The organism is Pseudomonadales bacterium, assembly GCA_024234165.1.
Lineage (GTDB): Bacteria > Pseudomonadota > Gammaproteobacteria > Pseudomonadales > UBA5518 > UBA5518.
On the sequence record JACKOP010000004.1, the window covers coordinates 57,672 to 115,342 of the forward strand.

Consider the following 57,671-nt stretch of genomic DNA (forward strand, 5'->3'; position numbering starts at 1 on the left):
CATGCTCACCAGCAGCTGGCTGGTACGCACGATCGGCATGCGCGACACGACGCTGCTCGCCATGCTGCTGTTTCTCGCCGGCTCCGTGCTGGGAGGCACGGCCGGCAGCACCGATGTGATGATCTTCGCGCGCGCCATGCAGGGCGTTACCGCCGGCCTGCTGACCCCGCTCTCGATGACGATCATCTTCCAGGTGTTCCCGCCCGGCAGGCAGGGACTTGCGATGGGCACCAGCGCCGTTGGCGTGATCCTCGCACCAACCATTGGTCCGGCGATCGGAGGTCTGCTGATCGATGCACTGAACTGGCGCTACGTGTTCTTCCTCGGCGTTCCCTTCTCGCTGCTCGCCATCATCTGTACGTTTGCGTTCCTGCCGGGTCGTACAGGCGGAGCACGAATTCCGTTCGACTGGAACGGCTTCCTGCTGCTGAATGTTGCCCTGGTCGCACTCCTGGTGGGGCTCAGCAACGGACAGCGGGAAGGATGGGATTCCGACTACATCATCAGCTGCCTGGTCGTTGCCGCCGTCTTCTCGGCGTGCTTCGTCTGGTGGCAGTTGCGTGTGGAGTATCCCTTGCTCGACCTGGGACTGTTCGCGAACCGCCAGTTCGCGATCATGGCGCTGAACGGCTTCGTGTTCGGCGGCGGACTGTTTGCCTCGTCGTACCTGGTGCCACTGTTTCTGCAGATGGTGCAGCATCTGTCGGCGACCTCCGCGGGAGCGCTGATGATTCCCCCCGGCATCGCCATGCTGCTGCTGTTCCCGTTCGCAGGCCGCCTCGCGGACACCATGGACCATCGCGTACTGATCGGCAGCGGCATCCTGTGCAGCGCGGTATCCTTCTGGCTGATGGCCGGCGCCGACGCCAACACCGCGTTCTGGACCTTCGTCTGGTGGAACGTGCTCAACCGCATTGGTGTTTCACTGGTGATGCCGGCGATCCAGATGGGCGCGATGACGCACATCGAAGTCAGCCGTCTGACGCAGGCTTCGGCGTCGTTCAACTTCATCCGCCAACTCGGCGGAGCCTTCGGTGTGAACCTGATGTCGGTGGCGCTCGATCGCAGTACCGCGCAACACGCCGACTACCTGCTCTCCACCCAGACCTGGGGCAGCGGCGACACCCTGCAGACACTGGGCCTGCTGCGCCAGCTCGCGCTGGCGATCGGCTACAGCGGCACCGAGGCATGGAATGCCGCCCGCGCCCTGCTGCAGGGGCTGGTGCAACAGGAGGCGCTGGCTGCCGGTTTTCGCGACGCATTCGGTATCGTCGTGGTGGCATTCCTGCTGACGCTGATCCCGACGCTGATGCTCGGATCGAAGCGCCCGAGGCCCGCCTGAGCGCTGGCCACCGCTCAGGGCGGGACGCGCACTGCGTGCGTGAACCGTGCTCCCCAGTAACCATCGTCGAGTCGTGACAGCATCACTCCCGCGCGGGTGGAAACGTGCAGGAACTGGCGCTTGCCGAGGTAGATGCCGACATGGCGTTCGCGCGCGGTCGTGTCGAAGAATACGAGGTCGCCGGGACGCAGCCGCGCATCACCGACGAGCCTTCCGGCATGACGTTGTGCACTCGTATCGCGCGGCAACGCGATGCCGAAGCGCTGCAGATAGGTGAGCTGGATGAAGCCTGAACAATCGGTGCCTTCACGCGTGTTGCCGCCAAGGCGATACGGCACCCCGGCCCAGTCGAGATACTGCGCCAGCAGTGCGGCGCGCGTCGCCTCGCTGTCGGCCAGCGAGACCCGCCCGGGTAACGGTGCATGACGGTAATCCTGCGCCGCAGGCGACTGCTCGCGCTCACCCAGCCCGCTGCAACCCGCCAGCAACAGCGCCAACAACGACAAGACGGCTGCAACACAACGCATCGGCTCAGCCCGCCAGACGCATGAAAAGATAGATGCCGAGCATCGCGATCGCCAGCGCAACCTTTACGGCTGCCCCCAGCACCAGTCCGATCGTCACGCCCACACCCGCGCGTCCGGCTTCGGACCAGGTGCGGCGCGCGCTGAGTTCGCCGGCCACCGCACCGGCCAGCGGGCCAAGCACCACTCCGGGAATGCCGAAGAACACACCCACCAGCGCACCCAGCACCGCTCCGGCGGCAGCCTGCGGCGAGGCACCGAAACGCTTCGCACCGAACGCACCCGCTGCAAAATCGACCGCGACGACCATCCCCGCAAGCAACACCAGCACTGCCAATGTACCCACGCCAGCGTACCTGAAATCCTCGATCCATGCCGCCATCACCAGTCCGGCGAGCAGCAGCGCCGCACCGGGCAGCACGGGCAATACCAGTCCGGCCAGGCCCCCGACGACCAGGGCCACCGCCACGACCCAGAGCAGGATCACCGGATCCATACCCGGTCACCCGGACCCGTCGATGGTGGTGGTCACGGCGACTGATTCGCCGGGATGCGGCCGGTGAACTGGCGGTACCAGGCACGTATCCGTGCAAGGTCGCGCTCGTGGTCACCGCTCAGTTCTGCCACCGGCCCGATGTGCAGCAGCCGGTCCGGGTAGTGCCATGCCACCTGCACCACCGGCAGGCGGGCGAGTTCCGCCACCCGCAGAAAGCCCGTCTTCCATGTCTCCACACGCGAGCGCGTACCTTCCGGCGTGATCACCATCACGATCTGCTCGGCCTCGCAGACGCGCGTCGCGACCTCCTCGACCAATCCTGCCGGGGCGCCGCGATCGGTGGGAATGCCACCCGATGCGCGCAGAAGCACCGACAGGGGCCAGACGAACAGCGTGTCCTTGATCAGGTAGTTGATGCGAACACCGAGCGCGAGCATCGCGAACATTGCGATCACCCAGTCCCAGTTCGAGGTGTGCGGCGCAGCGATCACGAGCAGCCTGCGCTCGTCGGGCAGATTCCCGGTCACACGCCAACCGAACCAGCGTAACAGCGTACGGCCCACCCGCCGCGTGAGTGCATTACCGGATCGCGGTACGCTGGCAGGCAACTCCGGCACGATGTCTTCGTCGGGGCGCGTTCCGGCGTATCCGGCCATTCAGGGCTCGTGCGGCATCTGCAGGAATTCGATCACCAGCGGATCACCGGCCCGCTCCAGATACGCGAACACGATGTCCGCCGACCAGCGCTTGTACCAGAACGGTGTGTAACCAAGTGGACGCACGCGCTCGATCCACGCATCGGTGTCCTCGACACGGAACTGCAGGTGGTGGATTCCCTCCCTGCCCGCCTGGATGAACTCACCATGCGGACTCTCGCCACCACACCACTGGATCAGCTCGATTTCGATATCACCACTGCGACCGAACGCCATGTCCAGCTTCACGTCACACAGCCGGCCACGGAACAACGCCTGTGACACCGATCCGTCCATCGTGTGGAACGGACCGAAAAACGGCTCATACAGGCTCATCGCCCGCTCCAGATCGCGCACCACGAAAGCGACCTGGCTGACTGGTGGAAAACCTTCGATCGGGGCTCGTGGTGTGGCCGGGCTGTTCGTCGTCGTTGTCATTGCGCCTCCCGCTCATGTTCTCGCCAAGGACAGTGCATCGAACTTCATGTGCCACGTCCCGGTGACGGACCGAAGTGGCGCTCGATCACATGCGCTGCGGATTGTTGCCCTCCGGTGACGATGACGCAAGTACGCCACCTGCCACCTTCAATCCACCATCGTCTCGCCGCGCGCACAGCGCTCACCCAGACTCGCGAGTCGCGCCGCGGTCGAACCGAGCGTCAATTCGTTGTGCCGTGCCCACAGGCAGTAACGCCAGGGAGCGTTGGCACGATCGACGCCGGCACCGCCATGCAGGTGCTGCGCGGTGTAACTCGTGCGGTGCCCCACGTCGCCGGCCCAGATCTTCGCGATATCGACTTCGACCGCAGCCGGTGAGCCACTGGCGAGCAGCGCCGCTGCCTGCCAGGTCGTCAGACGCAGGCACTCGACGTCGATGAAGCGATCCGCCGCGCGGTTGCCTACGGCCTGGAAGGTCGCGATCGGCACGCCGAACTGCTTGCGCTCCGAGGTATACGCCGCCGTCTGGCGCAGCAGCGTGTCGGTGACACCGAGCTGATGTGCGCACAGTGCGACCGTCATGTGTTCCACCGCGTGACGCAATACGTCGGCACCATCGCGCGGACCCGCGAGCACATCGTCGGCAGTGACCGCGACATCGTCCATCACCAGCAACGACTGCGGCTCGTAGCTGCTCGTCTTCATCGGCACCAGCGTGACGCCGGGAGCGCACGGATCCACCAGCAACACCACCACGCCGTCGTCGCCTGCCGCTGCCAGCAGCACGCGATCGGCACGGTGCGCAAACGGCACGGCGAATTTCTCGCCGCTGACCCGGTAGCCCGAACCGTCACGGCGAGCGTGCACAGCCGGCGCAGCGAAATCGCGTGTGGATTCCTCCTCCAGCGCAGCGGTAAGCACGATCTCGCCACGCGCGGCGCGCGGCAGCAGGCGCTCCTTCTGCGCGTGCGTGCCGAAACGCAGCAGAGGCGCCAGCACGCCACCCAGGTGAACCGCAAGCGGCAGCGGGGCAATGCTGCGTCCGGCTTCTTCCATCAGCAGCGCCACCTCGAAAAAGCCGAAGCCCATGCCACCATACTCTTCAGGCACTGCGACTCCGAGCAAGCCGGCCTCGGCCAGTTTCGTCCACAGGCCCTGGTCGAAGCGTTCTGCGGCGTAGTTGTCGGAGGAAGCGAGCGTGGCTGCCGAGACCTGCTCACCGAGTATCCGACGCGCGAGACTCTGGATGTCGCGCTGCTCTTCCGAAAATCCGAAATCCATGCTGTAGCCCTCGCTGCAAGTCTTGCTGCCGTTCAACGTGCCGCACGCGGCATCCACAGGCCGGCGGCAGAAATGATGTCGCGTTGCACTTCGTTCGCGCCGCCGCCAAAGGTCAGGATCGATGCGGTACGGTAGAGCAGCTCGATGCGCGCACGCGCAACTGCGCCGACCTCCGAGTGGCGGCTGACCAGCGAGGCCTGCCCGACCACCTCGCCGAGCAGGCGGTAGAGCTCGACGAAAAACTCCGAACCGTAGACCTTGACCGCAGACGCATCGGCCATCTGCAGCGTGCCCTGCGTCATCGCCCACGCCTGCCGGTAACACATCAGCTTCAGCGCTTCGATGCCCGCGCGCGCGCGCGCCAGGTTCGCCTGCACCCAGGGCAGATCCGCCACACGCGAGCCATCGGCGAGCTGCGTATCGATCGCCCATCGCGTAATGGTGTTCAGCAGCACAGCGGTCGGCCCGTAGTTCATCAGGCTCAGCCGTTCGCGGTTCAACTGCCCGGTGATCAGCTTCCAGCCGCCGTTCAGCTCACCGACCAGCTCGCGGCGCGTCACGCGTACGTTGTCGTAATAGGTCGCGTTGGTGCGCACACCCCCGAGCGTATGCACCGGCGTGCAGCTCCAGCCGGGGGAGCTGGTGGAAATCAGGAACATCGAAATGCCCTTGTGGCGCTTCGATGCGTCGGGATCCGTGCGCACCGCGAGCCACACGTATTCACTGATATTCGCAAGACTGGTCCACATCTTCTGCCCGTTGATGAGCCAGCCGTCGCCATCCGGCACCGCTGTGGTCTTCAGTGCTGCGAGATCGGTACCGCAGCCCGGCTCGGAATAACCGATCGCGATGCACAGATCACCGGACAGTATCTTCGGCACGATCTCGGCACGGTGATGGTCGTTGCCGTGTTCGGCCAGCGTCGGGCCGATCGACTCCGAAGTCAGGAATGGGAACGGAAAGCCTGCACGCATCACCTCCTCGACGAAGATGAACTGTTCGAGCGGCGTCATGCCGCGTCCACCCAGCTCCTTCGGCCAACCGGTGCCGATCCAGCCGTCGCGCCCCATCCGGCGCATCGCGGCCTTCCACAGCGGGCCACCGCCTTCGCCGGGATTCACCTCGAGCTCCTCGGCAAGTTCAGGTGTGATCAGCTCCCGGAAATACGCACGCAACTCCCGACGCAGCCCTTCCTGCTCCGGCGTGAACTCCATCCGCATAGCGCACTCTCCCCTGTTTCCCGCCCTGCGCGAAGTGGCTGATCCTGCGCCGGGGAATGGCGATGCACAAGCCGCAAATGGGGTCAGTGCACGCTGACAAAACGGATCAGTACACCCGCGTACGGTTGCTGGGGTACGACGCCGGGATGTATCCTTCGCGCTCATTCCGACGCGGCTTTTCGCTGCGCCCCGATCACCTACCAGCAGCCGCAGCGGCGCGATGCCGCGAACGGCGTGCGGAGCAGACGCATGAGTGCAAGACCCCGAGTCGCTGCCCTGGAAGGCTGGTTCACGCTCGACGAGCATGAACCGCGTCTCCTCGGCTCGCGCTGCCGCCATTGCGGCACCTGTTACTTCCCGAAGCAGACCACGTACTGCCGCAATCCGGCCTGCGACAGCAGCGAATTCGACGAGGTGCCGTTGTCGCGGCGCGGGCGCGTCTGGTCGTGCACCAATGCCGAATACAAGCCGCCCGAGCCCTACGTGTCACCCGATCCGTTCGAGCCGTTCACGATCGCAGCGGTCGAACTCGAGGCCGAACGCATGGTCGTCCTGGGTCAAGTCGTGAAAGGTGTCGCAGTGAGCGATCTGCGCGTCGGACAAGAGATGGAATTGGTGCTCGACACGCTCTACAGCGACGCGGACAGCGACAGACTCATCTGGAAGTGGAAGCCCGTCGGCTGAGAGGAGACACAGGCACATGAGCAAGGAAATCGCGATCCTCGGCGTCGGCATGCACCCGTGGGGCAAATGGGGGCGCAACTTCGTCGAGTACGGACTGCACGCGGCACGGGCAGCGATAGCCGACGCCGGTGTGCGCTGGCAGGATATCCGCTTCGTTTCCGGCGCCGCGACGATGCGCTGCGGCTACCCGGGCTACGTTGCCGGCGCGACCTTCGCACAGGCACTCGGCTGGCAGGGTGCGGAGGTGAACACCTCGTATGCAGCCTGCGCCTCCGGATCGCAGGCACTGGCCGCAGCGCGTTCGAAGATCCTCGCCGGCGAATGCGAAGTCGCACTGGTCGTCGGCGCGGACACGACGCCGAAGGGTTTTCTGGCTCCGGCCAAGGGCTATCGTCCGGATGACCCCGACTGGGTCCGCTTTCTGATCGGCATCACGAATCCCAGCTACTTCGCGCTCTACGCGCGTCGCCGCATGGATCTTTACGGCGATACCGAGGACGATTTCGGCCTGGTCAAGATCAAGAACAGCGAGCACGGTTTCACGAACCCGAACGCGCGCTACCGCAAGAAGTTCACGATGGACGACGTGCACGCGTCACCGATGGTCGCGCATCCATTGCGACTGCTGCAGATCTGCGCGACATCCGATGGCGGCGCGGCGCTGGTGGTCTCGAGCCTCGACTACGCGCGACGCATCGGTCGCGGCGACGCGGTGCGCGTGGCCGCGATCTCGACCGTCACCCCGACCTTCGCCAACGAAGTGCTCGAGATGCCCGACATCGCCACCGACTCCGCAGCGGCTGCAGCGGTCGAAACCCATCGCTTCCGCGCGTCGATACCCACGAAGGCGTACGAAGAAGCAGGGATAGCGCCGCAGGACGTCAACGTCGCCGAAGTCTACGACCTGTCGTCTGCGCTCGAGCTCGACTGGATGGAAGACCTGCAACTCTGCGGGCGCGGTGAGGCAGCAAGTCTGGTACGCACGGGTGCGACGCGTATCGGCGGGCGCATCCCGGTGAACCCCTCGGGCGGGCTCGCGTGCTTCGGCGAAGCGGTGCCGGCACAGGCACTCGCGCAGGTCTGCGAACTCACCTGGCAACTGCGTGGTGCGGCCGGTGAACGCCAGGTCGAAGGCGCGCGCGTCGGCATCACGGCCAACCAGGGCCTGTTCGGGCACGGCTCGTCGGTGATCGTGGCGCGTTGAGCACGAAGTCAGCTCCGATCACTTCTCGGCCACGATGATCCACCTGAGCGGCGTCGCGCTTGCGCGCGGCGCACGCAGCCTGCTCGCCGACGCCAGCCTGCGCATTCATGCGGGCGAGCGCGTCGGCGTCGTCGGCCGCAACGGCTGCGGCAAGTCCACCCTGTTCGCGCTGCTGCGCAGCCAGATCCAGCCCGATGCCGGCCACTGCGAAGTGCCCGCCGACTGGCGCATCGCCGCAATGGAGCAGGAGGTTGCGGCCAGTGCGCGCAGAGCGATCGACTTCGTACTCGACGGCGACGCCGAACTGCGTGCGCTCGAGACGGCGATCGCAACGGCCGGTGATGCCGAACTCGGTGAGTTGCACGCGCGTTTTGCCGCGATCGACGGCTACCGTGCCGCCGCCCGTGCGCACGAACTGCTGGATGGTCTTGGCTTTGCACCGGGAGACCACGAACGCGAAGTGCGCGAATTTTCCGGCGGCTGGCGGCTGCGGCTCGCGCTGGCACGCACGCTGATATGTCCAAGCGAGCTGATGCTCCTCGACGAGCCGACCAACCACCTCGACCTCGATGCACTGATCTGGCTCGAAACCTGGCTCACGCGTTACCCCGGCACGCTGATCCTGATCTCGCACGACCGCGACTTCCTCGACAGCGTCTGCAACCGTATCGTCGCATTCGAGAACGGCACGCTGGCGCTGTATCGCGGCAACTACTCTGCGTACGAACGCCAGCGCGCAGAACGCCTCGCCGGACAGCAGCAGGCGTACGAGAAGCAGCAGCAGCGCATCCGCGAGATCGAGTCCTTCGTCGCACGCTTTCGCGCCAAGGCAACCAAGGCGCGCCAGGCGCAGAGCCGCCTGAAGGAACTCGAGCGCATGACGCGCATTGCAGCAGCCCACGTCGATTCCGCACTCACCTTGCGCCTGCCGTGCCACGACCGCGTGTCCACGCCACTGCTGAACTTCGAGCACGCCACGCTCGGTTACGGATCACGCTCGGTACTCACGCACGTGGAGCTCGGAATCATGCCGGGGCAGCGCATCGGCCTGCTCGGAGCCAACGGCGCCGGCAAGTCGACGCTGATCAGGTCGATCGCCGGCGAACTCACACCGCGCGCGGGGCAACGCCACACGGGCGAACATCTGCGTATCGGCTACTTCGCACAGCACCAGCTCGAGGCACTCGATCCGCTCGCCTCGCCGTTCCTGCACGTACAACGCCTGAGTCCGCAGGCAAGCGAACAATCGATCCGCGATTTCCTCGGTGGCTACGGCTTTCACGGCGACCAGGCGCTGGCAGTGGTCGGCACCTTCTCGGGCGGGGAGCAGGCACGCGTTGCGCTCGCGCTGGTCGCCTGGCAACGACCGAACCTGTTGCTGCTCGACGAACCGACCAACCACCTCGACCTGGAAATGCGTCACGCCCTGACGCTCGCGCTGCAGGAATACCCCGGCGCCGTGCTGCTCGTCTCGCACGACCGCCACCTGCTGCGCAACACGGTCGATGAGTTCCTGCTGGTCGCAGACAGCCGCGTGACACCTTTCGAGGGTGATCTCGAAGACTACCGCAAGCTGCTCGAGGGCCGCTCGCGTGCAGGCGACACGGCTGACCAGGAAGCACCCACCGGCGACACGGGTGCACGCATCGACCGGCGTGACGAACGGCGCCTTGCGGCCGAAAGGCGCGAACGGCTGCGCCCGCTGCGCCAGCGTGTTGCCGACCTCGAGCGCGAGATGAACGCGTTGCATGCGGAACTCGGCAGCATCGATACGCGGTTGCAGGATCCGGAGTTGTACGAAGCGAGCCTCTCCTCACAGGTGCAGGAACTGCTGCGCCAGCAGGGCGTGCTGAAACAGCAACTCGGCGTCTGCGAGCAAGCCTGGCTGGAAGCCAGCGAAGAACTCGAAGCCAGCCAGACGCACCCGTCGGGTTGAAACCCGACCTACGTAGGTCGGCATTCATGCCGACGGGAACGTCGGGTTGAAACCCGACCCACGCCGGCCGGTAGTCGGGTCCGTAGGTCGGCATTCATGCCGACGGAAACGTCGGGTTGAAACCCGACCCACGCCGGCTGGCGTTCGAATCCGTAGGTCGGCATTCATGCCGACGGAAACGTCGGGTTGAAACCCGACCCACGCCGGCTGGCGTTCGAATCCGCAGGTCGGCATTCATGCCGACTGGAATGTCGGGTTGAAACCCGACCCACGCAGGCTGGCGTTCAAATCCGTAGGTCGGCATTCATGCCGACGGGAACGTCGGGTTGAAACCCGACCTACGCAGGCCGGTGTTCGGATCCGTAGGTCGGCATGCATGCCGACGGAAACGTCGGGTTGAAACCCGACCTACGCCGGCTGGCGTTCAAATCCGTAGGTCGGCATTCATGCCGACGGAAACGTCGGGTTGAAACCCGACCCACGCCGGCTGGCGTTCGAATCCGTAGGTCGGCATTCATGCCGACGGAAACGTCGGGTTGAAACCCGACCCACGCCGGCTGGCGTTCAAATCCGTAGGTCGGCATTCATGCCGACGGAAACGTCGGGTTGAAACCCGACCCACGCAGGCTGGCGTTCGAATCCGTAGGTCAGCATTCATGCCGACGGGAATGCCGGGTTGAAACCCGACCCACACCGGCTGGCGTTCAAATCCGTAGGTCGGCATTCATGCCGACGGAAACGTCGGGTTGAAACCCGACCCACGCAGGCTGGCGTTCGAATCCGTAGGTCAGCATTCATGCCGACGGGAATGCCGGGTTGAAACCCGACCCACACCGGCTGGCGTTCGAATCCGTAGGTCGGCATTCATGCCGACGGGAACGTCGGGTTGAAACCCGACCCACGCAGGCTGGCGTTCGAATCCGTAGGTCGGCATTCATGCCGACGGAAACGTCGGGTTGAAACCCGACCCACGCCGGCCGGTGGTCGGGTCCGTAGGTCGGCATTCATGCCGACGGAAACGTCGGGTTGAAACCCGACCCACGCAGGCTGGCGTTCAAATCCGCAGGTCGGCATTCATGCCGACACGCGACGACCAGAGCGATCAAGCCCCATCCCAACTGCGGTACGGGCGGGCCGCCAGACTGGCGTTGTAATAACGCGGATCGGCCGATACTTCGGCACCCAACCACGGCGGACACTCGAACGGTTCATCCTCGCGTGCAAGCTCGATTTCTGCAACGACCAGCCCCTCGTTGTCACCGTGGAAAACGTCGACCTCCCACAGCTTCCCCGCATGCGACACCCGGTAACGCGTCTTGTCGACCAGCGCACTGCCGCACAGCTCCGCCAGACAGAACCGGGCATGCGCGAGCGGGATCTCGTACTCCAGCTCATGCCGGCTGATGCCCTCGCGGCGTCCCTTGATCGTCAGCCATGCACGCCCATCGCCGGTGCGTACGCGCACGGTCGCGCGCTTGGTACTCGCCAGATAGCCCTGGGTCAGACGCTCGCCCTGCAGGCCGGCGAGGAATATGGTCGTGTTCACCAGAAACTTGCGTTCAATCTCGCGCATCTCCGCGTCATCCAGTCCATGCAAATGCCGACATGGTACGCGCTCCCGCGATCGCGCGTCGCACCGTACGATCAACGCTTGCACACACCGTTTCAGCAGCCGAGAATGCCCGACACTCTCACAACACAGACGGAGCACTGCAATGGATCTCGGACTGGCAGGCAAGACGGTAATCGTGACTGGAGGCAGTGGCGGCATCGGTCGCGGGCTGGTGCTCGAGTTCGCACGCGAAGGCTGCAACGTGGTGAGCGCCTCGCGCGATGAAACGACCGGCCAGCACATGGCCGAAGAGGCACGTGCCGCCGGATTTGCCGGCAAGATACTGGCAGCACGCACCGACGTGACCGACCGTGCGAGCGTCGACGCGATGGTCGCGCGTGCACGCGAGACATTCGGCCCGGTCGACGTGCTGGTCAACAACGCGGGCGGCGTGGCAGAGCCGTGTGCATTCGAGGAACTCGACGAATCCAGGCGACGCTGGGAACTGGCGCTCAACGTCGACGGCGTCGTCAACTGCTGTCAGGCGGTCGCCGCCGACATGCTTGGACGCAACACCGGCTCGATCATCAATATTTCGTCGAACTCCTCGCTGCTCGGTGAAGCGGCAGCCAACGTGATCCACTACGGCGGCACCAAGGGTTTCGTGAACAGTTTTGGCAAGGCACTGGCGTGGGAGTGGGCCAAGAAGGGCGTACGCGTCAACACCATCTGCCCCGGCTGGATCGTACCGTACGAGGCAGGCAATGTCGGCGAAGGAAGCTTCTGGAACCGTTTCGGCTTCGAGACCATGGGCAAGCCGGACGACATGGAACGCGCGCTGCAGGACGGTACGCTCTTCAACATGAGCGGGCTGCCGATCCCACGGTTGGGGCGCCCGGAAGACATCGCCTATCTCGCGATGTTCCTCGCATCCGAGCGCGCGAGCTACGTCACCGGGCAATTGCTCAGCGTCAGCGGCGGAGCCTGGATGTATTGAACCCTGCCGTTCGCAGCTGCACCCCGGGACGCAGCACCCTGCGTCCCGGGGTACAGACCTCGCTCGAGGCGTTGCCCCTGCTCCTCAGATGATCCCCAGCCGCTGACCGATACGTGCCGCAGGAATCATCACGCGACGAATCAGGAAGTCCTGCTTGCCTGGATCCTCGACCGCTACCGGTTTCTGCATCGGGAACGGCAGCAGATCCAGACGATCACTGGCCAGTGCCTTTCCAAGCGTCATGCCGAACAGAGGGCACATCAGGTTACCCCACGCATTGAAGTGCATCAGCCCGTACAGACCGTCTCCCAGGTCGTACACACCGGGAAACTCCTCGTCGCGCAGTGCCACGCGTCCGGTCCAGTAATCCTGCATGCGGATATCCATCCCGCGCGTCTCGGGCCAGGTGCGGTGGATCCACCGGAGATGGCGCGCGAAACTGCCCTGTGCGTCGTCGGGATGCGAAGCACTCGGGATGCTCGAGACGATGATGCGCCCGTGCCCGTCCACCAGGAACGGATTCAGGTCGACCGGTTCCTGCGCCAGCGTCGCACCGCCCGGCATCACGAGCGCACGAGCCTCGGGCGGCAGTGGTTCGGTGGAGATCGCATACGCCGTCAGCGGATAGAAGCTGTCCCTGAACTGCGGAACGATTGCAGTCGAATAGGCATTGGTGCAGAACACCACGCGGTCCGCGCTCACCGAACCCTGTGCCGTCGCGACGCGCCAGCGCTGGCCGACACGCGACAACGAAACCGCCTCGCTGTCACCGAATACCCGCGCACCGTGTGCCACTGCGGCCCGGATCATCCCGTTCGTGAACAGGTAAGGATTCACGCGCCCGCCGTCACGATACAGCACACCCAGCGTGTAGTAGCGCGAGCCGGTCATTGCTTCCATCTCGGAGCCCGAGAGGTATTCGATGCGCTGACCCTGCTCGTCACGCCAGTACGCCGACGCCGTCTTCAGCGAGTCGAACACGCCGTTGCGGGTGGCTGCATGCAGATAGCCTGATTGGGTTGCGTCACAGTCGATGCCATGCCTGCGCGCAAGATCGAAGGTGATCGTGTGGTGCTCACGGAACAATTCGAGAAACGCCTTGCCCTTGTCCGCAAACCGCTCGAACACGGAACGATCCTTCAGCGTCGGCAGCACATGGCCCGCGTTGCGACCAGACGCTCCCCAACCTGGCTGGCGCGCCTCCAGCACCACGACATCGACTCCGGCCTCGGCGAGATGCAGCGCCAGCGAACTCCCCGCCAGCCCTGCACCAACCACGAGTACGGCAGCATCGAGATCGGCGCCCAGCACCGGGTATCCCGGCAGCACACCCGTTGGTGCGGTCCAGCCACTGTCAGCGATCGGTACCGCTCCGGCTTCGTAGGCGTCGACTCCGCCCCCCCCGGAAGGCGCCGTGCCGCTCGCTGCATCACGCTCACCGGAATCACAGCCCCCGATCAGCGAAGCGGTGACCAGCGCAGCGGAACCCTTGAGACAATCGCGTCTTTTCATCTGGCATGCACTCCACGGTACGGGGAAACGGCTGGATTGGCAGTCTCCGTGAAAAGACCTCGTACAACCAGTACCAAGTGGTACCAGCGGCCCTAGCCGAGCAGCGCCAGGCTCCGATGCACCAGGCGAACCAGTTCGCTGCGATTGCGGATCCCGGTCTTGGCATAGATACGCTTCGAGTAGTTGCGCGCGGCCGCTTCCGCGACCCCGATATGGCGCGCGGCATCGGCAAGCGCACATCCATCGGCGAGCAGCAGCGTCAGCCGTGCTTCCTGCGGCGTGAGGCCGAACAGTCGCTCGACCAGTTCACGCGACGACTGACGATCCGGCTGCAAAGCCTCGAGTCGTTGCGTCGGATCGGTCAGGTAGACGACCACACTCGGGGCATGTGCGCCCCGGAACCACAACGCCTGCATGAGCGGGCGCACCAGCACGCCGAGCGGATGCCCTGCCTTCGCAGCGATTCGCAGCAGTTCGCCCGGTCCCGCAGGACTGCCATCGGCAGCGAGTGCAGCCGCATCGCGCAACGCACGGTCGAGCTTGCGCTGCACTCCGGGATCCGTGCTGCGCAGACGCCCGCGCGTGATCGCCAGACCCGGTTCTGCCGCCAGAATCGCCTGCGCCACCCGGTTCAGGCGCATCACGCGCAGTTCGCCGTCGAGCAGCAATGTACCGAGCGCAAAGTGCTCGATCGTGTCTTCATAGATCGTACATTCGGCCTCGCGCGTCTTCTGTACCGCGTACAGCGCGAGTGTTCGCGCCAGATGCGGCAGCAAGGTGCGCAGCAGATCGACGTGCGCACCATCGAACGGCATGGTGTGAGCCTGCGCACGCACGATGTCGATCCATCCACGCATCCCGCCGGGCTCGGCAAAGCCGACCCGCAGGCAACTGCCGATACCAAGCTCGTTCACGTAGCGTGCAAACTCCGCGCTGCGCTCCACGCTGTCCAGTTGCACGATCGTGCCTGGCGCGAACAACGCCAGTCGCAACGGGTCATCGTGCATGAAATCGCGCCGATACGTCGTCTCCACCGCGACCCAGTCGGTCGCATCGGCCGGGTCCTGCGCCATCACATAACTGTCGCGTACCAGCCCCTGCGGGTGATGCAGCGTGATCGCGACGTTGCGTGCCTCGAACAGAACCCGCAACCGCTCTGCGAAACCCCGCCAGGGTTCCGCCTCGAGCGGGCCCTCATACAGGGCGCCGAGCAGGTCGAGCAGTTCGTCGGTCGCCGGAGGCAAGCGGTGCCACGCCTTCATGCCGCGGCATCACCCGCACCGTTGCGCTCTGTCGCAGCCGCACGACCGTCCTCGACGCTCGCCACGCAGCGCCGGTAGCGGCGCGTCACCTGCAGCAGATTCCAGCCAAGCCAACCGTTGGAGACGGCAAGGGCGATTCCGGCGGGAAGCGCAAGCACGGGCAGCAGCGCCGTGCCGGCCAGCAACAGCACCGCGGCCAGATGGACGAACCACGGGCGCAGGGTCTCGTCGTCACGCAAAAACTGGTTCATCGAGGGCACCCGCGTCTGCGCCAACTGCTGCAGGTGCAGCCAGGCGAGGAACGGCACGATCTTGCAGAGCATTCCCGAAATGAACGATACGAAACCACCGACGATCAACAGCACGCCGGATACGGATATCCAGGCAGCGTGGTGCGGCAACTCGGGAAACAGCACGACGCCCACCATCATCGCCAGCGCGAGTGCACTGGCGACCATACCCGCCTGCCAGTAGCGGTACGTCGCGTCGGCCTTGGCACGCCGACGCTGCCACTGCAACTTCAGCGTGAGTGCCGCAAAGGCGATACCGGTGGCAGCCAGGGAGGCCTGCGCCAGCGGTATCAGCCACGACGGACCAAAGACTGCCGAAGTCCCCCAGACGACGAGCGCACCCATGATCGCCAGAGGAAACACCCACGCGGGCCGTGCCGGATACCCCGGTGTGAGCTGGAACATCGGCACGACCACGTAGGCCACTGCCGCGAGCAGCACTCCTGCCCAGCCCCCCAACCCCCAGCCGGCGTGCAGATCGGTGAGCGCCGCGAGCTCGAGCTGCCAGCCGCGCGCCAGCGCGAACGCGAGCAGCCCGCCCAGCAGAACGGTTACGACGAGCGCGATGAATGCAAGCTTCAGGCCCCGGATGGTCGGACTGGTCGAGCGCACGCGAAACACCACCGACGCGGCGACGACGAATACGGTGACTGCCAGCATCAGCAGCAGCGCACCGGCTTCGAGCGCAAACGGGCTACCCCAGCGCAACCCGCCCACGAGCAGCAGCGCACCGACGAACGACAGCGGGTGCACCACGCGCGCGACCGGCACCGGCCGGCTCAGCGAAGCGCCGGCAACCACCGGCAACACCTGGATCGCCGCACCGATCATCGCCTGCAGCATGAAGCCGGCAGTGAGCAGATGCGTCAACCCGAGCGCCGCAGGACTCCAGCGCGATGCGAGCGCATCGACCCCGTCGAATGCAAACAGCAGGCCTGCCAATACCCCGAACAGCGGGGCGGTAAGGAAAAAGCGCAGCGGCGCAGCGAACGGCGGCGCACTGTCGAATGACAGCACCGCCTTCATGCGCCAGGCCCCTCCGCCATCGATGCACCTGCACAGGTGATCAGGATATCGAACGTGCCATCGGGACGCAGTTCGCTGTGCCAACTGTGCCCTTCCCGTCGCAACACGCTGTACAGCGGGTGCGGCTCACGAAACAGCCTGAGCAGCATCGTCTCACCGGGCAGCAGTGTGCCGAGCATCGCCAGCGTCGCTTCCAGCGGTTCCGGCGGCGCCATGTAGCGCGCGTCGATCACGCGCGGCGGATCCTGCTGCTTCACGACACCCCGATTTCACTTGCGAGACGCTGCTCCAGCACGCCGCCGTCGTTGCCCAGATGCTGATCGCACATCGGATAAAGGATGTTCTCCTCCTTCATGTTGTGCTGCTGCATCATGATCAGCAGCGTCTCCGCAACACCGAGGTAATCATCCACACGCCCGGCAGCAAGCACTTCCGCGGCCTCGTCCATCAGGATGCGCATGCGCTGGTGCTCCATGCGCATGACCTGCGTGGGACCGCCGCTCATGCCGGTATGCTCCTCGAACGACGGAAACAACGTGGTTTCCTCACTGTTGAAATGCGCGACCATCGCGGCATGAAAACGGGTGAAGGCCTCACGTGCCACATCGACTTCCCCGCGCCCGATCGCCTGTTCGGCGCTCGCGAACAGGTCGTCGCAGTGACGGTGGTCATCGGTCATCAGATTGCGGATACCGCTCATGTTCACTCCAGCAGGGCTACACCGGTTACACGCGATCATTGCCGCACTGCGGCACGACGCGGCGATAGATTACGCGATCGATTGGATCGTGTCTCGCCGCAGCCGTAACACCAGCACGGGGCTACGGAGGCGCTCGCAAAGGCGATCGATCGTCGCCGCATGCAGTGCGCGACGATGCCGTCACACCGGTAGGACGCCGTACATGCATCCCTGCAGGCTCGAGCCGGATCGAGCCTCGAGCCGGATCGAGCCTGTCGGCTATCGAATTGACCTAAAATGCCGCCGCCAGAGACAAGGGATCAGATACGTGCCGACTCGACCCCGAACCAGTCCATCGGAACACACGCGCAAGCGCATCCTCGACACGGCCGAAAGACTGTTCGGTGAGAGCGGCGTCGCAGCGGTATCACTGCGCGACATCAATCGTGCAGCCGGTATCAGCCAAGGCGTTCTCCATTATCATTTTGGCGGCCGTGACGCACTGATCGAGGCGCTGTTGCAGCGCACCCTGCCCGGCATCAACGCACAGCGCCGACAGATGCTCGCCACGGTGATGGCGTCTGGGCGCACCCCGGACGAACGCGACTTCGCCGAAATCCTCTGTCTGCCGCTGGCACGCCTGGCGGTCGGCAAGCAGTCCGACGGACACCGTTTTCTGCGTTGTCTGGCGCGTCTGTCGCAGGAACACAATCCGGTCTGGGCTCGGATGGCCCGCGAGCAGATGGCTGACATGGCACTGGATGAACTGCTGCGCGCGCGCGCACCCGCGTGCGAAGCATCGAGGATCGAATGGGCGATCGAGATCACGATGAATGCGATTCACTCCACGCTGAACGATATCGGGCGTCCTGCGCAGACCTGGCAGCACGCGTTGGCTGCCAAGCCGATGACGGCAGAGCAACAGATCGCGGCGTTGACCGAATTCGTATGCGCAGGAATCCGCGCCGTGCTCGCCGCCAACACATCGGGCACATAGCCGGCACCCGCACTCGCCCCGGGCCTCGTCTGCATCCCGGCAGGGGTATCGGCTTGCGGGTGTCTATCTGGACGCCTGGGCCCGGTACCAGATCGGCGAAGACCAGGCGCGCTCCTGGACCGTCGCAGCCGTGGTCTGCGGCCGCGGCAAGCCGGTACGTGCGGCCATCAACGTGGTCCAGCGCGGCGTTTCGATCTCCAGAACCCGCAGGTAGTACACGGCCGACTGCCGGGGGTTGAACGCGGGATCCTGCCAGTACGCCGTGAGTTCGGCCGCTCCAACGCGATCCTCGTATGTCCCTTGTTCCAGATCCACCGTCGAGGGCAGACGCGGAGCCCGGCCGCTCGCCGGATCCACGACTCGCCCGTCGGACAGCGCCACGTCGAAGACCTGCTCCTTCGCCGTGTCGCCGTCGAGCCATACCTTGACGATCTGGGCACGATCCAGATTTGCCCCATCGGGGGCCTTGGCTGCCCACATCAGGAAGACCGGGGCAGCCCCGACCGGCGACACGGGCAGGTCGGAACCCATCGGCACCCCATCGGCATAGGCCCGCTCGAGCCAATCGCGTTGCCCGAGCAGGCCGGGCGCGTAATTCCAGCCCGCGAACAGTCGCAGCCGGATGCGGGTGCCCGACGTCGCGAACGTTTCCCGGCGTTGCAGCGCAGCAAAAATCGCGTCGCGCGTGTTCGTCTCGGCCCACACGCCGGTCAGCCCGCCCGAGCCGAACAGCTTTGCATCCGGTATGGTCGCGCTCGGTTCGGCCAGGTACGCCCGCGACGCCTCCAGGTCAGGCGCTCTCTGCACATCGAACCCGTCGGCCATCACCGCGGCATTCTCGGCAGACGTGGTGAGTCCGTTGTGGAAATCCGTTCCTCCGACCATGCCGAAGCGGAACGGATTCTGCCCGGTACGCCGCTCGATCAGCAGTCCGCGCCCCAGCGCATCACGCGCGTAGCTTCCGGGTGGCTTGCCCGGCAGGTCCAGCCGCGGCACCAGGCGATCCATGACCTCGAAGTCTGCGAACTCATCGTTCGGTGACAGCATCGGCGCCGTTTCCGACTGCCCCTTGCTCTGGTAGATCTCGAGCAGCGGTTCGTTCAGTGCCCGGCGCTGCGCGTACGCGGCGTCGATCGGCCTGCCGTCGGAGTCGTTCCAGTCGAACATGAAACCTTCGCTGGCGTTCGCGTTGTGCGGTATCGCCAGCACCCGATAGCCGTGCGCACGACTGTCCTCGAGATAACGCCACAGATCCTCGGGACGTTTCGAATCGGCTGCGCTGAACGGCAGCGGCGCCGAATCGCCCGCGAAGATCACGTTGCGGTGCAGGTTGTAGCGATCGTCCGGATGCGATGTCCATTCGTAACCGATGAAGGTCGTGAATTCTCCGGGCCGGTAGTTGGCGTTGGCTGCCTCGATCACCCGCTGCCAGGTCGACTGAAATGCGGCCGCTGCGTTCAGCTCGCGCATCTGCACCGGATCCATCAGCCGTTTCTGCAGTTCACGCGACAGCGTGGCCGCATCCAGCGTCGCCTTCATCTTGCGGTACTCATCCGCGAACGCCGACCTGGACAGCTCACTGTGCGGGTCTTCGATCGTATTCAGAAACCCCATGTACTCGGCGTGATCCGTCACCGCCATGAAGTCGAGCGGTGCATGGCGACGCGCCGGCTTGCCGAGGTAATCGACCGCCTCGCCACGGCCGAAGCGATAGGCAGCGGCTGGATCGATGCGCGCGGGACTGAATGAAAATGCGTCGAAGGACCAGGAGGTGTGCAGGTGCAGCTCGCCGAACAGCGCGATGCGTCGCTCCGGAGCCGGTTGCACAGCAGCCCCGGGACTCGCATGGCCTGCCGCCGGCATGTCCTCGCCGGCTGCCCGCACCACCGGTACCGAGGCCAATGCAAGCGCGCAGACACTCGCCGTCATCCACCACACGATTGCCGAACCGATACCTGCGTTGTGCATGACGACACGCCCTCCCGTTCCTGGCTGCGGTGAACCCGTCGATACGAAACCCTCTGCGGAAGGTGCAGCGTACGACCGTCAGCGCTTCAGATCCACGTCGACCCGCGACAGGCTGCCGTTGAAGCTCCCTCCGTCCTGGTATTCGCTGCTGACCGGCGTGTCGGCATCGAAACCGATGTCGAAGGTATCGGTCATCTCCGGCAGCTTGGAAATCGTGCGTGCAATACGTCCACGTGCCACCTCGCGACCATCGACGCTGATGCGCATCTCGCCGCCCGCGTTGACGCCGCCATCGGACACGAACTCGTAACGCAGCACCGCCTTGCCCGGCGGCAGCCGCGTCTTCGCCGCGACGCGCGACTGGTCACCGTCGAGCTGGGACGCCGCCATCAGCGCCACCGGGATGCCATCGCGCACGAAGAAGCTCCAGCCGCCGAACCTGCTTCCCAGCGCGGCAATCACACCGTCGGCCTTGCCGGCCGTTTCCAGCTCGGCCGTGATCGTGAACGAGCTGTTCAGGATCGGCGCAGCACTCGGCCACGGCACGCTCACGCCCGCGCCCCAATAGGTGTAGTGATCCTTGCGCTGCTGCTGGCTGGATGCGGCCAGGAAACGATCCATGCTCATCCGGTTATCGAGTGGCAACACGTGGTTGCGTCGCGCCTCGTCCATGAACAGCGCCTTCATTTCGGCAAGCCTTGCTGGCTCGGTGGCTGCAAGATCGCGGGCCTGCGAAAAATCGCTGCGCAGATCATGCAGCTCCCACACATAATCCGTCGGCAGCATCTTCGTCTTGCGGCCTTGCGACAGGTCCCGCTCATCCCACGGCTCCAGCGGCGGGTTGCTGTTGGCAAGCCAGCCGTCGTGATAGATCGCCTGGTTGCCCATCATCTCGAAATACTGCGTGTGGTGACGCTCGGGGGCAGCGGGTGCGTCGAAGCTGTAGGCCAGACTGACGCCGTCGATCGGTTGTTGCGCCACGCCGTTGACGCTGCTCGGTGCCTCGATACCAGCCAGCTCGAGGACGGTTGGCAGGATGTCGGTCACATGGGTGAACTGCGAGCGGATACCGCGTGCGGCAATGTGCTTTGGCCACGACACGACCATGCCGTTGCGCGTGCCGCCCAGATGCGATGCGTACTGCTTGGCCAGGCGAAACGGTGCATTGGTCGCCCAGGCCCAGCCGTAGCCCCAGTTCGGCACGGCGTCGGGGCCACCGATACGGTCCAGGTTCTGCAGCAGATCCTGTTCGGTCTCGCGGGTGCCGTTGGCGAAGTTCGACATCGGATTCATGCTGCCGTGCGGGCCGCCCTCGGGAGCCGAGCCGTTGTCGCCCTCGATGAAGATCACCAGCGTGTTTTCACGCAGCCCCATGCGCTCCAGCTCATCCAGCAGACGTCCGAACTGTGCGTCCTGGTACGCGAGCATCGCTGCGTAGACCTCCATGAAGCGTGCATCGATGCGCTTCTGATCCGCAGTCAGCTCATCCCACGCCGGAATCCCCTTGGGCCGCGGTGTGTTGACGGTATCGGGCGGGATGATGCCGAGCTCCTTCTGGCGTGCAACCGTGTCGGCGCGCATCTGGTCATAGCCACCATCGAATCGACCACGGAACCTGGCGATCCAGTCGGCCGGCGCCTGCAGCGGCGCATGCGCGGTCCCGGTGGCGTAGTAAATAAAGAAGGGCTTCCCTGCTGCAGCCGCCTGCTGCTGGTGCAGCCAGGCGATGGCCTCATCGGCCAGAGCCGTGTCGAGCACGCCTTCCTTCAGCGTGGGGATTGGTGTCGTGCCTCGATACAACGCGGGAGTGAACTGGCTCGTTTCTGCTGCCAGGAAACCGTAGAAATACTCGAAACCGAGCCCGGTCGGCCACAGATCGAACGGCCCGCGTGCCGATACCTGCCATTCCGGCACATTGTGATGCTTGCCGAACATCGCGGTGTTGTAGCCGCTCTGGCGCAGGATCTCCGCGATCGTCGCAGCACTCTTCGGCATCAGGTTGTCGTAACCGGGGTAACCCGTGGACAGGTTCGCCACGATGCCGTTGCCAACCGCGTGGTGATTGCGCCCGGTGAGCAATGCGGCGCGGGTCGGCGAACACATCGCCGTGGTGTGGAAACGGTTGTAGCGCAACCCGTCGCTTGCCAGCTCTTCGAGCCGTGGCGTGGGGATTGGACCACCAAAGGCACTGGACGCGCCAAAACCGACATCGTCGGTCATGACGATCAGCACGTTGGGCGCACCTGCCGGTGCCGTCATCGGCGCCGGAAAGGCCGGGGTTGAATCGGCGTAGGTGGTACCGATATGTCCCGCAAAGGGTGCAGGCGGTTTCGGCAACACGTTTTCGGCCAGAACCGAAGCCGCCGCAAACCAGCACGCAAACACAAGCACTGCGCCCTGGTGCCAATGCCTACCACGCCCGCACCGTGCTGCTGACTTCATCACCGCTGCCTCCATCGCGCACTCGACCGGAATGCCGCGATCGTATAGGCAAGCAATTATTTCATCAACTGCTCGACACCAGTTTCGGCAACGGACTATGCCAGGAGCCCGCCTCGCGCAGCGAGACGGGTGTGGATCGTGATGACTCAGGCTCCTGGCAGGCCGTCGGTGCGTGCTCCCGCCAGCGCACCACCATCGACGAGGTATTCGCCACCAGTGCTGTAACTCGCTTCGTCGGACGCCAGGAAGAGGACCATACGCGCCACCTCGTCAGGCAAACCGATGCGTGGCAACGCCTGCCTGGCGTAGAAGGGATCGACGTGGTCACGCGTTGCGCTGCCCGGGTTGCCCATCACGGTGTCGACTCCGCCGGGATGCACCGAGTTGACGCGGATGCCGTACCTGCCAAGCTCGATTGCCGCACTCTTGGTCATGCTGCGCACGGCCCCCTTCGAGGCGCTGTAGGCAATCAGACCGTTCTTCGACTGGATACCGTCGATCGACGAGATATTCACGATCGACCCGCCACCGGCACGCTTCATCGGCGCCACTACCGAGCGCATGCCCAGAAAAGTCCCCACCTGATTGACCGAAATGACGCTCATGTACTGCTCGAGCGTCATGTCCTCGAGCGTCGCCGCACGCAGTATCGCTGCGTTGTTCACCAGCACGTTCAGCGGGCCGAATGCTTCGGCCGCCGCGACCGCCGCCGCCCATTGCCCCTCCTGGCTCACGTCGAGCCGCTGGAAGCGCGCCGCGCTGCCAAGCTCGGCAGCCAGCGCGCGCCCTTCTTCTTCGAGCATATCGGCAATCAGTACCCGCGCGCCCTCGTTCACGAACAGCCGTGCCTCCGCAGCGCCCATGCCGCGTGCAGCTCCCGTAATCAACGCCACCTTGCCATCGAGCCGTCCCATCGTCGCCTCCGTCGTTCTTTCGTTCGTTACCGTCTCAGACCAGTCCCAGCGCGACCATCGCACTCGCCACCTTGATGAAGGCCGCGATGTTCGCGCCATTCACGTAGTTGCCAGGCGTACCGTATTCCTCGGCCGTCTGGTAGCAGAGATCGTGGATGTTGCGCATGATCTGGTGCAGGCGCTTCTCGGTGTACTCGAAACTCCATGAATCGCGGCTTGCGTTCTGCTGCATCTCGAGCGCACTGGTAGCCACGCCGCCGGCGTTGGCCGCCTTGCCCGGGCCATACGCGATCTTCGCGTCGAGGAATACGCGGACGCCATCGGGCGTCGTGGGCATGTTTGCGCCTTCGCCTACAGCGATGCAGCCGTTCCTGACCAGCGTGCGCGCGTCGCGCCCGTTGATCTCGTTCTGTGTCGCCGAAGGCATCGCGACGTGGCAGGGAATCTCCCAGATGTTGCCGCCGGGCAGATAGCGCGACTTGCGATCGCGCTCGGCGTAGGTGCTGATCCTGCCGCGCTCGACTTCCTTGATCTGCTGCACCAGCGCGAGATCGATGCCGTGCTCGGCGTAGATCACACCGTCCGAATCGGAACACGCAACGACCTTGCCGCCCATTTCGTGGATCTTTTCCACCGTGTAGATCGCCACGTTGCCGGACCCCGAGACCACGCAGGTCTTGCCGTCAAAGGAGTCGCCGCGAGCGCGCAGCATCTCGTTGACGAAGAAGGTCGCTCCGTAGCCAGTGGCTTCGGTGCGCACCAGCGAACCACCCCAGGCCAGTCCCTTGCCGGTCAGCACGCCCGATTCGTAGCGATTCGTGATCCGCTTGTACTGACCGAACATGAAGCCGATCTCCCGGCCGCCCACCCCGATGTCACCTGCCGGCACGTCGGTGTATTCGCCAAGGTGGCGGTACAGCTCCGTCATGAAACTCTGGCAAAAGCGCATGATCTCGCCTTCGGACTTGCCCTTGGGGTCGAAGTCGGAGCCGCCCTTGGCGCCGCCGATCGGCATCCCGGTCAGGCTGTTCTTGAAGGTCTGCTCGAAGCCGAGGAACTTGATGATCCCGAGGTACACCGAAGGATGGAAACGCAAGCCACCCTTGTACGGGCCCAGCGCGCTGTTGAACTGGACGCGGAAGCCACGATTGATCTGCACTTCGCCCCTGTCGTCCTGCCAGGGCACGCGAAAGATGATCTGCCGCTCGGGTTCACAGATACGTTCTATCACCTTCTGGTCCGCGAACTCGGGATGCTTGACCAGCACCGGCCCGAGACACTCGACCACTTCACGTACGGCCTGATGGAACTCCGCCTCGCCCGGGTTGCGGCGCAACACGTCCTGAAAAACCATTTCCAGTTGCTCGTCGAGGCGCGAAGGGGACATGGTTCAGGGTCTCCAGATGGGAATGGGCGTACGCGGCCGCCGGGGTGCGGGAAAAAGCGAGCCGCATGCTACTCGCATCGCGCTCGGGATTCCAGCGAGCTATGATGCCCGCCCTGCTGACAGATGAAAGGAGAACTCCATGTTCCAGGTCGATCTCACGGGCAAGGTAGCGCTGGTGACCGGTGGCAGCCGCGGGCTTGGCCGCGCCATGGTCCTTGGATTGGCGCGTGCCGGCGCCGACGTGGTCATCGCAAGCCGCAAGCTCGACAATTGCGAAACGGTGGCGGCTGAAGTGAGTGCTCTGGGACGCCGCGCGCTTGCCGTATCGGCCCACGCCGGCCAACTGGAGAGCCTCGACGCGCTGCTCGACAAGGCCTACGAACACTTTGGACACGTGGACGTACTGATCAACAACGCCGGCACCAACCCGGTCACCGCCGGGCTTTCCGACCTCACCCCGGAGTTGTACGAAAAGGTCTTCGACGTCAACACCAAGGGGCCGTGGTACCTGGCATCGCGCGCTGCACCACGCATGGCCAGGCATGGTGGCGGCTCGATCATCAACGTGATCTCGGTCGGCTGCCTCAAGCCCTCTGCCTACCAGGGTTTCTACGGCGCTTCCAAGGCAGCGCTCAACACGCTCACCAAAGTGATGGCAGCCGAGTGGGCGTCGCTTGGGATTCGCGTCAACGCCCTGGCTCCGGGAGGCTTCCATTCCGATATGTTCGACAATTCGGCCAAGGTCCTGCCCGGCTTCGCCGATGGATTGATTGCCAAGACACTGCAGAAGCGCATCGCCGCCACCGAGGAAATCCTGGGGTCGGTGCTTTATCTCGCCAGCGACATGTCGAGCTTCACCACGGGTTCGACGCTGGTTGCCGACGGCGGCTACCTGCTGGGCTGAGGGAGTGCAGCGTGAGTGGAAGACTGGCGGGCAAGGTCGCATTCGTCACCGGGATCGGCAGTTCCGGTCCGGGCTGGAGTACCGGCAAGGCGCTCGCCACCACCTTTGCCCGTGAAGGCGCGCGGGTGTTCGGCGTCAACCGCCATGCGGAATCGGCTGCCGAAACACTCGAACTGATCCGCCAGGAAGGTGGCCACTGCGAGCTGTTCACCGGCGATGTGACCAGCGGCACGGACGTAGAGCGGGCGGTGCGCACCTGCCAGCAAACGTTCGGACGCATCGACATCCTGATCAACAACGTGGGCTGCGGCAGCTACGGCGGTGTCGTCGAGGAGTCCGAAGAGGGCTGGGACCGGGTGTTTGCCACGAACCTGAAAAGCGTCTACCACACCTGCAGGCATTGCCTGCCGCTGATGCTCGCCGGCGGCGGCGGTGCGATCGTGAACGTCTCGTCGATCGTGGCGCTGCGCTGGACTGGTCATCCGCTCGCCGCCTACGCGAGTTCCAAGGCCGCAATGCATCAACTCACACGGCAGATCGCGATGCAGTACGCGCGGCACGACATCCGCGCGAACACCGTGGTTCCCGGCATGCTGGAAACCCCGATGGCCGTGGAGCCGATCCGCCGCCACTTCCCCGATACCTGGCAAGGAGTGCTCGAGCAACGCCACCGGCTGTGTCCGGGCGGGCGCATGGGCGATGCGCACGACGTCGCCTGGGCCGCGCTCTACCTCGCCAGTGACGAGGCGAAGTTCGTCAACGGCATCGAACTGGTGGTCGACGGCGGCATGAGCTGCCAGGTCGGCGCGCCAGGTTCCTGACAGCCAAAAAAAAGCCGACGCGGATGCGTCGGCTTTTTTCGCGGTTCAGGGAACGGTCAGGCCTTGCGGCGTCGTACCATCCTCAAACCGGCGAGACCGATACCCAGCAGCGCCAGCGATGCGGGTTCAGGCACATTGTTATCGTCATCGTCATCGTCGATGTCGTCATCGTTGACGTCCGTGACGGTGAAATCACCCGTGAAACCCAGGAAGAACACGTTGTCGTCGCTACTCGGATTATCGGTTTGGAACGTGACGAACGTGTCACCCGGCACAAGGAAAGCCGTTGGATCAACAGAGTTGCCCTGCGCAAGATTGTAGAGTTCATCGTCTGCGCGCATCCCTGCCCCTGCGTCGGCAACACAGTCCGGATTGGCAGGGCTGTCATCAATCCCACCCACGGTGATCAGCGCACCGTTTGCGCCTTCGCCGTCGTCCTGCCCGCCAGCGCAAGTAGTCAGGCTCCGGGAGCCCGGCTGCGAACTGGTGACGATACCGACGTTGGTGTGCTGACCCAGACCATTAGGCATCTGATAACTGAAGCTCGACCCCAGCGACATGACCAGATCACCACCCGCGTACGGTGCAGCAAAAGTCAGCGTCGTGCTGTCGCCGCCGGTTGCAAGTTCACCGTCGAGGATGATCGCGGTCCCACCGGCCGTGCTGGCATGCTTGTAGACCACGGCGAGCACCCCACCATCCAGGTAGCCGAGTTCCTCGTAACCGAAGCTCTGCAGACCGTTCGTGCCCTCGATCAACGGCTTCATTATCGACGTGACGTCCCAGCGCAGCGTGTTTGCCGGGTTCGCATTCGGTGCCAGCAGCGTGCCGGACGCCGCGGTGAGCAGGTTGCCGTTCAGCTTCACATCCGCACCGCTGCCGCCCCACACGCTGGCTGCATACAGATAGGCCTTCGCCACCTCTGCGCCCGTGGGCGTATCGGTCTGGAGCGTACCGGTGGACGACGATCCGCCCCAGCCGTCGATCGACAATGCCGCATTCTGCCAGCCACCGAGCAGCATCATGCTGGCGGACGCCGGCGCCGCCGTGATCGCCAGCGCGGCAGCCGCCACGGCCGGCGCGATGGCCCGCGTGAGCAAACGTTTTCTGAAGGTTTTCATCTGGTCGTCCTCGCGAATCGAAGGGTTGATAAGCTGTTCGTAGTAAGAAAGGCATACAGTGCCTGTTGCCCGAAAAAAACGAAGCACAGGATGTGCCAAGAAAACAAACACCCCTTCAATCAAAGGGATACCCGTCCTGGCACACGAATGACCTACGAAATGTGTAAATATTTCTGACACCAGCGCGGCTGCACTCTGCTGACTACGCTGACTGCGTCGAACCCGGACGGTGCAGACTTCCGGTGCAGCCTCTCAGACCCGCGCTTCCAGCACCATGCTGGTTGCGGTTTCCGCGACGCGCCGTACCCGGCTGAAGCCAGCCTCGCGCAGCACTGCAGCAAGGCGCTGCTCACCCGCCTGGGCACCCAGCGCCAGTCCCACCGCCTGTGCACGCGAGGTCGGGGTACACACCAGCGTGGACATCGAATAGAACAACTGCCCCAGCAGGTGCAGGTTGTCCTGCAAGCGATCACCGGCAAGCGGCTCGACCAGCATGAAGGTTCCGCCCGGCGTCAGGCATTGCCGGACGCGGCGCGCCACACCGACCGGATCACCCATATCGTGCAGCGCGTCGAACATGCAAACCAGGTCGAAACCCTCCGGCCCGATCTGCGTCGCAGACGCAACGACGAACTCGGTGTTGGTGCCGACGCCGGCTGCTGCGGCCTTCGCACGCGCCGTCTCGATCGACGGGGCGTGGAAGTCGAAACCGACGATCGTCGATGCCGGAAAGGCCTGCGCCATCAGCACCGTCGACGAGCCGTACCCGCAGCCCACATCGGCCACACGAGCGCCACGGTGCAGGCGTTCGACCACGCCGTCGAGTGCCGGCAGCCAGGCATCGACCAGGCTCGCTGCGTAGCCGGCGCGGAAGAAGCGATCCGTACCGCAGAAGAAGCAGCCATGATGGCTGGACCACGGTCGCCCCGCTCCGGAGCGGAACACATCGAGCGCCTGCTCGTGGGTGGCAAATTGCGACACCACGGCCTGGAAGAAGCCCTGCATGCACGCCGGATGCCCCTCCGCCGCCAGCACGATCGCCTGCTCGGGAGTCAGCGCGAAGCGGTCGTCCGCCGGTTGGTAAACGACGTAGCCGCCTGCCGCCATCGCGCTCAGCCACTCGCGCAGATAACGCTCGTCCACGCCTGCCGCCTGCGCGAGTTGCGCACTGCTGCAGGGGCCGTGATCGCGCAGCGCACGGAAAACCCCGCTCTGGTCTCCGACGTACGACAGCAACAGCGCGAGAGCGCCACCGATATCGCCCATCACCTTGCCGACGAAGGTCTGCAGCCGTTCCATATCCGACTGCACCGCCACAGATTCCGTCATCGTCGTTTCCTCACACAGATGAATCCGGCCGGGACACCGCACGCGTGATCAATGCCGTGATGTGCCGCGCGATGGCCTTGGCTCGATCCGCGGCTGCAACCTCGTCATGTACATTGCGACGCAACGGCGCAAACTGATAATTCGACAACACCATGCCGATCAATGAATCGGCGAACAGATACGGGTCCAGGTCCGTCACCAGCTCGCGCGCGAGCGCGACGATCGCCTCGCGCGGCTTGCGAAACACCTTTTCGTTCAGCAACTCCATACGCACCGCGTCCCCGTCCAGCAGTTCGCGTTGCACGAGCTTGCCGAATTCCTCGTCACGCGCAACCAGGGCCGTGAACCGCTCCACGAAGATCGCAAGCCGCTCGAGCGGCGGCAGATCACTTTTCAGCATCGTGACGATGCCTTCCTCGTTGCGAGCGAATGCGTACTCCATCGCAGCCAGATAGAGCGCCTGCTTGTCCGGGAAATGGTGGTACAACGCCGCTGCACTGATACCCACGGCAGCTGCAACGTCGCGCATCGACACACCGCGATAGCCTGCGTATGCGAAACGCGTGATCGCGCTGTTCAGGATCTGCACGCGCGTGGCCGATTGTGCCGCGGGGCGTCGAATTTTCACCTGTTCCCTTCCTGACGCTGGCTGGATGGACGCTACGTGAGCACGTGCTAGACTGTCAACGTCGCTGGGGCGATGCGTGCCGGTGGCACGAACAAAAACGTGGGCCGATCCTTATAATCCCCGCGATGAACCAGGCACTGCAGATCCTGCGTGACGTCTTCGGCCACGCCGCATTCCGTTCGCCACAACAGGAGATCATCGATACCGTGGTCGCCGGCGGCGACGCGCTGGTCCTGATGCCGACCGGCAGCGGCAAGTCGCTCTGCTACCAGATTCCGGCACTGATGCGCCCCGGTTGCGCCATCGTCGTATCGCCCCTGATCGCCCTGATGCAGAACCAGGTCGACGCGCTGCGTCAACTGGGCGTGCCTGCAGGCGTCCTGAACTCGACCCTCGCTGCAGACGCCCAGCGCGCCACCGAACACGCCCTCCTTGCCGGCGAGCTCGAACTGCTCTACGTCGCACCCGAGCGTCTCGTGCAACCGCGCACGATGGAACTGCTGGCACGTGCACGGCTCGCGCTGTTCGCGATCGACGAGGCACATTGCGTTTCCCAATGGGGGCACGATTTCCGCGCCGACTACCTGGCGCTCGAATGCCTGCACCGCGAATTCCCTGCGGTTCCGCGGATCGCCCTCACGGCCACCGCCGACCGGCGCACCCGCGCCGAGATTGCCGTGCGGCTGGATCTCGGCGCTGCACGGCACTTCATCTGCGGGTTCGACCGGCCGAACATCCGCTATCGCATCGGCGCCAAGACGAACCCGCAGGCCCAACTGCTGCGCTTCCTGCGCGATGAACACCCAGGCGATTCGGGCATCGTCTACTGCATGTCGCGCCGCAAGACCGAAGACGTGGCGCGCTGGCTGAACGGCAACGGCTTCGACGCACTGCCCTACCACGCCGGCATGGACAGTGCCGACCGGGGCGCAAACCAGGCACGTTTCCTGCGTGAAGACGGCGTGATCATCGTCGCGACGATTGCCTTCGGCATGGGCATCGACAAGCCCGACGTGCGCTTCGTCGCGCATCTCGATCTGCCGAAGACGATCGAGTCGTACTATCAGGAAACCGGACGCGCGGGGCGCGACGGGCTACCCGCCAACGCATGGCTGGTGTACGGGCTGCACGACGTGGTCAAGCTGCGCCAGATGGTCGAATCGTCACCGGCCGACGATGCCCATCGGCGCGCCGAGCGCCAGCGCCTGGACGCCATGCTCGGACTGTGCGAGATCACGCGCTGTCGCCGCCAGGCACTGCTGCACTACTTCGGCGAGGATGCGCCCGATCGCTGCGACAACTGCGACAACTGCCTGGAACCCGTGCACACCCGCGACGGCACCGAGCCAGCACGCATGGCGCTCAGCGCCGCGTTGCGCACCGGGCAGCGCTACGGGGTGAATTACCTGATCGACCTGCTGCGTGGCAGTGCGAACGAGCGCATCCGCCACGCAGGTCATGACCGCCTGCCGACCTTCGGCGTAGGCGCGGCACTCGATGCTGCCGCATGGCGTTCGCTGTTCCGCCAACTGCTGATGCGAGGCTACCTGCGTATCGACGCAACCGAGCATGGCTCGGTCAGACTGGAGCAGAAGTCACGCGCGCTGCTGCGCGGTGAAGAGCGGTTCGAGCTGCGCGTGGACCAGTCGCACCAGGCCAGGCGACTCGCCAGGAATGGCGCAGCGCCCTCCACCGGCCAGGACGCCACGCTGTGGGCGGCACTGCGTGCGTGCCGCAGCGCACTCGCCAGCGAACAGGGAGTGCCGCCCTATGTGATCTTCCACGACAGCACGTTGCGCGAGATGTGCTCGCAACGGCCTCTCGATGAAGCGACATTCGGCACGCTGTCCGGAGTCGGCGTGCGCAAGCGCGAAAAATACGCCGCCGCCTTTCTGGCGGTGATCCGTGCCCACGCCTGAACCACCGTCTACCAGCCGCACTGCTCGCCGCGATTCTGCTCCTCGAGCCAGCGCTGCAACGGTGCGAAGTAATCCAGTACCGCCTTGCCGCTCATCTCGCGCGTGCCGGTGAATGCCTCGAGCGCATCGGGCCAGGGGCGTGAGCGCCCCATCGCGAGCATCGCCTCGAGCCTGACGCCGACCTCCCGGTTGCCGTAGAACGAGCAGCGATGCAGCGGCCCCTTCCAGCCTGCAATTTCACATGCACGCTGGTAGAACTGGAACTGCAACATGCGCGCGAGAAAATAGCGCGCATACGGCGTGCTGGCTGGAATGTGGTGCTTCGCACCCGGATCGAAATCCTGCTCGCTGCGCACCACCGGCGGAATCACTCCCATGTACGTCAGACGCAGATCGTGCCACGCCTTGTTGTACGCCTCGGGCGGAATGCTGCCGTCGAACACGCCCCAGCGCCACTTGTCGACGAGCACGGTCCACGCCATTCCGGGCACCTTCCCCAGCGCCTGGCGCAGCAACAGACCGATGTCACGCGAGGCATCGGGTATCTGCCTGCCGTCAAGCAGGCCAACGTGTACGAGATAATCCGGCGTCACCGACAACGCGACCATGTCGCCGATCGCTTCGTGGAAGCCATCGTTCGCACTGCCGAGGTACAGATAGGGTTGCCGGCTGTAGGCACGCTGGTAGAAGGTGTGCCCGAGTTCGTGGTGCACGGTCACGAAGTCGGTCGCGTCGACCTGCATGCACATCTTGATCCGCAGATCGTCGCGGTTGTCCAGATCCCACGCCGAGGCATGGCAGACCACATCGCGATCACGCGGGCGGGTGAGCATCGAGCGCTGCCAGAACGTCGGCGGCAACGGCGCAAAACCGAGGGAGGTGAAAAATCCCTCGGCAGTCTCGACGATCCGCGCCGGATCGTAGTTCGCCGCACGCAACAATTCACCGAGGTCATGGCCGATGTCACCGACGTCCTGCGGCGCGACGAGATCGTAGATCGAATCCCACTGCTGTGCCCACATGTTGCCGAGCAGGTCGGCACGCAGCGGTCCGCTCGGCGCCTGTACCGCCTCGCCATACCGGCGGCTCAGCGCACGACGCGTGTAGCAGTGCAGTTGCCGGTAGAGCGGCTTCACTTCGTTCCACAGGCGGTCGTTCAGCGCCGCAAACTCCTGCGCCTCCATGTCGTAGTTGGAACGCCACATCGCACCAAGATCGGCAAAGCCCAGTTCGCGCGCCCCCTCGTTCGCCAGCTCGACCAGGCGGCGGTAATCGGCACGCATCGGTTTGCCGATCGCGTGCCACGACGTCCACATCTCGCGCAGCACGTCGGGATCGCGTTCGGTGCGCATCAGCGCCTCGAGCTCGGCGCCGCGCTTCGGCGCACCACGATGGGTTCCCTTGCCTTTGGCGTAGGCAGATTGCAGGCGCGTCGCCAGCATGGCGAGCTCCTCCGCAGCACCGGCGCGCCGCGGCGCCGGCAACACGATTCCCTGCCTCAGAATGTCGAGCTTGCGTCGCGTATCGACCGACAGGTCGGGCAGTGCGGCGAAATCGACTGCTTCGCTCGCGTACTTCACCTGCAATGCGGTGCCCTGGGCCGCTGCACGTGCGTTCAGCCAGTCGGTGTCCTCGGTGATATACGTTGCATTGATCCACGCGACCTTCGCTGCGTAGACCGAGAAGTCACCGAGCTCGCGCTCCGCTGCAGCCACGAAGGCATCGGCGGCTGCGCCATCGCGCACGCGGGTGACAGCCGACTCGATCCCGGCCGACTCGCCGACACCCTGATCGGGCGCATCCTTCGTACCGCAGGCGGCCAGCACCAGCGCAATGGTGACCAGCAGGCTCCGCTTCGTCATCGGCCCATCCTCTCCGCTCGCTGGCAGTGATCGGGTTCAGCGCCGGCGGTTCGCCTCGCGCAACTCGGCGAGCGGCACGGAACCCGCGCTCCGAACCGGCCGGTCCGGCTCCGGTGCGCGCAGCGGCTCGCATTCGCGCAACTCCTGCAGCGACCGGCGTGCGAGCTCCTGATACTGCAACACCCCCCTGGCCTTCCACTGCAGCTCGACCGCCGTGAGTTCCCGCATCACCCGTGCCGGTATCCCGGCGACCAGTACGCGTGGCGGCACCTGCATGCCTTCCTTCACGAAGCTCATTGCAGCCACCAGCGCTTCCTCGCCGATCGACGCGTTATCCATGATCACGGCACCGATGCCGATCAGCGCACCGCGCCCGACCTCACAGCCGTGCAACACCGCGGCATGCCCCACATGCCCGTTCTCGGCCACACGCGCAATACGCCCCGGATAGCTGTGCATCACGCAGTTGTCCTGCAGGTTTGCACCGGCACCGAGTTCGACCCGCCCGAAGTCACCACGCATGCTCGCTCCCGGTCCCACGTAGCAACCCGGCCCGACGACCGCGTCACCGATCAGTATGGCCATCGGGTGCACGAAGGCCTCCGGGTGGATCACGGGCCGCAGGCCTGCGTAGCTGTAACAAGGCATCGGACAATCCTCGCCGCTGATTCCGGAGCAGGAAACCTTGCCGCATGAACCCGGTCAACGCAATGCGTTCTGCAACGCAATGTGTAACGCAATCTCGATTGATCCCGCAGAGATACCAACCGTATAGTTTCGCCCCCGCAGTCGCCATAGCGGAATCCGCCATGCTGAAGCTTGCCCACGATCTCGAATTCACCGATCTGCATCGACGCGCGGGCCTGGAGCGCGTCGACGCCGCGTTTCTTGCCCATGTCGCTGCGGTGGACGCTCCGCTGCACGCCGCATTGCTGGGCGCGCGCGCACACCCCGAGGCGCTGGCGCCAAAGGCGGAATCGGAACTGCTGATCGCGCTCGCACCGCATCTGGAGGACTTCACCGCCCGGCTGTTCGGCATCGAGGCCGAGGCAGCGCAACTTGCCGCGGCACACCACGAACTTGCCCCGGTATTCAGCGTCAAGCGGCTGTTCGTGCAACGCGTGGCGCTGCTGAAGGTGAAGCCGGAGCAGCTTGCGGGCTTCGATCCCGACGCAGCCGAACGGGAACTCCTCGGCGAAACTTTCAGTGAACTCGGATTCGCACAGCGCGTGAGCGCCTGGCAGTGCGACGAGGCGGCCAACGCCGAGCGGCTTGCACTGGCGGCACGTTACGCCGCGTGGGCCGCGGGAACCGACGCCGGACGGGCGCGCCACGCCGGTGGAGTTCTGTTCAAGACCCCGGCGAAGCTCGACTACCAGAACCTGGTGCCGATCGCCACGCGCGAGACGCTCGGCTTCACGCGCCACAGCATCGATCATCTGCGCCGACGCGAAGGCTTTGCGCTCACCGACCCCGGCACCGATCTCTATGGCGCGCTGGACGAGGCCAACTACTGCATCTGGTGTCACAACCAGGGCAAGGATTCCTGCTCGCACGGGTTTCGCGACAAGGCACCGAAGGGCAGCGACCCGGCGCGCGCGCCGTTTCGCAAGTCTGTGCTCGGTGTGACGCTGACCGGCTGCCCGCTGGAAGAAAAGATCTCCGAGTTCCATTTCGTGAAGACGCGCGGCGAGTCGATCGCGGCACTCGCGATGATCGTGATCGACAACCCGATGGTCGCCGGGACCGGGCATCGCATCTGCAACGACTGCATGAAGGCGTGCATCTACCAGAAGCAGCAACCGGTCGATATTCCGCAGGCAGAAACACGCACCGTGAAGGACGTGCTCGAACTGCCGTGGGGCTTCGAGATCTATTCGCTGCTCACGCGCTGGAATCCGCTCAACCTGCGTCGCCCGCTGCCGCTGGCCGACAGCGGGCGCAAGGTGCTGGTGGTCGGGCTCGGTCCCTCGGGATACACGCTCGCGCATCACCTGATGAACGACGGGCACACGGTGGTGGGCATCGACGGCGTGAAGATCGAACCGCTGTCCGCGACGCTGTCGGGGGTGGACATGCAGGGACGGCGGGTGCCGTTCGCACCGGTGCGCAACGTGAGCGAGCTGTTCGAGCCGCTGGATGCACGCGTGATGGCCGGATTCGGGGGCGTCGCCGAATACGGCATCACAGTGCGCTGGGACAAGAATTTCCTGAAGATCCTGCGCCTGCTGGTCGAGCGGCGCGCCGAATTCGCGATGTTCGGTGGCGTGCGCTTCGGCGGCACCGTGACGCCGGAAGACGCCTGGGACATGGGCTTCGACCACGTGGCGCTGTGCGTGGGCGCAGGCGGCCCCACCGTGCTGAATATCCCGAACGGGCTGCGCCGCGGCGTGCGTGCCGCATCCGATTTCCTGATGGCCCTGCAGCTCACGGGCGCCGCCAAGACCGACTCGATCGCCAACATGCAGCTGCGTCTGCCGGTGGTGGTGATCGGCGGCGGTCTCACCGCCATCGATACCGCCACCGAGTCGATGGCCTACTACGCGGTGCAGATCGAGAAATTCCTGGTGCGCTACGAATCGCTCACCGAGGAAATCGGCGAAGACGCGATCCGTGCGAACTGGGACGACTACGAGCGCGAGATCGCCGAGGAATTTCTTGCCCACGCACGCGCGATCCGCCAGGAGCGCGACGCGGCTGCCGCCGCAGGCCGTGCGCCGCGGGTCATCGAAATGCTGCGTCACTGGGGAGGCGTGACCGTGGCGTACCGGCGCCGCCTGATCGACAGCCCGGCCTACACGCTGAACCACGAGGAAATCGACAAGGCACTCGAAGAGGGCATCTGGTTCGCGGAGGGGATGTCCCCGGTTGCAGTCGACGTGGACCATTACGGCGCCACGCGCGGCATCCGCCTGCGCAACGCCACCACCGGCACCGAACACTGGTTCCCGGCACGCACGGTGTTCGTCGCTGCCGGAACGCAGCCGAACACCGTGCTCGCACGCGAGCACCCGGAACGTTATCTGCTCGACGGCAAGTATTTCTGCCCGGTAGACGAGAACGGCACCCCGGTCAAGGCGGAGCAGGCGTTCGGCAAACCGGACACACCGCACGTGTTGCTGTCGCGGCGCGCCGACGGCCGCTTCATGAGCTATTTCGGCGACGTACATCCCTCCTGGGTGGGCAACGTCGTCAGGGCGATGGCGTCGGCGAAGCAGGGCTATCCGACCGTCTCGCGCGTGCTGGCGCAGCGTGCGCCAGCAAGTCCGCTGTCACGCGAGGAATTCTTCACCGGGCTCGCCGCCCAGTTACTCGCCACCGTGCACCGCGTGGAGCGTCTGACGCCGAACATCGTCGAAGTGACGCTGCATGCGCCACTGGCGGCGCGACAGTTCAGGCCCGGACAGTTCTACCGGCTGCAGAACTTCGAAACGCTCGCCCCCGTGGTCCACGGCACCCGCCTGCAGATGGAGGGCCTGGCGATGACGGGGGCGTCGGTTGACCCCGAGCGCGGGCTGGTGTCGGTCATCGCACTCGAGATGGGGGGCTCGAGCAGCCTGTGCGCGATGCTGCAACCCGGCGAACCGGTGATATTGATGGGACCGACCGGTTCGCCCACCCACATCACCGGCAACGAAACCGTGGTGCTCTGCGGTGGCGGCCTCGGCAACGCCGTGCTGTTCTCGATCGGTGCCGCAATGCGCGCCGCAGGCTCGCGGGTACTGTATTTCGCCGGCTACAAGAAGGTGCAGGACCGCTACAAGGTGGCCGAAATCGAGAATGCAGCGGACGTCATCGTGTGGTGCTGCGACGAGGCCCCCGGTTTCGCACCGGGCCGTGCACAGGACCGCACCTTCATCGGCAACATCGTGCAGGCGATGGATGCCTACGCGGAGGGTCGGCTCGGCGAGTGCACGATACGCCTCGACGACGCAGACCGTATCATCGCGATCGGTTCCGATCGCATGATGGCCGGCGTGGCGCGCGCGCGCCACGAGATACTGAAGCCGCACCTGAAGCCGCACCACTTCGCGATCGGATCGATCAACTCACCGATGCAGTGCATGATGAAAGAGATATGCGCCCAGTGCCTGCAGCCGCACCGTGATCCGATCACCAAGGAAACCAGCTACGTGTTCTCGTGCTTCAATCAGGACCAGCCACTCGACTGTGTGGACTGGAAGGTGCTGAACGAACGCCTGAAGCAGAACTCGCTGGCGGAAAAGCTGACCGCGCGTTGGCTGGAACGGCGTATCGCCGAACTCGACAACAAGACGTAGGTCGGGCTTCAGCCCGACGGGTTGTGGGTCGGGTTTCAACCCGACGGGTGCCACCCAAGTTCCGCACTTCGTGCCCGATTTTGGCGGGGTCGCCGCTAGCCACACTCCATGATTTCAACGACTTGGGCGCGCGGCAAGCCTGATTTCCAGGCAATCGTGTTGTGTCACGCCTTAACGTTTGGATGGATTTAATGGCGGGTTGGCATGTGATAGCGTTGACACATGTACACGCGCATCACCCGCTCCGGCGGCCGGAGCTACCTGCAACTCGTCGAAGGCTTCCGCACCCAAAGCCGGGTGCGCCAGCGCGTGGTCGCCAACCTCGGTCGCCTGGATGAGCTGGGCGGCAAGAAACTCGATCCACTCATCCACGGCTTGCAGCGTGCGCTCGGTCGCGTGCCGATCTCGGCACCTGTGCCGGAGTACGACTCGGCACGGGCGCTGGGCGATGTGCATGCCCTGAATGAACTGTGGTCGAGTCTGGGTTTGGGCGATGCCGTACGTCAGGCCCTGCGCTCCTCGCGCCGCGCATTCGATGCCGAGGCGATGGTGCGGGCGATGGTGTTCAACCGCCTGTGTGCACCTGATTCCAAGCTCGGCTGTCTGGAATGGCTGGAGACGGTGGCGATCCCGGCATGCCTGAGGCGGTCTCGCACGATCACCTGCTGCGCACGCTGGATGCGCTGATGGATCGCGCCGGGAAGGTCGAGGCGAAGGTGGCCCAGCTGTTGCGGCCGATGCTCGATCAGCAATTGTCGGTGGTGTTCTACGATCTGACCACGGTGCGCATCCACGGCGAGGGCCATGTTCCGAGGATGTACGTGCCTATGGCATGAACAAGGAAACTGGCGGCATCGCCCGGCAGTTCGTGCTGGGCGTGGTGCAGTCGGCCGAGGGTTTGCCGCTGATGCACACCGTGCATGCCGGCAACGTTGCCGAGACCGCCACCCTCAAGGCCATGCTCGAACAGGTGCTGGCGCGCTTCCCGGTCGAGCGGGTGATCCCGGTCGCCGACCGCGGTCTGCTCAGTCTGGACAACATCGCCCAGATCGGCGAGCTGGCCCGGCAGACCGAGCGCAAGTTGCAATTCATCTCGGCGGTGCCGGCACGGCGCTACGCAGAGCTGGGCGGCACGCTCGATGCGATGAGCTTCGGCGAGGGTTTGGCCGAAGGCCGCTTCGCCGAGCACCGGCTGGTGGTCGCGCACGATCCGACCCGAGCGGCCGAGCAGACGGCCCGCCGCCACCAACGCATCACCGAACTGGAAGCCTTCGCCGACCAGCTTGTCGCCAAGCTCGACGCGCAGGACAAAGGTTCACCGAACGCGGCCGCAAGGCCAGCGACCGCGGTGCCTACAGCCGCTTCCAGCAAGCCGTTGCCGAGGCCGAGTTGACTCGCTTCGTGAAGCCGCAATACCACGCCGAGCGCTTCAGCCATACCCTTGACGAGGCGGCCATCGCACGCGCGGAGACCTTCGACGGCAAGCTGGTACTGCTGACCAATGTCGAGGACTTTACAGCCGCGCAGATCGTCGAGCGCTACAAGAGCCCGCCGACATCGAGCGCGGCTTCCGGGTGCTCAAGAGCGACCTTGCGATTGCACCGGTGTACCACCGCCTCCCGGATCGTATCCGCGCGCACGCGCTGATCTGCTTCCTGGCGCTGCTGCTGTATCGGGTGATGCGCATGCGCTTGAAGCAGCACGGCAGCGTCCACAGCCCGAAGACCGCGCTGGAGTTGCTGCGGCGAATCCAGCAGCACCGCGTCACTATCGGCACGCAACACCTGACCGGTATTGGCAAGATCACACCCCCAGCAACTCCAACTCTTCGAGGCCTTGACCGTCAAAGCACCCGCCTGAAGCGCTTGTTGTGGCATTTTTGACTGACGTCACCAAGTCAAATCAAACACTTGCGTGATTAGCTGCGGAACTTCGGGTGCCAGCGCCGATCGTCGGCATGAATGCCGACCCACGAATATCCGCCGGCATGAATGCCGACCTACGCCCGTTGTGGGTCGGGTTTCAACCCGACGGGTGCCAGCGCCGATCGTCGGCATGAATGCCGACCCACGAATATCCGCCAGCATGAATGCCGACCCACGCCCGATGTGGGTCGGGTTTCAACCCGACGGGTGCCAGCACCGATCGTCGGCATGAATGCCGACCCACGAACATCCGTCGGCATGAATGCCGACCTACGGGCCGGGTGTGGATCCGCGCAGATGCGATTGCCAGTGATAGTGGTAGTAGACCACCGGAATCACGACCAGCGTCAGCAGCGTCGACACCAGCAGACCGAAGATCAACGACACCGCCAGTCCGCCGAAGATCGGATCGTCGAGGATGAACAACCCGCCCATCATCGCAGCGACTGCGGTCAGCGCGATCGGCCGGGCACGCACCGCAGCAGCCGAGATCGTCGCATCCTCCAGCGTCTTGCCGGTGGAGACTTCCTGCTGGATGAAATCGACCAGCAGGATCGAGTTGCGCACGATGATACCGGCGAGCGCAATCATCCCGATCATCGACGGCGCACCGAACTGCTGTCCGAGCAATGCATGCCCCGGCATGATGCCGATGATCGTCAGCGGGATCGGCGCCATGATGATCAGCGGTACACCGTAGGAACGGAACTGCGCCACGACCAGCAGGTAGATCAGCACCAGACCGACAGCATACGCTGCACCCATGTCCCTGAAGGTCTCGAAGGTCACCTGCCACTCACCGTCCCACTTCAGGCTCGGCGCCCAGGTTTCCTCGGGCTGGACGGTATGGAACTGCTCGATGGCCCTGCCGTCGATCAGCCTGTCGACGAGCGCCGCAGCGATTGCTCGCATGCCGTACAGCGGGCTGTCGGTAGCGCCGGCCACGTCGCCCGTCACGTAGACCACCGGCAACAGGTTCTTGTGCTGGATCGTCTGATCACGCACCGTTTCATGCACATCGGCGATTTCCGACAACGGCACGAGGGCGCCAGCCGGGGAGCGTACACGCAGCGTGAGCAATGCCTCGACGCGCGCCTTCGCCGCATCCGGCATCTCGACACGCACCGGTACCGGCACCGACGAATTCTCGTCGTGCAGATACGACATGTCCTCGCCACCGACCGCGGTCGCGATCGCACGCACCGCGTCGCTCTGCGATACACCCAGGCGGGCAGCGCGAGCCCGGTCGACGGCAATCACGAACTTCAGCTGCGGCGCCTCGATCGAATCGTCGATGTCGACCACGTCCGGGGTGGTCTCGAACAACTCGCGCACGACACTTGCCGCGGCCACCCGGCGAGCCTGGTCCGGGCCGTAGATCTCGGCCACCAGAGGCGACAGCACGGGCGGGCCGGGCGGCACCTCGACTATGCGCACGCTGGCCCCATAACGCACGCCGATTTCAGCCAGCGGAGCACGGACGCTCGCCGCGATCTGGTGTGACTTGCGCTTGCGTTCATGCTTGTCGACCAGCTCGACCTGGATGTCACCCTGCCAGGGTTCCTTGCGCAGATAGTATTGGCGTACGAGCCCATTGAACGTGATCGGCGCCGACGTGCCTGCGTAGATCTGGTAGTGCATGACCTCAGGCACCTGCCGCAGCACCACGGAGAGTTCCTGCAGAACCCGTTCGGTAGTCTCGAGCGGCGTGCCCTCCGGCATGTCGAGCATCACCTGGAATTCACTCTTGTTGTCGAACGGCAGCATCTTCATCACCACCGCACGCACACTGACCAACGCCAGCGACAAGGCAATCAGCAGCAACAGCGTTGCCAGCAGCAGCCAGCGATTGCGCCCCCCGGCAGCACCGTTGAGCAGCGGGTGCATGATGCGCGTGAACAGACGCTGCAAGGGGTCTTCCACGGGCCGCCCTACCGGCGCGTGTGCATGCGCACTGCGCAGAAACAGCCGCCGGTAAAGCCACGGCGTGAACGTGAACGCGACCGCCAGCGAGATCAGCATGCCGGTGCTCGCGTTGATCGGGATCGGCCGCATATAAGGCCCCATCAGCCCGCTCACGAAAGCCATCGGCAGCAACGCCGCAATCACCGTGAACGTCGCCAGAATGGTCGGCCCACCGACCTCGTCGACCGCCACCGGTATCGCCTCGGACAACGGCAACTGCCCGAGTTGCATGTGACGATGGATGTTCTCGACCACGACGATCGCATCGTCGACGAGGATACCGATGGAGAAGATCAGCGCGAACAGCGACACGCGGTTCAGCGTGAATCCCCAGGCCCAGGAAGCGAACAACGTGATCGCCAGCGTGACGATCACCGCGGCTCCCACCACGAAGGCTTCACGGCGCCCCAGCGTGAACAGCACCAGCACGATCACCGACAGTGTGGCGAACACCAGCTTGCGAATCAGTGTCTGCGCCTTGTCTGCCGCCGTGATGCCGTAGTCGCGCGTGACCGTCACCTGCACCTGGTCCGGAATCGCGACACCACGCAACTGCTCCAGCCGGCGCTGCAACGCGGCGGCAACGTCGACCGCGTTCTGTCCGGGCTTCTTCGCCACCGTCAGCGTGACTGCCGGCACATGCACCCCGGGGGCAATTCCCGCCGTGCCTGCGGCGGTGCCGCTGCCGAAACTCACATAACGCTGCGGGCGTTCGCCTTCGGTGACCACGCGCGCCACGTCACGCAACAGCACCGGCACACCATCGTGAACGCCGACGACCACGTCGGCGATCTCTTCCGGAGTCATCAGGAAAGTACCTGCCTGCACCAGCATCTCGCGCCCGTCGTCGACGATGCCGCCAGGCTCCGCGACGGCGTTGGCCACGGACAACGCTCGGCGCAGGTCATCCAGCGCCAGGCCGTAGGCCGCAAGGCGTTCCGGATCGAACTCCACGCGCACCACGCGCTCGGCACCACCGATCGTCTCGATATCACGAGTGCCAGGCACCCGCTGCAACTCCGGCTCGACCGCGTGTGCGATGCGCAGCAGATCCCCGCTGCCGATGTCCGGCTCCGCGCTCCATAGCGTCACGGCGAAGATCGGTACATCGTCGATGCCCATCGGCTTGATCAGCGGCATCCCGACACCACTGTTTGCAGGCAACCAGTCGAGATTGCTGAAAAAGGCGTTGTACAGGCGCACGATCGCCTCGGTGCGCGGCTCGCCGACGTAGAAGCGCACGGTCAGCACGGCCATTCCCGGTGACGATGCCGAATAGACGTACTCGACACCGTCGATCTCCGACACGATCCGCTCGGCCGGCGTCGTGACCAGCGACTCGACTTCGGTTGCCGAAGCGCCCGGATACGGGATGAATACGTTCGCGAACGTGACGTCGATCTGCGGCTCTTCCTCACGCGGCGTGACCAGTACCGCAAACAGCCCGAGCAGGAAGCCGAACAACGCAATCAGCGGCGTGATCTCGCTCGCCTGGAACGCGCGTGCAATGTGCCCGGATACGCCGAGCCGGGGTTCATCGCGCACCGTCATGGTGTGCCCCCGAGGTGTGGCAGTGCCTTGTAGACGGCGGCAGCGGCGTGCGGGTCGCTGGCGACACGCTCTCCGGCCACGAGCCCGGCCAGCACCGGAATGCGTCCGTCGCTCGCCGGCGTGCCGGTACGCAGATAACGGAACGACAGCGTGCCGTCTGCTGCAATCACATAGGCACCTTCGATCTCGCCGCGACGCACCAATGCCTGCGCTGGCAGCAACAGCCGCTCCTCGCTCCCGGTGACGAAGGCGACTTTCAGCAACACGCCCGGGTACACCCCGTACTCGCCGGCTGGCAGGGTCACCAGCACACGGAAGGACTGGGTTCCCGGGTCGGCATTGGGCGGAATGCGCATTCCTTCGGCGGCCACCGACGCACCGTCAGGCAGCAGCACACGAGCCTGGTGATGACGCCGCAGCACGCCGATGTGTTGCTGCGGCACGTCGACGCGTACACGCAGGTGTTCCAGCGATACCCCGGTCATCAGCGGCGTGCCGACCGTCACCGTTTCTCCGATCTGCACATGGCGCTGCACCACGATGCCTGCGTAGGGGGCGCGGATCACCGTGTGCTCCAACCCTTCACGCACCTCCGCCAGCGTCGCCTCGCTGGCCTTCAGACGGGCACGCGCTGCATCGAGGTCGGCACGGGAACGATCGTACTGCGACTTCGCGATCAGCCTCTTCTCATAGATCTCGCTGACCCGCTTGAACTCTGCCTCGGCCTCCACCAGTCGGGCGCGCGCCTCATGCGTTGCCTGCTCTGCCGCCGCACCGCGCGCCTTCTGCTCGGTATCGGTGAAACGCACGATCACGGCGCCCTTCTCGACCTCGTCGCCGACATCCACCGGCATCTCGATCACACGCCCGGCAGTCTGTGCCGAGACGGTGGACTGGTTGACCGCCTCGACCACGCCGTCGAACGTGGTTTCCCGGGAAACCGTGGCAGTTTCCACCACCTCGCTCTGCAGCCCGCTGGCTACCGGTGCGGCAGGCATCGAGGGAGGTGACGGCTCGGAACACCCACCAAGAAACAGGACCGAGAGGCAACCGGCAGACAGGATCGTTCGCATCATGAGCATCGCCCGGACGTTATGCAGCTTCGTGGCGGAGCTTAACATTCACATCGGCAGCATTCAGCCCGATCACTGCACGCGTCGGCATGAATGCCGACCTACGAACATCCGTCGGCATGAATGCCGACCTACGCGCGGGCGATGAAGCGATCGAGCGCATTCGCGAATGCCTGACGGTCACGCTGGTCGAGTGGCGGCGGCCCGCCCGTATGCACGCCGCTCGCGCGCATGGTGTCGAGGAAATCGCGCATGTTGAGACGCGCCCGCACATTCTCGCGCGTATAGAGCTCTCCGCGGGGATTCAGCGCAGTCGCTCCCCTCGCGATCACTTCCGCCGCCAGCGGAATATCAGCGGTCACCACAAGGTCGCCGGCAACACACAAGCGCACGATTTCGTTATCTGCGACGTCAAAGCCCGACGCCACCTGCAGCGTACGCACGCCGGCGATGCGCGGCACCGTCAGCGGCTGGTTTGCAACCAGGGTGACTGCAATGCCGGTACGTGCAGCGACGCGAAACAGGATGTCCTTGATCGCATTCGGACACGCATCGGCGTCGACCCAGATCTGCACGATGCGATGCGCCCGCGCCTCAGTTCTTCAGCAACTGCGGTGCGAGTACCTGCACCATTTCACGCATGCCCTGCTTCCAGTCGACGGCGGTCGGCCCGATCAGTGCGTGCATGCGTGTGGTGTCAAGCTGCAGGCTGCCGAAGGCTTCCGGATTTTCCCTGAACACCGGCTCAAAGCCAGTCAGCTCCTGCAGATAGGCACACCACTGCTCGATGCTCACCGCCTGCGATCCACCGAAGTTCACCGTCGTGACCCCGGGCGTTGCTGCCGCCAGCAGGCCCGGAATCTTCGCCAGGCAGTCGCGCTCGTGCAGCGGGTTGTAGACGTTCGGATGCTCCGGATGCACGTCGATCGGCACCCCGTTCTGCATCATCAACAGGTGGTAATACGGCCACCCACCACGATTGCCGTAAGGTACGCTGAGACGCGCGATCGTCGTCGGGATACCGAACTCGTGTGCGGTAAAGCGCACCACCGTCTCCGCCGCGATCTTCGAAATGCTGTAGGTCGGCATCATCGCGCGGTGGTTGTCGCCAAGCGGCGAGTCTTCCGACCGCGGCGCATGCCCCTTGTAGGCGTACACCGCCGTCGAGGAACAATGCACGAACGCCTTCGCACCGCGGCAGCGCAGCATCAGACGACCGACGCCCTCGGCGTTCGCGCGCAGATCGTAGGCCCAGTCGTCGGTCTTCATGACCGCGAAGTTCAGCACGTAGTCGACTTCCTGCGGCACCGCATCGAGCGGACCCTCCGCAAAATCGACCGCGATCGGGTGGGCCCCCAGTGCCGTGAACGCGTCACGATCCTCCTGCTTGCCGAAACGGGCGAGCGCGAACACCTCGTTGTGCGGCGCCAGCGCCTCGACCAACGGTCGTGCGACCTGCCCGGTTGGTCCGGTCACCAGAATCCGCTTGCCAGTCAATTCCACTGCCATCGATTGCCTCCCACACGCTTCGTTTCGTTTCGACCCGACGCCTACCCACAGATCGGCATTCATGCCGACGGGAGTGTCGGGTTGAAACCCGACCTACGTCCGCGTTCCGTCACCCCGTAGGTCGGCATTCATGCCGACGGGAGTGTCGGGTTGAAACCCGACCTACGTCCGCGTTCCGTCACCCCGCAGGTCGGCATTCATGCCGACGACACTGTCGGGTTGAAACCCGACCTACGTCCGCATTCCGTCACCCCGTAGGTCGGCATTCATGCCGACGACACTGCCGGGTTGAAACCCGACCAACGTCCGCGTTCCGTCACCCCGTAGGTCGGCATTCATGCCGACACGCCAATCCGTTCAGAAACCTTCGGTCTTGTGACAGTTCTTCCACACCAGATTCGGAAACAGGCGTCGCATGATATACCCGATACGGGTCTGCTTGCCCGGGAAGACCCAGAACTCACCCTTTGCCAGCGTCGCCTCGATCGCATCGAGCACTTCCGCCGGCTGGATCGGCGGCATCATCTCCACCGTCTTCGGCATCACGGTCGCATAGCCCTGCTTCAGCAGCGGTGTCGCCACCGGCGGCGGACAGACACACACAAAGCGCACGCCGCTCGAGCGGTTCTCGTGATAGAGCACCTCGGTATACGCCGACACCGCGAATTTGGAAGCGTTGTAGGCGCTGGTAAGCAAGGTCGGAATGATGCCGGACATCGACGAGAAGCTGATGAAATCACCGCTGCCACGGCGCACCATCGCCGGCAGCGTCGCCTGCGCGATATTGACCAGCCCGCCGTAGTTGATCGCCATCACACGATGCACCTGCGCATTCGCATGCTCCAGTGCCTTGCCGAACGGCATGATCGCGGCGGCGTTGTAGACACGATGGACCGGACCCAGCGTATCCTCGATACGCCGTGCGGTTGCGTCGACTTCGGCGAAATCGGACACATCGACCCGATACGTGGTGATCCGTTCGTGCCCCTGCGCGGTCTGCGCAAGTCCTGCCTCGTTGACATCGAGTGCGGCCACTCGCGCGCCGCGCTCGCTCATGAGCCGGCATGCAAGCTGGCCCATGCCGCTGCCGCCACCGGTCACCAGCACCACCTTGCCATTCATGTCCATCATCGGTCTCCACTCGCGGTTGACAGTTGGCGGCATCCTAGTCGCATTGCCGACCGGCGGCAGTTAAAGCGTTGTAACGTTCGGACACACGGAAGCCCACCCGGATCACCTACACTGCCGCAGCAGATTGCCATGTAATCAGTATGCGGGAGTTACCGATGGACGCCGTGCTTCACTGGGGGGTCGAGCTCATACTGACGCTGCAGACCCACCGCACTGCAGCGCTCGACGTATTTTTCCGCGCCATTACACAGCTCGGCGGCGCAGCACATCTGTTCATCGTGCCGCTGGTGATCTGGAGCATCAGTTACCGGCTCGGCGTACGCCTGCTGCTCGTGCTGCTGTTATCGGCATTGGTCAATTTCGCGCTGAAGGACGCTTTTGCACAACCACGCCCCTTCAATCTCGATCCTTCGATAGGACCGGACCGCGAGGTGGGTTACGGTCTGCCCAGCGGGCACGCGCAACACACGCTGGTCGAGTGGGGCATCATCGCTGCGTGGGTGCAGCGGCGCTGGTTCTCGTTGCTGGCAGTGGTACTGGTTGTGTCGATCGGCCTTTCACGCATCTGGCTCGGCGTACACTTCCCCACCGATGTACTGGGCGGCTGGTTGCTTGGCGCAGCGTTGCTGTGGATCTATCTGCGCTACGGTGAGCGAATCAACGTCCGTCTGAGCGCCGCTGGCAGTGGATGGCAGCTAAGCTGTGCGCTGGCCGTATCACTGGTATTCGTTGCGTCCTGCGCAGCCTTCCCGCACACATCGCACCTGGCCGGACTCGCTGGCCTCTGGCTCGGCTCCACGCTCGGGATCATCGTGTGCACGCGGCTGCTGCAGATGCCGGAAGGCGGCGCCCTCTGGCAACGCGTGTTGCGTTACCTGCTCGGCATGGCCGTGCTGCTGCTCTGGATGAAGCAGTCCGGCACATGGCTGCCGGCGGACCCGGGGATCGCCTGGTTTCTCACCGCATGGGGCAACAATCTCATCGGCGGGCTGTGGCTTACCGCCGGCGCGCCTGCGGTGTTCCGGGTATTGCGTCTGACGCCCGGCTCGTGCCGATGATTGCCGTCGGCATGAATGCCGACCTACGGACTGACCGCCAACCGGTGTAGGTCGGATTTCAATCCGACATCCCGTCGGCATGAATGCCGACCCACGGACCGAACGCCAACCGGCGTAGGTCGGATTTCAATCCGACATGCCTGTCGGCATGAATGCCGACCTACGAACCGAACGCCAACCGGTGCAGGTCGGATTTCAATCCGACATGCCTGTCGGCATAAATGCCGACCTACGGACTGACCACCAATCGGCGTAGGTCGGATTTCAATCCGACATTGCCGTCGGCATGAATGCCGACCTACGGACTGACCACCAACCGGTGTAGGTCGGATTTCAATCCGACATTGCCGTCGGCATGAATGCCGACCTACGGACCGCATGCATGCCGACCTACGGGTCGGGCAGCACTTCGTCGGGGGCCTCCCATTCCTCGCGGTTTGCCGGGTCCAGCATCTCGTCTGCGTGTTCGTGGACCTCGTGCTCGATCGTACGCCGGATCGCCTCGCGTGGGTTTGCCCACGCCATCTCCGCCGGCCATACCGGCAGCACGCGAGCGGCCGCTTCATGTACTGCACCTGCCACGCTGTCGCGTGCGCCTTCCACCTCGCCCTCCACACCCTCCAGCGCGGCATCACGCGCGGCGGCGACGCGCTCATCGACCGCCGCCTCGACGCGCTCGGACAGGACCTGGGTCACATCACCCTTCAGCAGCGCGACTGCCAACTGGTTGGTGTCGGCGTTCCACACCAGCCCTGCCTTGTCGGCCATTTCGGGAATTGGCGTGTAGCGCGACACCACATAGAACAGCGGCCCTTCGCGGCGCAACTCGTTGGCAGTGCGCAACAGCCGCATGGTCGGGTCGTAATGCTCCCCGAGCAAGGCGACCATGCGGTTGCGCAGCACCGGCTGTTCGAACAGGTTGACCCGGTTCGGATCGAAACCGACCAGCGGAGTCAGCAATGCCCACATCAACTGGCTCGACGACGGCAACAGCATCGCCGGTGCAAGGCAGCCACCGAGCAGTGCAAGCAGCACGCTCCCCGCCACCAATGCCTTGCGCCGCCCGACGCTCCGCAATGCCGTCATCGCGCACGCTCGCGGCGAATGCGTGCCATCAGGCCGAACATCCCGGCAACGTCGGCAGGGGCGCTGCTCGCCGCAAACTCGCGGTACAGCGTATCGACGTTGACGACGATGCGCTCGGCGTCTCCCCATGAGGAGTAATCGTCGAGCGCGATGTCGAGCGCTGCCTCGTATACGGGCATGCCGGCGTCGAAGCGCTTGCGCGCCTCGTCACGGATATACACCAGGTAATCGCGCACTGCGCGTACCCCGCGCATATCGGTGATCGGCCCATGTCCCGGAACCACGGTCGCAGGAGCAAGCGCCAGTATGTGTTCGCAAGCCGCAATCCAGTTGCGTACCGGACCGACCCACATGATCGGATGGCCCTCGATGAACAGGATGTCGCCGCTGTAGACCACGGAATCTGCCGGAACGTGCACCAGCACGTCGCCTCGCGTGTGTGCCGGCCCGACCTGTGCCAGCTCCACGCGTTTGTCGCCCACCTGCAACTCGAGTGCTCCACTGAAGGTACGCGTGGGCAAACGCTGTGTGATGCCCTCGAACTCGAACGCTCCGAAGCACTGCAGGAAGAATTCCCCCATCTCGCCGAGCGCGGGCGCCGCCTTGCGAAAATCGAGCATCACCTGCGGCACTTCGTGCACCATTTCTTCGGCCGCGGCCGCAGAAGCCACGATCTGCGCCTCGGGCAGCAGACAGTTGCCGTTGCAGTGATCACCGTTGGCGTGCGTGTTGACGACCGTTCCCACCCGTCGTGACGCCGGAACCGCGCGACGCATCGCAGCAAGCATTTCGCCGGTCAGCCGCAGATCGAACAGCGTATCGACCAGCAACGCGTGCTCACCGTCGACCACCAGGCCGGCGTTGCTCCAGCCCCAACTGCCATCGGGCTGCAACCAGGCCCAGGCACCATTGCCCAGATCGTGCAGACCGCGGGTATACGGTCGAATCGCCAGACTGCCACTCATCACACCATTCCTTTGCAACACCGGCTCGCCCCGTAGCATAGGGCAATCCGCCGCGCGGCGGCACCCGACCGGATCGATTCACTGGCGCCGATCGCCGGCGTCTGATCGCGGGCGTCTTTCCAAGTGCGATGGTCCGCAGGATACTGGCGCAATAAGCACAACAGGATGGCGACCATGAGCGACTACCATTTCGAGCGCCTGACCCCGATCGATTTCTCTTTCCTGGTCCAGGAAACACGCGAACGCCACATGAGCGTGGTCGGCGTGACGATATTCGAGGCCGGCCCGCTGGCCAGAGCCGGTGGCGGAATCGACTTCGCCGCGATTCGCGACCACACCGAGAACCTGCTCGACCAGGTGCCACGCTATCGCCAGAAACTGATGTGGCGCAGGCGCCGACGCCGTTCCGGCCTGCTGGGGCGCGAGCAGGTGGAGTTGCCGGATGAGTCGCTGCCGCCGGTCTGGGTCGACGACCCGCATTTCGATATCGCCTACCACATGCGCCACACCGCGCTGCCGCGCCCCGGCGGGGCTGCGCAGCTCAAGGCGCTGGCCGGACGCATCGCGTCGCAGCCACTCGATCGCGCCCGCCCTCTGTGGGAAACATGGGTCGTCGAGGGACTCAGCGGAGGCCGCTTCGCCACCGTATCGAAGCTGCACCACTGCATGATCGACGGCATGTCGGGAGCCGACATCACGCAACTGCTGCTGTCGCCGGACCGCAAGACGCGCCGCCATCGCAGCCAGCCCTATAGAGCGCGCCCCGCGCCGACACCGGCGCAACTGGAACGCGAGTTGCGGATGGAGCAACTCAAGGCACCGTTGCGCCTCGCGGAAGGGCTGCGCGAACTGGCGGCACACGACGATCTGAGCGGTGAACTCGCACGACGCGTACGCGGCATCGGCGAGACCTTCAGCGAATCGGGAATGGAGCGCAGCGCCTCACCGATCAACGGCCAGAACGGGCCACATCGGGCGGTCGACTGGATGATGACGCCGGTGCCGACGATGAAGGCGATCGGCAAATCGCTCGGTGGCAGCATCAACGATGCCGTACTGACCGTGGTAAGCACGGCGTTCCGCGACTTTTTCCTGCAACGCGGCAGCACTCCCGGCGAGGAGCCTTTCCGCGCACTGGTTCCGGTCAGCATCTGGTCGGAACGCCAGCGCGGCGAAGTGGGCAACCAGATCATGAACTGGCTGATCGACCTGCCGCTGGAAGAAGAAGATCCACGCCTGCAGATGAGATACATCCACGACGTCACCGAAGAACTCAAGAAGTCCGACAAGGCGCTCGGCGTAAAGGCGATCCAGTCGTTCCTCCAGTACACGCCGGGCCTTCTGTCGCTTGCGGTGCGCAACGCTTCCGGTCCGCACAACACCATGATCACGAACATCCCGGGACCGCAGATGGCGCTTTACCAGATGGGCGCGCAAATGCTCGAGAACTATCCGGTCGTGCCGATGCTCGAAGAGATGGGTCTCGGAATCGGTGTGATGAGCTACAACGGCACGATGTTCTGGGGCATCACGGTAGACACCGACATCGTCACGGACGCCGCACCGTTCTGCGCTGCACTGCAACGTGCCGTAAAATCCGTGGCGCGCACGGCAAAGGTGCGGCTGCGCTGATCAACGCGGACACAAGGGAACACAGCGTGGCAAAAGGCGATCACCTCTACGTACAAAGGGCCAACGGGCTTTACGCTCACCATGGCATCGACTGCGGTGACGGCACGGCAATTCATTACAGCGGCGAGCACTGGTACTCGTCGCGCAGCGTGCGGCACACCACCATCGAAGCCTTCGCCCGCGGCGACGAGGTCCTGGTGCGCGACTACGCCGAGTTCTTCGCACGCCTGCGCGACACCAAGAGCCTGCCGCGGCGACTGCACGTACAGCTCGCCGAGATCCTGCGCGGCAAGGAATCACAACGCTCATTCTCGCCGGCTGCCGTGGTGTCGCGTGCGCGCAGCCGGCTTGGCGAATCACGCTTCGACATCATGCTGCACAACTGCGAGCACTTCGCCACCTGGTGCAAGACGGGCATCAACGACAGCGAACAGATCTATGCGCTGTGGCGTGCCGTGCTGAGCCCCGAAAGCTACCGGAAGTTGCGGCGCCAGTCGGTGCTCAGCGCCGTGTTCGACCGCGACGCATCGGGTTCCGCAGAACCGTAACTGCGTGCGCAGACGCCTGCGCGCCGAACCTACAGGCGACGTTCTGGTTGCCATGTGGGTCGGGTTTCAACCCGACGGGGCTTCGTCACGATTTCCGCATCGTCGGCATGAATGCCGACCTACGGATGACGCCGATCCGACATTCCCGTCGGCATGAATGCCGACCTGCGGACGACGCCGATCCGACATTCCCGTCGGCATGAATGCCGACCTACGGTCCTGGCGGCTGTCCGGCGTGCTGGCGCCGCCACTCACTCGGCGTCATGGCGCACCGGCGGCGGAATACGCCGCTGCTGCAGATGGTGCGCGCGCAATCCACCCGTTGCCATGACAGAAGCGACCGGAAGGTGTTGTGGATGCGCACAGACATCCCCCGTAGGTCGGGTTTCAACCCGACGGGGTTTCGCCACGATCTCCGCATCGTCGGCATGAATGCCGACCTACGGACGACGCCGATCCGACATTCCCGTCGGCATGAATGCCGACCTACGGATGACGCCGATCCGACATTCCCGTCGGCATGTTCCGCAGACCTGTGCGCCTGGAATGCACTCACGGTAGCCGCAAGGCGATCAGCCTGTCGATGCCTTGGGCTCGATGCGCGCCAGCGATACACCGAATCCGCACTGTGCCGCGGTGCCGAGCACGAACTCCTGGTACCGGCAGAACAGTCCGCCCAGATGCGCATCGATCTCCGCCTGGCTGTAATCCAGCGCGTGCTGACAGGCGACGCCGCAGGCGGTTGCCCGCGCCAGCGCCGACTCGGCATCGTCCGTGTCGAAATAGACGTTCATGACTCCCTCGCCGTGCTGCGCGAGAAAACCCGACACCGCGCTGTCGTGCTCGCGCCCGGGCAACGGGGCGCACAGCTCGATGCCTACGTTCCAGGCAATGGCAACGGCGATGCCGAACGGCGCCCCGGTCCAGTTCGCATCGCGAAACTCGGCGCCCAGCAGGTCATGGTAATAACGCCTGGCGGCTTCGATATCCCGCACCGCCACGATGATCCGGTTGATTCCCTTGACACTCATCCGATCCTCCGATGGTCATTGTCACAAGCGAATGAAAGTTGTGATGGGTATGCACAGACATCCCCCGTAGGTCGGGTTTCAACCCGACGGGGTTTCGCCACGATTTCCGCATCGTCGGCATGAATGCCGACCTACGGACGAGGCCGAGCCGACGTTCTCGTCGGCATGAATGCCGACCTACGGACGACGCCGATCCAACATTCCCCGTCGGCATGAATGCCGACCTACGGGCGAGACCGGCCGTGCCCGTGGTCACCAGCCCATGCGTTCTACGGCCTCGGCAACGGCAAGCAGGCGCTCGGCTTCTGCAACGTGCAGGTTCTCGACCAGGCGGCCCTTCACCACCACCAGCGCGCCACCGTGTGACTGTGCCTCGCGCCAGGCGGCGATGATCTCGTGCGCCGCTGCGACCTCATCGGTCGTCGGCGCGAATGCCGCGTTCGCTGCCGCGAGCTGCGCCGGATGGATCAAGGTCTTGCCGTCGAAGCCGAGCTCTCGCCCCTGTGCGCACACGGCCTGCAGCCCGGCGTCGTCGTGCAGGTCGAGGTGCACGCCGTCGAGGATATCGAGTCCGTGGGCGCGTGCGGCCAGCACGCACTGTCCGAGTGCGGTCAGGAAACCCAGGCGCTGCGGCGCATGCGACACGCGCAGCTCCCGCGCGAGATCCGAAGTACCCATCAGGATTCCTGCCACGCACGGGTGCGCCCCGGCGATCGCGTCGATTGCAAGGATGCCGCGCGCAGTCTCGGCCATGCACCACAGCCGCATTCCGGCGCCGGCACCCGCAACATCGAGCAGGCGCACCGCCTGCAGCACATCATCGGCCGACGACACCTTGGGGAGCACGATGCCGTCGGCACCGGCCCCTGCAAACGCGCGCAGATCGTCGGCACCCCACGGCGTATCCAGCCCGTTCACGCGCACCAGCAGCTCGCGCGCACCATAGCCACCCTCGGCGAGTGCGGCTGCGATCTGCACGCGTGCCGACTCCTTCGCCGCTGGCGCCACCGCATCCTCGAGGTCGAGGATCAGTACGTCGGCGGGCAGTTCACGCGCTTTCGCGAGCGCACGCTGATTCGAGCCCGGCATGTAGAGCGCCGAACGGCGCGGACGGAATGACATGTTCACCTCGCTGCCATCAGTCAAGACTCCGACCCGTCCCGAATCGCGTGCCGGATACGTGTTCAGCCGCTCGACGCTTCGCGCCGATGCATCCCCGGATACTGCGGCAGCGGCAGTACGACGACGGCTTCACCGAGCAGGCGACTCATCAATGCCTGCTGCTGGACTACATCCCCGCTGCTGAAACAGCACAGCGTCCCACTGCCACCGCCATCACCGCCGAGCACGTCCTCGACCCGACGCGCAACCGCATCACCCGGATCGATGATGCGCACATCGGCACCGACGAAGTCACGAATCGCCGGCAACAGGAACGGATAATGCGTACAGCCAAGAACGATCGTATCGGCACCCGCCTCCAGCAGCGGCCAAAGGTAGCGCGCAAGCAGCGCACGTGTGCGTGGCCCGTCGAGATCGCCCGCCTCCACGCATTCGACCAACCCGCTGGCCGGCTGCGCGAGCACGCGTGTGAACTGCCCGAAGCGTCGCAACAGCTCCTCGTAACGCACACTCTGCAGGGTACTCGCGGTCGCGAGAATGCCGACGATGCCACTGCGTGTGGCCTGGGCGGCCGGCTTCACGGCCGGCTCGATACCGACGATCGGCAGGGCAAGGCGTTCGCGCAGCTCGCGCGCCGCGGCAGCCGTCGCCGTATTGCAGGCTATGACCAGCGCGCGCACGCCTCTGCAGAGCAGGAAGTCGGCAAGCACGAACGCTCGCTCGCGAACGAACCGGGCGCTCTTTTCACCGTACGGAAGGTGGTGTGCGTCCGAGACGTAGACGATGTCCAGACCCGGCATGCGCCGACGCATCTCACGCACGATCGACAGACCACCCACGCCGGAATCGAAGACGCCCACAGGGCGATGCTCGGACATGCAGGCCACGGTCTCCGGGGGAGCAGGAATGATCAGGCAGCCGCGATGGTACCGAACGCCGCTCCGCACAGGCAATCGCGACGATGCTTGCCGCGCTGCGACGGGTAATGCTAGCGTGCGGCCACGTCAACCGAAAAAGGCCCGCAATGTCGCAACTGACCAGACTGTTGATGTCGCCGGCCGGGCTCGCTTTCGATCGCTGGCTGGTGCGGTTCACCGGCGAGTCACTGCTGAACCGCGTATTTGCGCGCCAGGCGGGTTTCGCACCGCAGCCCGCGCTGTTGCTGGAGACTCGCGGGCGCCTGAGCGGCGCGCGCCGCCAGGTCGTGCTGCCGTGGTTCCTGATCGACGGCAAGTGGGTGATCGTCGGCAGCAAGGGCGGCATGCCTGCCGATCCGGCATGGGTCGGCAACCTGCGCGCCGAGCCGGCAGTCACGGTCTACGTCCAGCGTCGCCGTCACCACGCCCGGGCACGCGTGACCACGGGCGGCGAACGGGAATCGTTGTGGGCAGACCTGGTTGCGCGCGTTCCGGTATACGCGCACTACCAATCGCTGACGACGCGCGAGATCCCGGTGGTCGTGCTCGACTTCAGCGCCTGAGCGCCTGAGCGCCTGAGCGCCTGAACACCGCGCACACCACCGTCTGACACGTGCAGCGCTCACGGTGACCGCTGCCGATCGACGACGCCAACCGGTGGCAGACAGGAAGACCACGATGCAGGACAACACGAAGCAGATCGAATACTGGAACGGCGAGGCGGGGCAGAAGTGGGCCCAGAACGACACGCATTTCGAACGTTCGATCGGAACCCTGAACGCACCGCTGCTGGAGCGTGCGCGCGCGGCAGGAGCACGCCGTGCACTCGACATCGGCTGCGGCTGCGGCAACCAGACGCTCGCGCTGGCACAGGCGCTGGGACCGGGTGCACAGGTCACCGGGATCGACGTCTCGGAACCGATGCTCGCCGTTGCCCGCACACGTGCCGCCGCCGGCGCGGCGCAGATGCAGTTCCTGCACGCAGATGCGGCCACGCATGCATTCGAACCACAGAGCTTCGATCTGCTGTTCTCGCGCTTCGGCGTGATGTTCTTTGCTGATCCGGCCGCCGCCTTCACGAACCTGCGTCGCGCCTGCGCCACGGGTGCGCGGCTCGTGTTCTGCTGCTGGCAGGGCGTCGATCGCAATGGCTGGTTGCGCCTGCCGATGCAGGCGCTGGCACGCCACGTCGAACTGCCACCGATCGAGCCGCATGCGCCCGGACCGTTCGCGTTCGGTGAGCGCGAACGTGTGCAGGACATCCTCGGGCAGGCGGGGTTCACGAGCATACGCTGCGAGGATCTGCGCATCGACCTGAACTTCGCACAGGGCGCAACGCTTGCCGAGGCGGCAGAGGCACTGGTACAGGCCGGCCCGGCTGCGCCGCTGCTCGCGAAGCTGGATCCGGGCGCACGCGCGGATGCGCTCGCCGAGGCCGCAGCGGCAGTAGCACCCCACTACCGCGACGGCTGCATCATGATGCCGTCGGCAGTCTGGATCGTCAGCGCCCGCGCGTAGCCACGCGGTCAGCCGTCGAACGCTTCCGCCATCGAACGCAGCTCTCCCTGCGCTTCGAGCAGCACTTCGACCGCAGTCTGCTCGTCCAGTCCGAGCTTGACACAGGCAGGTATGGTTGCCAGATCGACTCCGTCGCTCTGCTCCGGCTCCGTACGCTGCGCAAGCAGATGTGCAGCCAGCACGACGTCCGCGAGGTCGGCCTTGCCGCGATGCTCGCGATCGAGCATCGTGTGTTCGTCCACCGCAACGGCAAACGACTCCGGGAACCCCCAGGATTCGACGATCGCGCGCCCCACGCTGGGGTACCACTGCTCGAGCAACTCGCCCAGTTCGTCGTCGGAATGTCCAAAAACTGCCGGAAAGGCGTCTGCGCGAATCAGGATGTAAAAGCAGCCGATCGCGTGCAACAGCCCGGCCAGCATCGCATCGTCGGTTCTCACACTGCCGCGGACAAGCTTGCTTGCGAGCAGACAGGAAAGCACCGCGACCCGCACGCTGCGCCGGCGCACCGCCTCGATGCGCCTGTGCAACAGTCCATGTCCCGGAATCTTGAACGCTGTGTCGATCGCCTCCATCACGACGATGCTGCGCACCATGGTGAAACCGAGGTGCGAGATCACGGTCCTGACGTCGGTTATTTCGACCAATCCCCGACGCATCAGCGCCGAATTCGCGATCCGCAGCAGCCTGGCGGCCAGAACCGGCTCCGACAGCACGAGGCGGGCGACCTTCTCCACCGACACGCCGGGATCGGCGAGCGCGTCGCGCACACGCAACGCAACGGCTGGAAACGGCGGCAGCTCCAGCTTGCCGCCCGAAAGATCACGTGCCAGTTGCTGCACAAACTCGAAGCGGGTGCTTCCGGATGCGCTCATCGTCACAACGCCCTGATATATATGAAAGAGCTGGTTCGAATCCTTCTCTCTGCCT

General features: G+C 64.8%; 47 protein-coding genes and 1 pseudogene (1 of these 48 only partly in view). 16 read left to right on the forward strand and 32 right to left on the reverse strand.

Annotation, left to right across the window (positions count from 1 at the left end; translation table 11 throughout):
* Window positions 1-1,342: the 3' portion of a DHA2 family efflux MFS transporter permease subunit gene (locus H7A12_13120; protein MCP5321747.1), read on the forward strand. Its footprint begins 254 nt before the window's first position; only the last 1,342 of its 1,596 coding nucleotides appear in the window; its start codon lies off the left edge, out of view; the stop codon is at window positions 1,340-1,342.
* 14 nt (window positions 1,343-1,356) lie between these two features.
* Here H7A12_13120 and H7A12_13125 read toward each other — a convergent pair whose 3' ends face one another.
* The 6 genes from H7A12_13125 to H7A12_13150 form a co-directional block, all read right to left on the reverse strand.
* Window positions 1,357-1,869, reverse strand: coding sequence for a C40 family peptidase (locus H7A12_13125; GenBank protein ID MCP5321748.1), 513 nt, complete (start codon window positions 1,867-1,869; stop codon window positions 1,357-1,359).
* A 4-nt stretch (window positions 1,870-1,873) separates the two neighbouring features.
* Window positions 1,874-2,362, reverse strand: coding sequence for a DUF456 domain-containing protein (locus H7A12_13130; GenBank protein MCP5321749.1), 489 nt, complete (start codon window positions 2,360-2,362; stop codon window positions 1,874-1,876).
* 32 nt (window positions 2,363-2,394) lie between these two features.
* Complete coding sequence (locus tag H7A12_13135) at window positions 2,395-2,970, reverse strand: 1-acyl-sn-glycerol-3-phosphate acyltransferase (protein MCP5321750.1); 576 nt, start codon at window positions 2,968-2,970, stop codon at window positions 2,395-2,397.
* 48 nt (window positions 2,971-3,018) lie between these two features.
* Window positions 3,019-3,495, reverse strand: coding sequence for a VOC family protein (locus H7A12_13140; protein MCP5321751.1), 477 nt, complete (start codon window positions 3,493-3,495; stop codon window positions 3,019-3,021).
* Between the two features lie 147 nt (window positions 3,496-3,642).
* Window positions 3,643-4,776: an acyl-CoA/acyl-ACP dehydrogenase gene (locus tag H7A12_13145; GenBank protein MCP5321752.1), complete on the reverse strand. Its 1,134-nt coding sequence runs from the start codon at window positions 4,774-4,776 to the stop codon at window positions 3,643-3,645.
* Window positions 4,777-4,808: 32 nt separating this feature from the next.
* Complete coding sequence (locus H7A12_13150; GenBank protein ID MCP5321753.1) at window positions 4,809-5,996, reverse strand: acyl-CoA dehydrogenase family protein; 1,188 nt, start codon at window positions 5,994-5,996, stop codon at window positions 4,809-4,811.
* A gap of 249 nt (window positions 5,997-6,245) precedes the next feature.
* Between H7A12_13150 and H7A12_13155 the strand changes: the two genes are divergently transcribed.
* The 3 genes from H7A12_13155 to H7A12_13165 are packed head-to-tail and all read left to right on the forward strand — an operon-like array spanning window position 6,246 to window position 9,820.
* Window positions 6,246-6,680 carry an OB-fold domain-containing protein gene (locus tag H7A12_13155; GenBank protein ID MCP5321754.1) on the forward strand — a complete coding sequence of 145 codons (435 nt, stop codon included), beginning with the start codon at window positions 6,246-6,248 and terminating at the stop codon, window positions 6,678-6,680.
* A 16-nt stretch (window positions 6,681-6,696) separates the two neighbouring features.
* On the forward strand, window positions 6,697-7,884 hold the full coding sequence (locus tag H7A12_13160; protein ID MCP5321755.1) for a lipid-transfer protein: 1,188 nt from the start codon (window positions 6,697-6,699) through the stop codon (window positions 7,882-7,884).
* 34 nt (window positions 7,885-7,918) lie between these two features.
* The gene (locus tag H7A12_13165) at window positions 7,919-9,820 is read left to right on the forward strand and encodes an ATP-binding cassette domain-containing protein (protein MCP5321756.1); all 1,902 of its coding nucleotides are present in this window, start codon (window positions 7,919-7,921) and stop codon (window positions 9,818-9,820) included.
* A gap of 1,102 nt (window positions 9,821-10,922) precedes the next feature.
* Here H7A12_13165 and H7A12_13170 read toward each other — a convergent pair.
* Window positions 10,923-11,393, reverse strand: coding sequence for a CYTH domain-containing protein (locus H7A12_13170; GenBank protein ID MCP5321757.1), 471 nt, complete (start codon window positions 11,391-11,393; stop codon window positions 10,923-10,925).
* 142 nt (window positions 11,394-11,535) lie between these two features.
* Here H7A12_13170 and H7A12_13175 point away from each other — a divergent pair, with 142 nt between their 5' ends.
* A complete protein-coding gene (locus H7A12_13175; GenBank protein MCP5321758.1) occupies window positions 11,536-12,369 on the forward strand; it encodes an SDR family oxidoreductase in 834 nt (277 codons plus the stop codon).
* Between the two features lie 84 nt (window positions 12,370-12,453).
* Here the strand turns inward: H7A12_13175 and H7A12_13180 are convergent, their stop codons facing one another.
* From H7A12_13180 to H7A12_13200, 5 genes are all read right to left on the reverse strand, one after another.
* Window positions 12,454-13,881 (reverse strand): FAD-dependent oxidoreductase, encoded by a 1,428-nt coding sequence (locus H7A12_13180; GenBank protein MCP5321759.1) that lies wholly within the window; start codon window positions 13,879-13,881, stop codon window positions 12,454-12,456.
* Between the two features lie 92 nt (window positions 13,882-13,973).
* On the reverse strand, window positions 13,974-15,143 hold the full coding sequence (locus tag H7A12_13185; protein MCP5321760.1) for a helix-turn-helix transcriptional regulator: 1,170 nt from the start codon (window positions 15,141-15,143) through the stop codon (window positions 13,974-13,976).
* Complete coding sequence (locus tag H7A12_13190) at window positions 15,140-16,459, reverse strand: hypothetical protein (protein MCP5321761.1); 1,320 nt, start codon at window positions 16,457-16,459, stop codon at window positions 15,140-15,142. The genes H7A12_13185 and H7A12_13190 overlap by 4 nt, the downstream gene beginning before the upstream one ends.
* On the reverse strand, window positions 16,456-16,674 hold the full coding sequence (locus H7A12_13195) for a DUF2249 domain-containing protein (protein ID MCP5321762.1): 219 nt from the start codon (window positions 16,672-16,674) through the stop codon (window positions 16,456-16,458). Before H7A12_13195 ends, H7A12_13190 begins: the two co-directional genes overlap by 4 nt.
* Window positions 16,675-16,712: 38 nt before the next feature.
* Complete coding sequence (locus H7A12_13200; protein ID MCP5321763.1) at window positions 16,713-17,159, reverse strand: hemerythrin domain-containing protein; 447 nt, start codon at window positions 17,157-17,159, stop codon at window positions 16,713-16,715.
* Window positions 17,160-17,466: 307 nt separating this feature from the next.
* On the opposite strand from H7A12_13200, the gene H7A12_13205 reads away from it, so the two are divergent.
* Window positions 17,467-18,135, forward strand: a complete 669-nt coding sequence (locus H7A12_13205; protein MCP5321764.1) for a TetR/AcrR family transcriptional regulator — start codon at window positions 17,467-17,469, stop codon at window positions 18,133-18,135.
* Between the two features lie 63 nt (window positions 18,136-18,198).
* On the opposite strand, the gene H7A12_13210 is transcribed toward H7A12_13205, so the two are convergent.
* From H7A12_13210 to gdhA, 4 genes are all read right to left on the reverse strand, one after another.
* Window positions 18,199-20,103, reverse strand: coding sequence for a DUF3604 domain-containing protein (locus H7A12_13210; protein ID MCP5321765.1), 1,905 nt, complete (start codon window positions 20,101-20,103; stop codon window positions 18,199-18,201).
* Window positions 20,104-20,181: 78 nt separating this feature from the next.
* Entirely contained in the window at window positions 20,182-22,545 is a 2,364-nt protein-coding gene (locus tag H7A12_13215) for an arylsulfatase (GenBank protein ID MCP5321766.1), read from the reverse strand.
* A gap of 146 nt (window positions 22,546-22,691) precedes the next feature.
* Window positions 22,692-23,459 carry a glucose 1-dehydrogenase gene (locus H7A12_13220; GenBank protein MCP5321767.1) on the reverse strand — a complete coding sequence of 256 codons (768 nt, stop codon included), beginning with the start codon at window positions 23,457-23,459 and terminating at the stop codon, window positions 22,692-22,694.
* Window positions 23,460-23,493: 34 nt separating this feature from the next.
* The gene (gene gdhA / locus H7A12_13225; protein MCP5321768.1) at window positions 23,494-24,846 is read right to left on the reverse strand and encodes an NADP-specific glutamate dehydrogenase; all 1,353 of its coding nucleotides are present in this window, start codon (window positions 24,844-24,846) and stop codon (window positions 23,494-23,496) included.
* 139 nt (window positions 24,847-24,985) lie between these two features.
* Here gdhA and H7A12_13230 point away from each other — a divergent pair, with 139 nt between their 5' ends.
* Together H7A12_13230 and H7A12_13235 are read left to right on the forward strand one after the other, a co-directional pair.
* Window positions 24,986-25,750 carry a glucose 1-dehydrogenase gene (locus H7A12_13230; protein MCP5321769.1) on the forward strand — a complete coding sequence of 255 codons (765 nt, stop codon included), beginning with the start codon at window positions 24,986-24,988 and terminating at the stop codon, window positions 25,748-25,750.
* A gap of 11 nt (window positions 25,751-25,761) precedes the next feature.
* A complete protein-coding gene (locus H7A12_13235) occupies window positions 25,762-26,571 on the forward strand; it encodes an SDR family oxidoreductase (GenBank protein ID MCP5321770.1) in 810 nt (269 codons plus the stop codon).
* 56 nt (window positions 26,572-26,627) lie between these two features.
* Here the strand turns inward: H7A12_13235 and H7A12_13240 are convergent, their stop codons facing one another.
* The 3 genes from H7A12_13240 to H7A12_13250 form a co-directional block, all read right to left on the reverse strand.
* A complete protein-coding gene (locus tag H7A12_13240; GenBank protein MCP5321771.1) occupies window positions 26,628-27,815 on the reverse strand; it encodes a PEP-CTERM sorting domain-containing protein in 1,188 nt (395 codons plus the stop codon).
* 129 nt (window positions 27,816-27,944) lie between these two features.
* Window positions 27,945-29,021, reverse strand: a complete 1,077-nt coding sequence (locus H7A12_13245) for a methyltransferase domain-containing protein (GenBank protein ID MCP5321772.1) — start codon at window positions 29,019-29,021, stop codon at window positions 27,945-27,947.
* A gap of 10 nt (window positions 29,022-29,031) precedes the next feature.
* Window positions 29,032-29,649 (reverse strand): TetR/AcrR family transcriptional regulator, encoded by a 618-nt coding sequence (locus H7A12_13250; protein ID MCP5321773.1) that lies wholly within the window; start codon window positions 29,647-29,649, stop codon window positions 29,032-29,034.
* 125 nt (window positions 29,650-29,774) lie between these two features.
* Between H7A12_13250 and recQ the strand changes: the two genes are divergently transcribed.
* Window positions 29,775-31,568 (forward strand): DNA helicase RecQ, encoded by a 1,794-nt coding sequence (gene recQ / locus H7A12_13255; GenBank protein MCP5321774.1) that lies wholly within the window; start codon window positions 29,775-29,777, stop codon window positions 31,566-31,568.
* An 8-nt stretch (window positions 31,569-31,576) separates the two neighbouring features.
* Here recQ and H7A12_13260 read toward each other — a convergent pair whose 3' ends face one another.
* Complete coding sequence (locus tag H7A12_13260; protein ID MCP5321775.1) at window positions 31,577-33,430, reverse strand: M2 family metallopeptidase; 1,854 nt, start codon at window positions 33,428-33,430, stop codon at window positions 31,577-31,579.
* Between the two features lie 36 nt (window positions 33,431-33,466).
* Complete coding sequence (locus H7A12_13265) at window positions 33,467-34,078, reverse strand: phenylacetic acid degradation protein PaaY (GenBank protein MCP5321776.1); 612 nt, start codon at window positions 34,076-34,078, stop codon at window positions 33,467-33,469.
* A gap of 161 nt (window positions 34,079-34,239) precedes the next feature.
* Here H7A12_13265 and H7A12_13270 point away from each other — a divergent pair, with 161 nt between their 5' ends.
* Window positions 34,240-37,710 (forward strand): FAD-dependent oxidoreductase, encoded by a 3,471-nt coding sequence (locus tag H7A12_13270; protein MCP5321777.1) that lies wholly within the window; start codon window positions 34,240-34,242, stop codon window positions 37,708-37,710.
* Window positions 37,711-37,932: 222 nt separating this feature from the next.
* Window positions 37,933-39,570: pseudogene (locus tag H7A12_13275) on the forward strand (IS1634 family transposase).
* A 335-nt stretch (window positions 39,571-39,905) separates the two neighbouring features.
* Here the strand turns inward: H7A12_13275 and H7A12_13280 are convergent.
* The 5 genes from H7A12_13280 to H7A12_13300 form a co-directional block, all read right to left on the reverse strand.
* A complete protein-coding gene (locus tag H7A12_13280; GenBank protein ID MCP5321778.1) occupies window positions 39,906-43,151 on the reverse strand; it encodes an efflux RND transporter permease subunit in 3,246 nt (1,081 codons plus the stop codon).
* The gene (locus tag H7A12_13285; GenBank protein MCP5321779.1) at window positions 43,148-44,224 is read right to left on the reverse strand and encodes an efflux RND transporter periplasmic adaptor subunit; all 1,077 of its coding nucleotides are present in this window, start codon (window positions 44,222-44,224) and stop codon (window positions 43,148-43,150) included. Before H7A12_13285 ends, H7A12_13280 begins: the two co-directional genes overlap by 4 nt.
* Window positions 44,225-44,355: 131 nt before the next feature.
* Window positions 44,356-44,799 (reverse strand): YaiI/YqxD family protein, encoded by a 444-nt coding sequence (locus H7A12_13290; protein ID MCP5321780.1) that lies wholly within the window; start codon window positions 44,797-44,799, stop codon window positions 44,356-44,358.
* 19 nt (window positions 44,800-44,818) lie between these two features.
* Complete coding sequence (locus H7A12_13295; protein ID MCP5321781.1) at window positions 44,819-45,733, reverse strand: NAD(P)-dependent oxidoreductase; 915 nt, start codon at window positions 45,731-45,733, stop codon at window positions 44,819-44,821.
* Between the two features lie 357 nt (window positions 45,734-46,090).
* Window positions 46,091-46,861: an SDR family oxidoreductase gene (locus tag H7A12_13300; protein ID MCP5321782.1), complete on the reverse strand. Its 771-nt coding sequence runs from the start codon at window positions 46,859-46,861 to the stop codon at window positions 46,091-46,093.
* 158 nt (window positions 46,862-47,019) lie between these two features.
* Here H7A12_13300 and H7A12_13305 point away from each other — a divergent pair, with 158 nt between their 5' ends.
* Window positions 47,020-47,922: a phosphatase PAP2 family protein gene (locus tag H7A12_13305; GenBank protein ID MCP5321783.1), complete on the forward strand. Its 903-nt coding sequence runs from the start codon at window positions 47,020-47,022 to the stop codon at window positions 47,920-47,922.
* Between the two features lie 390 nt (window positions 47,923-48,312).
* On the opposite strand, the gene H7A12_13310 is transcribed toward H7A12_13305, so the two are convergent.
* On the reverse strand, window positions 48,313-49,008 hold the full coding sequence (locus tag H7A12_13310) for a hypothetical protein (GenBank protein ID MCP5321784.1): 696 nt from the start codon (window positions 49,006-49,008) through the stop codon (window positions 48,313-48,315).
* The gene (locus tag H7A12_13315; protein ID MCP5321785.1) at window positions 49,005-49,973 is read right to left on the reverse strand and encodes an MBL fold metallo-hydrolase; all 969 of its coding nucleotides are present in this window, start codon (window positions 49,971-49,973) and stop codon (window positions 49,005-49,007) included. The genes H7A12_13310 and H7A12_13315 overlap by 4 nt, the downstream gene beginning before the upstream one ends.
* Window positions 49,974-50,147: 174 nt before the next feature.
* On the opposite strand from H7A12_13315, the gene H7A12_13320 reads away from it, so the two are divergent.
* Window positions 50,148-51,605, forward strand: a complete 1,458-nt coding sequence (locus H7A12_13320; protein ID MCP5321786.1) for a wax ester/triacylglycerol synthase family O-acyltransferase — start codon at window positions 50,148-50,150, stop codon at window positions 51,603-51,605.
* A gap of 26 nt (window positions 51,606-51,631) precedes the next feature.
* Window positions 51,632-52,153 (forward strand): lecithin retinol acyltransferase family protein, encoded by a 522-nt coding sequence (locus tag H7A12_13325; protein ID MCP5321787.1) that lies wholly within the window; start codon window positions 51,632-51,634, stop codon window positions 52,151-52,153.
* Between the two features lie 572 nt (window positions 52,154-52,725).
* Here H7A12_13325 and H7A12_13330 read toward each other — a convergent pair.
* From H7A12_13330 to murI, 3 genes are all read right to left on the reverse strand, one after another.
* Complete coding sequence (locus H7A12_13330) at window positions 52,726-53,184, reverse strand: VOC family protein (GenBank protein MCP5321788.1); 459 nt, start codon at window positions 53,182-53,184, stop codon at window positions 52,726-52,728.
* A 252-nt stretch (window positions 53,185-53,436) separates the two neighbouring features.
* Window positions 53,437-54,273, reverse strand: a complete 837-nt coding sequence (locus H7A12_13335; protein MCP5321789.1) for a CoA ester lyase — start codon at window positions 54,271-54,273, stop codon at window positions 53,437-53,439.
* A 95-nt stretch (window positions 54,274-54,368) separates the two neighbouring features.
* Window positions 54,369-55,184 carry a glutamate racemase gene (gene murI, locus H7A12_13340; GenBank protein ID MCP5321790.1) on the reverse strand — a complete coding sequence of 272 codons (816 nt, stop codon included), beginning with the start codon at window positions 55,182-55,184 and terminating at the stop codon, window positions 54,369-54,371.
* Between the two features lie 146 nt (window positions 55,185-55,330).
* Between murI and H7A12_13345 the strand changes: the two genes are divergently transcribed.
* Both H7A12_13345 and H7A12_13350 read left to right on the forward strand, forming a co-directional pair.
* Window positions 55,331-55,786 carry a nitroreductase family deazaflavin-dependent oxidoreductase gene (locus H7A12_13345; GenBank protein ID MCP5321791.1) on the forward strand — a complete coding sequence of 152 codons (456 nt, stop codon included), beginning with the start codon at window positions 55,331-55,333 and terminating at the stop codon, window positions 55,784-55,786.
* Between the two features lie 115 nt (window positions 55,787-55,901).
* A complete protein-coding gene (locus H7A12_13350; protein MCP5321792.1) occupies window positions 55,902-56,741 on the forward strand; it encodes a class I SAM-dependent methyltransferase in 840 nt (279 codons plus the stop codon).
* An 8-nt stretch (window positions 56,742-56,749) separates the two neighbouring features.
* Here H7A12_13350 and H7A12_13355 read toward each other — a convergent pair whose 3' ends face one another.
* Window positions 56,750-57,616 carry an HDOD domain-containing protein gene (locus H7A12_13355; protein ID MCP5321793.1) on the reverse strand — a complete coding sequence of 289 codons (867 nt, stop codon included), beginning with the start codon at window positions 57,614-57,616 and terminating at the stop codon, window positions 56,750-56,752.
* Window positions 57,617-57,671: the final 55 nt, after the last annotated feature.

Excerpts from the sequence above, each read along its gene's own strand:
- H7A12_13125 (MCP5321748.1), bottom strand. The coding sequence starts at position 1,869 with ATGCGTTGTGTTGCAGCCGTCTTGTCGTTGTTGGCGCTGTTGCTGGCG.
- H7A12_13130 (MCP5321749.1), bottom strand. The coding sequence starts at position 2,362 with ATGGATCCGGTGATCCTGCTCTGGGTCGTGGCGGTGGCCCTGGTCGTC.
- H7A12_13140 (MCP5321751.1), bottom strand. The coding sequence starts at position 3,495 with ATGACAACGACGACGAACAGCCCGGCCACACCACGAGCCCCGATCGAA.
- H7A12_13145 (MCP5321752.1), bottom strand. The coding sequence starts at position 4,776 with ATGGATTTCGGATTTTCGGAAGAGCAGCGCGACATCCAGAGTCTCGCG.
- H7A12_13150 (MCP5321753.1), bottom strand. The coding sequence starts at position 5,996 with ATGCGGATGGAGTTCACGCCGGAGCAGGAAGGGCTGCGTCGGGAGTTG.
- H7A12_13155 (MCP5321754.1), top strand. The coding sequence starts at position 6,246 with ATGAGTGCAAGACCCCGAGTCGCTGCCCTGGAAGGCTGGTTCACGCTC.
- H7A12_13160 (MCP5321755.1), top strand. The coding sequence starts at position 6,697 with ATGAGCAAGGAAATCGCGATCCTCGGCGTCGGCATGCACCCGTGGGGC.
- H7A12_13165 (MCP5321756.1), top strand. The coding sequence starts at position 7,919 with ATGATCCACCTGAGCGGCGTCGCGCTTGCGCGCGGCGCACGCAGCCTG.
- H7A12_13170 (MCP5321757.1), bottom strand. The coding sequence starts at position 11,393 with ATGCGCGAGATTGAACGCAAGTTTCTGGTGAACACGACCATATTCCTC.
- H7A12_13175 (MCP5321758.1), top strand. The coding sequence starts at position 11,536 with ATGGATCTCGGACTGGCAGGCAAGACGGTAATCGTGACTGGAGGCAGT.
- H7A12_13180 (MCP5321759.1), bottom strand. The coding sequence starts at position 13,881 with ATGAAAAGACGCGATTGTCTCAAGGGTTCCGCTGCGCTGGTCACCGCT.
- H7A12_13185 (MCP5321760.1), bottom strand. The coding sequence starts at position 15,143 with ATGAAGGCGTGGCACCGCTTGCCTCCGGCGACCGACGAACTGCTCGAC.
- H7A12_13190 (MCP5321761.1), bottom strand. The coding sequence starts at position 16,459 with ATGAAGGCGGTGCTGTCATTCGACAGTGCGCCGCCGTTCGCTGCGCCG.
- H7A12_13195 (MCP5321762.1), bottom strand. The coding sequence starts at position 16,674 with ATGGCGCCGCCGGAACCGCTGGAAGCGACGCTGGCGATGCTCGGCACA.
- H7A12_13200 (MCP5321763.1), bottom strand. The coding sequence starts at position 17,159 with ATGAGCGGTATCCGCAATCTGATGACCGATGACCACCGTCACTGCGAC.
- H7A12_13210 (MCP5321765.1), bottom strand. The coding sequence starts at position 20,103 with ATGCACAACGCAGGTATCGGTTCGGCAATCGTGTGGTGGATGACGGCG.
- H7A12_13215 (MCP5321766.1), bottom strand. The coding sequence starts at position 22,545 with ATGAAGTCAGCAGCACGGTGCGGGCGTGGTAGGCATTGGCACCAGGGC.
- H7A12_13220 (MCP5321767.1), bottom strand. The coding sequence starts at position 23,459 with ATGGGACGGCTCGATGGCAAGGTGGCGTTGATTACGGGAGCTGCACGC.
- gdhA (MCP5321768.1), bottom strand. The coding sequence starts at position 24,846 with ATGTCCCCTTCGCGCCTCGACGAGCAACTGGAAATGGTTTTTCAGGAC.
- H7A12_13230 (MCP5321769.1), top strand. The coding sequence starts at position 24,986 with ATGTTCCAGGTCGATCTCACGGGCAAGGTAGCGCTGGTGACCGGTGGC.
- H7A12_13245 (MCP5321772.1), bottom strand. The coding sequence starts at position 29,021 with ATGACGGAATCTGTGGCGGTGCAGTCGGATATGGAACGGCTGCAGACC.
- recQ (MCP5321774.1), top strand. The coding sequence starts at position 29,775 with ATGAACCAGGCACTGCAGATCCTGCGTGACGTCTTCGGCCACGCCGCA.
- H7A12_13260 (MCP5321775.1), bottom strand. The coding sequence starts at position 33,430 with ATGACGAAGCGGAGCCTGCTGGTCACCATTGCGCTGGTGCTGGCCGCC.
- H7A12_13265 (MCP5321776.1), bottom strand. The coding sequence starts at position 34,078 with ATGCCTTGTTACAGCTACGCAGGCCTGCGGCCCGTGATCCACCCGGAG.
- H7A12_13270 (MCP5321777.1), top strand. The coding sequence starts at position 34,240 with ATGCTGAAGCTTGCCCACGATCTCGAATTCACCGATCTGCATCGACGC.
- H7A12_13280 (MCP5321778.1), bottom strand. The coding sequence starts at position 43,151 with ATGACGGTGCGCGATGAACCCCGGCTCGGCGTATCCGGGCACATTGCA.
- H7A12_13285 (MCP5321779.1), bottom strand. The coding sequence starts at position 44,224 with ATGCGAACGATCCTGTCTGCCGGTTGCCTCTCGGTCCTGTTTCTTGGT.
- H7A12_13295 (MCP5321781.1), bottom strand. The coding sequence starts at position 45,733 with ATGGCAGTGGAATTGACTGGCAAGCGGATTCTGGTGACCGGACCAACC.
- H7A12_13300 (MCP5321782.1), bottom strand. The coding sequence starts at position 46,861 with ATGGACATGAATGGCAAGGTGGTGCTGGTGACCGGTGGCGGCAGCGGC.
- H7A12_13305 (MCP5321783.1), top strand. The coding sequence starts at position 47,020 with ATGGACGCCGTGCTTCACTGGGGGGTCGAGCTCATACTGACGCTGCAG.
- H7A12_13310 (MCP5321784.1), bottom strand. The coding sequence starts at position 49,008 with ATGACGGCATTGCGGAGCGTCGGGCGGCGCAAGGCATTGGTGGCGGGG.
- H7A12_13315 (MCP5321785.1), bottom strand. The coding sequence starts at position 49,973 with ATGAGTGGCAGTCTGGCGATTCGACCGTATACCCGCGGTCTGCACGAT.
- H7A12_13320 (MCP5321786.1), top strand. The coding sequence starts at position 50,148 with ATGAGCGACTACCATTTCGAGCGCCTGACCCCGATCGATTTCTCTTTC.
- H7A12_13330 (MCP5321788.1), bottom strand. The coding sequence starts at position 53,184 with ATGAGTGTCAAGGGAATCAACCGGATCATCGTGGCGGTGCGGGATATC.
- H7A12_13335 (MCP5321789.1), bottom strand. The coding sequence starts at position 54,273 with ATGCCGGGCTCGAATCAGCGTGCGCTCGCGAAAGCGCGTGAACTGCCC.
- murI (MCP5321790.1), bottom strand. The coding sequence starts at position 55,184 with ATGTCCGAGCATCGCCCTGTGGGCGTCTTCGATTCCGGCGTGGGTGGT.
- H7A12_13345 (MCP5321791.1), top strand. The coding sequence starts at position 55,331 with ATGTCGCAACTGACCAGACTGTTGATGTCGCCGGCCGGGCTCGCTTTC.
- H7A12_13350 (MCP5321792.1), top strand. The coding sequence starts at position 55,902 with ATGCAGGACAACACGAAGCAGATCGAATACTGGAACGGCGAGGCGGGG.
- H7A12_13355 (MCP5321793.1), bottom strand. The coding sequence starts at position 57,616 with ATGAGCGCATCCGGAAGCACCCGCTTCGAGTTTGTGCAGCAACTGGCA.